A 55,517-nucleotide genomic window follows, 5' to 3' on the forward strand; every position below is an offset into this window, starting at 1 on the left:
GTTACTCACCCGTCCGCCGCTAATCTTATCCCGAAGGACAAGATCCGCTCGACTTGCATGTATTAGGCACGCCGCCAGCGTTCGTCCTGAGCCAGGATCAAACTCTCCAAATGGAAGCTTTCTCTTCGACGCGATGTCGAAGAGAAAAGCTTCATGTGTTTGAAATGCTCATTACTTTTTATCGCTTTTTCTTACAATTCGTTAGAATCATAAGGGCAGTTATTACTCGTTGTTCAGTTTTCAAAGAGCAATCTACTCTTTCGTTGTTTCCGCGTTTGTCTCGCGGCGACAAGAAATAATATATCACAGGGGCCCAATTAAATGCAACCCCTTTTTGAAAGTTTTTTTAAATCCTAATTTTATCGATAAGAACGTGCGTTTAACGCGTAACGCGACAGTTCTTTAGGAGAGGCAATACGTGCATACATGCGGAAGATGATCTTATATCTTCTCGTGATTGCTTGCTTAATGTCTCCATCTAATCGGGAATCATTTAAGTCAAGCAGCATTTCATCCAATTCCTTGCGAAGGACGTAGTCGAGTTCTTTGCATTCTTTATCGTTGAATAGTATTCCGAGCATAGCCGTGAGTGACCTCCTTTAGTTGTAAAGCGCAACTAGACCGTCCAAAACGAACAAAAAAGCAACATCTCACGCCAATGCGTTTCGACACTGCTTTACTGTTATGCTCAAATATTGGAAAAATTATTACATCGTTAACAACCATGTTGTAAATGTACTTTCAATAACAGCAGCAATAAGCAGCGTTATCGTCAAAATAACCATAACGGGAACGGTTCTTACAACGAAGCTTTCGAGCTCACGACCTAAGCTTTCCTGTTTCGACCGAGCGAATAGGATGGAGCCTCCTGCTTTTAGTACGAGCACTCCGAACCTCATCCCGTAAGCACAAGCGATAATGATTGCCGGAATTTCCAATATGCCATGCGGCAGCAGCCCTTTAAACACAAGCTCCGCAACGAACCCACCGCCATGCAGCTCCGCGCTTGTTTTCAGCAAATATCCAATGAGCATGCCATTTACGACTAGGAAGAAGAAAGGTAGGATACCGAACAACGCCCCTAAGTACATAACCAAAATTGATTTTATCGCATTATTCAAAAAGATAAAGACGATCATCGTTAAAGTTGGGTTGCTTGAATTATCGATCATATCGGCAAGCTGTCCGAGCCCCTTCAGCTGTTCATCCAGAAAGGCCTTGAATGTCGGGTTGGTGCCCCCAACGACCATTCCGGCTAAAAATAATATCGAGCCAAATGCTATGTATGGATTCATTTGCTTGAAATGCTCCCAAATCAACCGCCATTTAAACATTTTATTTCCCTCCATACGATGTAAGTTGGCAACATGGATGAATATCTTTGTTGTACGAGCATAGATTGTACTACTAGCGTAAATGACTGCAGCCTTCCATGGAGGCAAAAGCTCGTTTCGCGATAAAAGATAAGCGAAGTATAAAGGTCGGATTTATACTTTCTTATCTTTGTACAAGCTTCCATTAGAGAGGAGTGCCCTTCCCCATGAACGTCTTTTATGTTTTGAACGGCCGCAAGCTGAAAAGGTATTTTTTGATTACCATCGCTCTTGTCTTCTCGGTAGGCATCATTTATGCCGAACGTGACAACATCACCGTCTTCGCCCCGCAGCAGCCGGCTGCCATTTACAGCGTGCCTACTGACAAAAAGGTCGTCGCCCTTACCTTCGATATCAGCTGGGGCGAGAAACGGGCAGAGCCCATTCTTAATGTGCTAAAGGAAAAGAACATCAAGCAGGCTACCTTCTTCTTATCATCGCCTTGGAGCCAATCTCATCCGGAGATCGTCAAAAAAATTCAGGAAGCCGGCTATGAAATAGGCAGCCATGGCCACAAGCATGATAACTACAGCAAGCTTACCGATGAAGAAATTCGAAAGCAAATTACGACAGCGCACACCATCTTGTCCGACGTTACCGGCAAACAACCGAATTTAATAAGGCTGCCTAACGGCGATTTTGACAAACGGGTACTGCGTATTGCAGAAGAGCTTCAATATAAGGTCATCCAATGGGATACCGATTCACTCGATTGGATGAACATCGGCACTGACAAAATTATTAAACGTGTCGTGACCCGCGTTCATCCCGGCGATATTATTTTGTTTCACGCAAGCGATTCTGTGAAGCAAACCCATGAGGCTTTGCCAATTGTCATTGACCAGCTCCGTGACAAGGGCTACGAGTTCGTAACGGTATCCGACCTAATCACACAAACAGAAATCGACGGCAAAGCTGTGCAGGATAAGACTTCGTCTACATTCCCGCAGCTCGATGCCGCCGAATACGAATACTAAGCTATACGACCGGCTTTGCAGCTATTGCTGCTGAGTCGGTCGTTTCTTTTTTGACCAGACGATGCATCATCATGATTTGGTATGCATTGCAAACGAATAAAGGGACCATCATAAATATGATGGCGGAGACGTTTGTTTCCCCTTGCAGCGCAGGCCATGCCTCAATAAACGTGACGACAAACATCAGAAACATCGTTGGAACAAAGGCTGTTTTGTTCGTTTGCTTAACCTTGAACCATGACACAACTCCGGATAAAATAAGCAGGATAAGCGGCAGCGTCCAGAAAAACCAGTTATTCATACGCTGCTCGTACAATAAATAGCCAAGTCCGGCCGCTGCAAATATCGTCGTATAGCCTTGAAGCGTATTCCATAAATATTTTTTGCCGAACACGCTAAGGGCGATATAGTTCAAGGTTAAATAAGCGAAAAAGCCCATCTGGCTGAAGGCTCCGATCATTAAACCGACTAAGGCCATCATTAAGGCGTTAAATCCGACGGCTTTAAAGCCTAAAAAGCCAAATTCCGGATCAACCCAAGCCATGATGGCCCCGGTTATCACGCACGCGAGCGCACCGACAACCATGCCGCTCCAAAATAAAAAGAACCACTTTTTTAAATTCACGTTCATTTTCCTCCTGAATGTTTATGATGGCTCGCTTTCCAACCATCGTTTTTCGGAACAAATTACTGGTTATGAAGTCGTTTCCCATTTGCGGCTATTAATTGCTTCCGCATTACCCTTTATTTTACCACGTTCACAACAAAAAGCTAACGACTCTCCATGATAATACGGTGAACAATGTGCATAATAAGAACATGATCCATCACTCTTAGAACGATATGCTTATCCGAATGGTATACAGCTGTACTGACATAGAAGGGAGCATGCTAAGGATGCGTAAGAAGTGGGTTTTATTGTCGGTTATCTCTGTAATGATGTTTATGCTTTCAGGCTGCGGTGCCGAGTCATCAGGAGGTAGCAATGAACAGGTCAGCTATAAGGATTTGAAGTCCATGGTTATTGACATTTTGAAAACGGAGGACGCACAAAAGGCTTTGCAGGAGTCCTCGCAGACCATATCCGGCTATAGCGGGCAAGGATCAAAGCTGCTGTCCGTTCAGGATCAGGAAGAGGTTCGCATGGCAGTAAAGGATGTCCTTGTCTCTCCTCAATACGATAAGGTTATCAAGAAGCTGATGGTCGATACTCGCTTTGCAGGTGAATTTGCAAAATCCGTTAACAAGCAAAATAAAGCGATTCATAAGGAATTGATCAAGGACCCTTCTTACCAAGCCGAATTGATCAAGGTGCTCAAAAATCCGGAAATGGACAAAATGATTCTTGAGGTGCTGCAAAGCACGCAATATCGCAAGGAAGTTATGTCTCTCATGCAGGAATCGATGCAAAATCCGCTTTTCCGGCTTGAGGTGCTCGATCTAATGAAAAAAGCGGTTCAGGAAGAGCTTAAACCGAACCCTAATGAGAAGGTAGATAAGAAGAAGGAAGAATCCGGCGGTGAAGGGGAATCTGGCGGCGAGGAATCAGGCGGAGATTCGGGCTCTGAAGAAGAAGGCGGAGGCGGAGACTCTGGCATGTAGTCGCATTTTGTAAAAATAGCCCGAACAGGTTGTCCGCATAAGACAATCGTTCGGGCTTTATTATTGTAATCGCTACTTTATTCGCACTTGCTCAACACGCGATCCGCCAGCTCCAAGTACATTCTGCCTGTATCGCTGTCCTCTTTGTATACAGATGGAGCAAAATCAGGCTCAGAAATATGGTTATCCGGAGCGCCCAATGGAATTTGCGCCATCAGATCGGCATGAAGCGTCTCCGCTAGGCGAGCGCCGCCACCGCGTCCAAATACATATTCCTTCTCACCGGTAGCCGCAGATATGTAATAGGACATATTTTCGACGATCCCAATGATTTCATGCTCTGTTTTCAGTGCCATTGCGCCTGCTCTTGCCGCTACGAATGCTGCGGTAGCATGCGGCGTTGTTACAATAATCTCTTTGCTTTGCGGGATGATCTGATGCACGTCAAGCGCAACATCTCCCGTGCCTGGAGGCAGGTCTAGCAGCAAATAATCAAGCTCGCCCCATTCGATCTCTTGGAAAAAGTTGCGCAGCATTTTGCCGAGCATCGGTCCGCGCCATACGATCGGACTATTGTCTTCCACGAAGAAGCCCATCGACATCACTTTGACGCCAAACTTCTCGATCGGGATTACCCTCTCGTTCACCACTTCCGGGCGCTCTTCGATCCCCATCATATCGGGAACGCTGAAGCCATAGATGTCGGCATCGATAATGCCGACACGCTTGCCCCTGCGGGCTAAGGCGACCGCAAGATTGACGGATACCGTCGATTTGCCGACGCCGCCTTTGCCGCTGGCGACGGCGATGAACTTCACGCCGCTGCTAGGGTCCAGCAGCGGTGTAGCAAGGCCGGCCCCGTGGCCCTGTACGGGCGCTGGGCCGCCAGCTTTGCCGGCACCGGCGCTAGCCGCGGCCGCTGCTTTAGCTGCCGCAGGCGGCGGCGCAGACGCGCCTGCGCCCGCGGCAGGCGCTGCCTCGGCCCGAAACCGGAAGTGCACGGTTTCGGCGCCCAGGCGCGCCAGCGCCTCGCGGAGCGAGGCTTCCAGCGCGGGCTGCGCAGCCGCGCCAGCCCCAAGGACCGTCATCGAAACTTGACGGTCCCGAACCATTACGTCGCGGATGGTGATTTCATCCGCCTTCTGTTCTGCCGTCACCAATTCGACGGCCTCTATAACTTGCTCGCGTGTCAACATAGTATGTGTCCCACCTTTATATAATCAAACCTAGATTATAGTCATTATAACACAGGAAATGAATCAACCAAGCTATCCGCAGACGAACTGATTTTTTTTCCTCCTGAATGGTCAATCTTTCGTTACATCATCCTACAATACGCTGCCGCTCAACATCTCGCCTGATGCAGATTACATTACGCCTTCATAGATCGATGCTGCAGCGTTTTTTCAAATAAGTTGTCAATCAGTCGTTACGTCCCCCTGCAGCACGCTGCCGCTCAGCTTCTCACCGGAAGCATAGCGCAGCACGCCTTCATAGATCGATGCTGCCACCTGTCTTTGATATTCGGCATCAGCGAGCCGCTGCGATTCGCCTGGATTGGACAGAAAGCCAACTTCGACGAGTGCTGTCGGTATATCCTCAATCGCTTTAAGTACGTATACATCCTTTACGGTAGCCGCAACCCGAGTCGTATTTTCCAAATTTCGCTTGATCTCATCCTGTATGAAAGTAGCTAAAATCCGGTTGTCCGGATGGTTGGCAGGATGAAAAAAAGTTTGTGCTCCTGACCACTTGGCCGATGGAATGCTGTTCATATGTATGCTGATTACGGCAGCCGGCTTGCTGCCCTTAATAACCGCCACGCGCTTCTTTAAATCCTCCGTCTTACGCTTGCTGTACGCTCTTGCATCACCCGTTGCAAGGTCGTAGTCCCCTTCTCTCGTCATCACGACGATAGCACCAGCCTGCTGCAAATAATCACGCAAATAAAGCGCGATTGCCAAGTTCAAATCCTTTTCGATTACTCCTTGCTTGCTGATGGCGCCTCCATCTACTCCCCCGTGGCCGGCATCAATGGCAATGGTCTTCCCTGATAACGGCAGCGTCCAATAAGACCATGTTTTGGTCGCTGGCATCGATTGCGTTAATATGATGCCCGTCAATGCAATGATCAAGAGTCCGATTCCGATTCGCATTACACCTTTATACGTCAACCAAATGACAACATGCCGACTGATTCGGCGCATAAAAAAACCACCCCGTTCTCCATCAAATGAATAAGCGGCATCACTCAGCTTCACATTAAGCCTAATGCACACTTTCATTTATATGGGACGAGATGGTCGTTTATGAGACAAACCTTATACAAGTCTAATTATTAGACTACAGGCTGCTCGGACATGCCTTCGATCAGAATTTGAGCAACCTCTGGACGGGAGAATTCAGGCGGCGGGCATACGCCATCGCGAAGCAATGCGCGAACCTTCGTACCAGAAAGCGTCAAATGATGCTCCTTGTCATGCGGGCAAGTTTTTGATGTAGCCATATTGCCGCATTTTTTGCAGAAGAAGCTGTGCTCGAAGTAGAGCGGCGTAATGCCGAGATCTTCAACTGGAATCGTTTTGAGCAGATCCTGAGCTTCATAAGTGCCATAGTAGTCGCCTACGCCGGCGTGGTCGCGTCCAACGATAAAATGCGAGCAGCCATAGTTCTTGCGAACAAGCGCATGAAAGATCGCTTCACGCGGTCCAGCGTAACGCATAGCTGCCGGGAATACGCCAAGGAAAACACGATCCTCCGGGTAGTAGTTCTCAAGCAAGGCCAGGTAGCTCTTCATCCGCACGTTAGCAGGAACGTCATCGGACTTCGTTTCGCCAACAAGCGGGTTAAGGAACAACGCATCAACGATTTCCATGGCCGTCTTCTGAATGTACTCATGAGCGCGGTGAACAGGGTTGCGCGTTTGGAAGCCAACAACTGTTTTCCAGCCCTTCTCAGCAAATAGACGACGAGTTTCCGATGGGTCAAAATAAAACTCATTAAATTTCTCTGGCTGTGGACGGTTCAAAACTGTAATTTCTCCGCCTACATTCGTATTGGAACGCTCAAACAGCTTTTGAACGCCTGGATGCTCCAGATCATCTGTTTTGAATACGTTGACTGCTTCAGCCTTGTGATCAACCGTGTAAATGCTGTCGATGTTGATGATTGCATAAATCACGCCATCTTCGCCAGTTAAAGCTGCGCGTTCGCCAACCGCCAATTCAGCAGCCTTCGCTGCTTCAACAGCAAGCGTAATCGGAATGCTCCATACCGTTCCGTTCGCAAGACGCATATCCTTTACAACCGATTGGTAGTCCGCTTCGTTCATAAAACCAGTCAATGGAGAGAATGCGCCTACGCTGATCAAGTCAAGGTCGGAAATCGTCCATGTGTTTATCGTAATAGCTTTTAATGTTTTGGCTTCAGCCAGCAGTGCTTCACGTTGTTCGCCCGTAGCGACACGGTTAACCAATACGCCGCCGTGCGGTAGAATTTGACTCATTGTTGTAATTGCCTCCTAAGGTTGCTTATTTATGCAATCCGCATTCTGTTTTTTCCTGGCCAGCCCAACGTCCCGCACGCGGATCTTCACCCGGCATTACTTTGCGCGTGCATTGCTCGCAGCCAATGCTCGGATAGTTTTGATCATGCAGAGGGTTATAAATGACATCATTCTCACGGATGTAGTTCCAAACATCTTCATTCGTCCAATGAGCGATAGGATTAAATTTAACGAGTCCGAATTTTGTATCATATTCGATCTTCTTGGAATTAGCGCGAGTAGGCGCTTGATCGCGGCGAATACCGGTAATCCAAGCATCATATTTAGAGAGGATATTAGTCAAAGGTTTTACTTTACGAATGTTGCAGCAAGCGTTGGCATCGGATTTCCAAAGCTCTTCGCCAAATTGCGCCGCTTGTTCTTCAGGTGTAATTTCAGGCTTTACTTCTACGAAAGGAATTCCTGGGTAGCGCTCTACCATCCGGTCACGTGTCTCATAGGTTTCCTTGAAATGAAAATCGGTATCCAAGTAGAAAATATCCGATTTCGGGCTAATTTTTTGCAGCATGTCAACAAGAACGACATCCTCGGCGCCGAAGCTGCATGCGAAAGTAATATTAGGGAAGGTCTCCACTGCAAACGCAATAATTTCTTCCGGTGTCGCGTTTTCGAGCTCAACTTCCTTTTGCTTAATAAGCGCTTCTTTTTCAAAAAGGTTCATTTGAATGCCCTCCGTTAATAAATCCTAGTGATTTAGTCTGTATAAAAATTATACGTCCTACGCGTGCAATGTTCAATAATAAGTTTTCACCAAAATGAAATAAAGTTTTTGACCGTTTAATTTTAGACACAAAAAAATGCCTCTCTGACAAGCAGAGAAGGCATTTGATGTATAGATATTAACGTTTCGAGAATTGTGGAGCGCGACGAGCCGCTTTAAGACCGTATTTTTTACGTTCTTTCATACGCGGATCACGTGTCAGGAAGCCTGCACGTTTTAGAGCTGGACGGAATTCAGGATCTGCTTTAAGCAAAGCACGGGAAACACCGTGACGGATAGCGCCCGCTTGGCCTGACATACCACCACCGTTAGCGATTACAAGCACATCGTATTTCGACAATGTGTCAGTAAGGTTAAGCGGTTGTTTTACGATCAATTTCAATGTTTCTAGACCAAAATATTCATTGATGTCGCGTTTGTTAATAATGATTCGTCCTTCACCCGGCACAAGACGTACACGTGCAACAGAGTGTTTACGACGACCGGTTCCATAGTATTGCACTTGAGCCATGAAACTTGTCCTCCTCTTTATTACCCGCGAAGTTCGTAAACTTCAGGGTTTTGTGCTTGATGTGGATGTTCCGCACCTGCGTATACTTTAAGTTTAAGCTTCATTTTGTCGCCAAGACGGTTCTTAGGCAACATGCCGTGTACTGCCAGCTCAATAACGCGCTCTGGCTTGTTTTTGATCATCTCTTGTGCCGGAGTAGCTTTCAAGCCACCGGAGTACATGGAGTGACGGTAGTAAATTTTATCCGACATTTTTTTGCCTGTCAGATGGATTTTTTCAGCGTTGATAACGACAACGAAATCGCCTGTATCAACATGTGGTGTAAATGTCGGTTTGTGTTTGCCGCGGATCAGGGCAGCAACTTCACTCGCCAAGCGGCCTAGCGTTTTGCCTTCCGCATCGACGACGAACCATTTACGATCAACTTCAGTTGATTTAGCCATATAAGTGGTACGCATGGATGATCCTCCTTAATTTCATACATTAATCGTTTTTATAACAACGTAAACGTTGGTTTGTTAATTCATTGTTGATAGCCAAGTTTGTGACGATCTCAGTCGGGGCTGTGGGTTAGCCACTTCGAAAGCACAAGTTATATTCTACTATAAAGTATGTTTAAGTGCAAGTAATTTATAGTGATTTATCCCTGTTTTTCGCTGGAATATTCAACATCCATCAGCATCAATCCATGCGGCATTGCCGTAGGACCTGCAAGCGATCGATTTCGACCCTCCAGGATGCGTTTTATCTCAGATGGAGCCATTTTTCCTTCGCCAACCCATAGTAAAGTTCCCATAATGACTCGAACCATATTGTACAAAAAACCGTTGCCTGTCACGTACATATGCACGATAGGGCCTTCCTGTACAAAGTCTGCTTCGTAGATCGTCCGGATATGATGAGGCTTGGTAGAATGTATCGATGTAAACGAGGTGAAATCATGCTTCCCCACAAGGCAGCTGAGCCCCTCGCGCATCGCCTCTACATCAAGCGGCGTCGGATGATGAAAGCGATACTGGCGACCAAACACATCTGGAAATTTTCCGGTATCAATCGTGTAACGATACGTTTTGCGCTTGGCGGATCTTCTCGAATGAAAATGCTCCGGCACGTCGAATGCTTCAATAATGACGATGTCCTTCGGCAGCCGCGTATTAAGCGCGATCGCCCATCTCTCTGTCGGAATCGTAGATTCCGTATAGAAATTGAACATCTGCCCCTGTGCGTGCACTCCCGCATCCGTGCGTCCCGAACCAATGATAATGGTCGTCTCGCCCGTAAGCTTCTTGATAGCCTTCTCTATTTCACCTTGAACCGTTCTGCCGTATGGCTGCGTCTGAAAACCGTTAAAGCCCGACCCGTCATAGCTGACCTTTACGCAAATATTCCTCAACCTGTTCCCCCCTTAACTAAAGGGATTCCTAAGTCCCTAAATCCTCTTTATAAAAGGACCTCGAGGAGCTTCGCCCTCTGGACACCCAAGAGATGTCGCACAAGCACATCTATCGCTCCCTGGTTGCTTTCCTTGCTTAGGGGCAGCATTTCCTACTCAATCGCTTAAATGGCACTCAGCGCTCGTTATAAGCATGAGCTCATCAAAGCTGCATTTCGTTCACTTTGCTCTAAGCAGGATAAGCTTAATCAACATGATTAACCATTTAGATAGGCAAATAAAAAAAGGTGGCCGCAAGGGTCCACCCTTTTCACTAAAATACAAGAAGCAAAGGGCGAGCCCAAATACTTAGCTTATATTTCATCACGTTAGCGTGCTTATACCGCCAAAGGCAGGCATAAGCCGTTTACGCTCGCGTATAAAGCTTGGACAAGGTTTAACGCTGTGGACAAGCTTATACTTTTCCGTGTTGTACAGTACTACGCGCGGTCAACCAATTCCAGGTAAACCATAGGCGCAGCATCGCCGCGACGGGGTCCTAGTTTTAGAATACGTGTGTATCCACCTGCACGCTCCGAGTAACGGCTAGCTAGTTCGGAGAACAGCTTTTGAATAGCGTCTTGTTGTCCATCAATGGACTCGCGACGTACATAAGCTGCTACTTGACGACGAGCATGAAGATCACCTTGCTTCGCTTTAGTGATCAGCTTCTCAGCGATAGAACGAACTTCTTTCGCTTTAGCTTCAGTCGTTTGAATACGCTCATAAAGGAACAAGTCAGTAACGAGGTCACGGAACAAAGCTTTCCGTGCACTAGCGTCACGTCCTAATTTTTGATATGCCATCTTGTTTTCCCCTCCCTTGCTCTTTTGTCTGTTCTTGTTGGTTTACTACTCTTCCATGCGCAGGCCAAGACCTAGCTCTTCAAGCTTCTCTTGAACTTCCTCAAGTGATTTGCGTCCGAGGTTACGAACCTTCATCATGTCCTCTTCGGATTTCGTGATCAGCTCTTGAACCGTGTTGATACCAGCGCGCTTCAAGCAGTTGTAAGAACGGACGGAAAGATCAAGTTCCTCGATCGTCATCTCAAGAACTTTCTCTTTCTTATCTTCTTCCTTCTCAACCATAATTTCCGCGTCTTTGGCTTCATCGGTTAATCCAACGAACAAGTCCAAATGCTCGGTCAAAATTTTAGCGCCGAGGCTTACAGCCTCTTCCGGTCTAATACTACCGTCAGTCCATACTTCAAGCGTAAGCTTGTCGTAGTTAGTAACTTGACCAACACGAGTATTTTCTACGCTATAATTCACACGAGTAATTGGCGTGTATATCGAATCAACGGGTATTACCCCAATCGGTTGTTCGTCCTTCTTGTTGCGGTCCGCTTGCACGTAACCGCGTCCCCGATTAGCAAAAACCCGCATATGGAGCCGCGCGCCGGAGGCCAAGGTTGCGATGTGAAGATCAGGGCTTAAAATCTCGACATCGCTGTCTGCTCGAATGTCGCCCGCTGTAATATTCCCTTCGCCATCCGCGTCGATTTCCAACACCTTTTCTTCATCGGAGTGGATTTTCAACGAGAGGCCCTTCAGGTTCAGAATGATCTCGGTAACATCCTCAATCACTCCGGGAACCGTAGAGAACTCGTGAAGCACTCCATCGATTTGAACCGAGGTTACTGCTGCACCTGGCAACGACGACAATAAAATCCGACGAAGCGAATTTCCTAGCGTCGTGCCATATCCGCGTTCAAGCGGCTCGACGACGAAACGTCCGTAAGTTCCCTCATCATTCAGTTCTACGGTTTCGATTTTCGGCTTTTCGATCTCAATCACTAATAGTACCCTCCTTCAAACGTCGCTCCGTTACCTTACCGTTATTTTAAGTCAAATCTTGTAGTATGCCAAACCTTCACAACCATTATTCACAAGTTGTTGATATTTGATACCACATCGGATCCAACTATACGCGACGACGTTTCGGCGGACGGCATCCGTTGTGAGGAACTGGTGTTACGTCTTTAATGAGGTTAACTTCCAATCCGGCAGCTTGAAGCGAGCGAATTGCAGCTTCACGGCCAGCGCCTGGTCCTTTTACCATCACTTCAACGGTTCTCATGCCATGCTCCATCGCTGCTTTCGCAGCTGTTTCAGCAGCCATTTGAGCTGCGAAAGGCGTGCTCTTGCGTGAGCCTTTGAAGCCCATGTTGCCAGAGCTTGCCCATGAAATTGCATTGCCGTGCGGATCCGTGATCGTAACGATCGTATTGTTGAAAGTCGAGCGAATGTGCGCAACGCCAGTCTCAATATTTTTCCGGTCGCGACGTTTCGTACGAACGACTTTTTTTGGTTTAGCCATTGTCCATTATCCTCCCTTCTTATTTCTTCTTGTTAGCTACAGTCCGACGAGGACCTTTGCGAGTACGTGCATTCGTTTTCGTACGTTGACCGCGAACAGGCAAGCCGCGACGGTGACGAAGACCACGGTAGCATCCGATTTCAGTCAGACGTTTAATGTTAAGCGAAATTTCACGACGCAAGTCGCCTTCTACTTTAACAGATTTGTCAATTGCTTCGCGAAGGCGAGCAAGTTCGTCTTCTGTCAAATCGCGAACACGAGTGTCGAAGCTAACTTCAGCTGTATTCAAAAGTTTTTGCGACGTTGTTTTGCCGATACCGAAAATGTATGTCAGGGCGATTTCGACGCGTTTGTCACGCGGCAAGTCTACACCAGCTATACGTGCCATAGGCTATATTCCCCTCCTTCTATCCTTGTTTTTGTTTGTGTTTCGGATTTTCACAAATCACCATTACGTTGCCTTTGCGACGAATGACTTTGCATTTTTCGCAGATCGGCTTTACCGAAGGTCTAACCTTCATTGTGATTACCTCCCGAATCTTTCGTGAGCAAGCCGCCAATGGGCCTACTTACGATAGGTGATGCGCCCTTTTGATAAGTCATAAGGCGATAACTGTATAACCACCTTGTCTCCTGTCAGGATGCGAATAAAGTGCATTCTGAGCTTACCGGAAACATGTGCGAGAATTTGATGACCGTTCTCCAGCTCCACCTTGAACGTGGCATTCGGCAACGGCTCAATGACCGTACCTTCGACCTCAATGATGTCTTCCTTAGCCAACCGTCATTCTCCTTTCGCATGTGCAAACTTCTGTATTGCGTAACGCAACTTAGCGTTGGTCACCCTGCCGGTTTCTAGCAAGCTGCTTGAAACCTCTGTACTAATTTCAGGCTGTAACTCGAGATGTAGAACGTTCTTTTTCTTCGGTCCATCGAATCGGCGCTTATGCCCATCGGCAATCATGACGAATCGATCGTCGACAATTGCTAAGATAATCGCATAGCTTTCCTCATCTTTACCGCGAAGTACTTTGACGAACTGACCAATCTGAGGACGAGCATCCATCGTCATAGACTATAGCTGCTTCGGCAAAATGGTCAATATTTCAAAGCCGTCCTCTGTAACAGCTACTGTATGCTCGAAATGAGCGCACCATGAGCCGTCTTCCGTTACAACCGTCCAATTGTCTTCGAGCGTCCGGACATATCGTTCACCGATATTAACCATTGGTTCGATTGCAAGCACCATTCCGGTCTTCAGACGAGGTCCGCGATCTGGCATGCCGTAGTTCGGTATTTGTGGTTCCTCATGAAGGTCCGCGCCGATTCCGTGCCCTACGTATTCCCTTACTACGGAGAATCCTGCATCTTCAATTACCTTCTGAATAGCATGCGAAATTGTATATAGTCTAATATCTGGTTTGACGAGCGCAAGTCCCGCATAAAGCGATGCTTCCGTCACATCAAGCAGCTTTTGCACTTCAGGCGTTACGGCTCCTACCGCATAGGTCCAAGCCGAATCACCATGATAGCCTTCAAACTGCGCACCGATATCGATACTGATTATATCGCCTTCGTTCAACTTGCGTGACCCAGGGAAGCCGTGCACCAGCTCGTCATTCACAGAAGCGCAAATGCTGGAAGGGAAACCATTGTAATCTTTGAAGGAAGGGATCGCATTTTGACTCTTAATGTACGTTTCAGCGATTTGGTCAAGCTCACGAGTTGTGATGCCTGGTTTCACAGCTTGCGACATCAATCGATGCGTTTCCGCAACAATGCGTCCAGCTTCCCTCATATATTGCAGCTCCGAATCGGATTTGCAGATAATCATTACAATGAACCTTTCAAGAGGGAAATAATGTCGGATGTTACAACATCGATATCCTTCTCGCCGTCGACTTCGCGTAGGAGACCTTTAGCATTGTAGTAATCGAGTAGAGGTGCGGTTTTGGATGTATATTCGTCCAAACGAGTTCCGACCTTTTCCTCTGTATCATCAGAACGCTGATACAATTCGCCGCCGTCTTTGTCGCAAATACCTTCGACCTTAGGCGGGTTAAAGATTACGTGATAAGTCGTACCTGTCGTTCTAGATATGCGTCTGCCCGTCAAGCGAGCAAGCAGCAAACTGCGATCAACCTTTAAGTTTACAACATGGTCAATTTTGCGGCCGAGTTCCGCAAGCATAGCATCAAGTGCTTCAGCCTGCTGCAGTGTGCGAGGAAACCCGTCAAGCAAAAATCCATTTTTGCAATCATCTGCTTCAAGTCTTTCTTTCACAATACCGTTCGTGATCTCATCGGGAACGAGCAGGCCTTGATCGACATACTCCTTCGCTTTGATGCCAAGTACAGTTCCTTGTTTCATAGCGAGGCGGAAAGCATCGCCAGTAGAAATATGGGGAATACCGAACTCATCAACGATTCGTTCCGCTTGTGTACCTTTACCGGCTCCCGGAGGGCCCATGAATAAAATGTTCATGTCTGAGTTCCTCGCTTTAAGAACAATAGGCTCAGGCGGGCTGCCGCACAACGCTAGTTGACGAACGCGGAAGCCCGGTCAGAACCTATTGTTATTTATTGATAAACCCTTTGTAATGGCGTTTGATCAACTGACTCTCGATTTGTTTCATTGTATCAAGGGCAACCCCGATTACAATTAGTAGCGAGGTCCCTCCAAGCTGAACTGATTTAGGTAATCCAGCAAGTGAGCCGAAGAACACTGGAAGAACAGAGATAACTGCCAAGAAAATTGCACCCGACAACGTAATACGCGACATAACGCGTGTTAGGTATGACGATGTTGGCTTGCCTGGACGAATGCCAGGAATATATCCACCGTTTTTCTTCATCTGATCAGCCATTTGAACCGGATTGATTTGAACAAAAGTATAGAAGAAGGTAAACCCGATTATTAATAGTACGTACAATACCATACCAAGCGGCTGGTCATAGTTCATATTTTTAATAATCCAGTCAGCCCAGGTCTGAGTGGACCAGAACTGCGCAATCGTAATCGGGAACATGATAAGTGAAACCGCGAAAATGACCGGGATAACGCCTGCGCCGTTCACTTTCATCGGAATATGAGTCGATTGTCCGCCGTACATTTTCCGTCCTACGACGCGCTTAGCGTATTGAACAGGAATTTTACGAATACCTTGTTGTACGAATATAACACCGACGATGATTGCGATAATCGCAATCAGAATCAGTAGCATTTTGATGATGTTCAAGAACAGTTGGTCTTGTGCACCAATGAACTGATCTTGGACGATCGTCCGAATGTGACCTGGAATACCAGCTGCTATTGCTGCAAAGATAAGAATGGAAATACCATTTCCGATTCCCTTTTCCGTTATTTGCTCACCGAGCCACATCAAGAATGCAGTACCTGCAGTCAAGATGATCGCAATGAGTAAGTAGTCAACGAATGTTGCACCAACAATCATCTCATTACCGTATTGACGGTTAAATCCGATTGCTGTTGCGAAGCCTTGGACCAAACCAAGGATAATCGTTCCATAACGAGTGATTTGCGCGAGTTTACGTTTACCGTTCTCGCCTTCCTTTGCCCACTCCGCAAATTTAGGAATAACGTCCATCGATAACAGCTGTACGATAATCGACGCTGTAATGTATGGCGTAATTCCGATTGCGAAGATTGAGAATTGGAACAAAGCACCGCCGGAAAACGTGTTAAGCAAGCCGAACAGATCCGCACCGGCTGCATCAACCTGCTTAAACACATCTTTGTTTACATCGGGTACCGGTATAAAGGAACCGATACGGTAAATCAAAAGGATGAAAAGGGTGAAGAGGATCCTTGTACGAAGATCCGCCACTTTCCAAATATTGGACACGGTCTTGAACAATTAGATCACCTCGGTTTTACCGCCGGCAGCCTGGATTTTCTCTACCGCAGATTGAGAGAACTTGTTTGCTTTTACAGTAAGTGTAACGCTAACTTCACCATTACCCAAAATTTTAATTCCTGCGAGCGGGTTCTTTACGATCCCAGTCTCGATGAGAACTTCTGGAGTGACTTCAGTACCTGCTGCAAACGCATTTAGCTCTTCAATATTGACAATCGCGTACTCTTTGCGGAACGGGTTGTTAAATCCGCGCTTCGGCACTCGACGATACAAAGGATTTTGTCCGCCCTCGAAACCAGGACGAACGCCGCCGCCAGAACGAGCGTTTTGACCTTTGTGACCTTTACCGGCCGTTTTACCGTTACCGGAACCGATACCGCGACCTTTGCGCTTAGGCGCTTGGGTTGAGCCCGGTGCTGGTGCTAGCTCATGCAATTTCATCGTTCGTGCACCTCCTTATTTATTTCTTGGAACAAAAAATCTATTCTTATACTTCTTCTACTTTTACCAAGTGACTAACAGTGTTAACCATGCCACGGATAGCTGGGCTATCGTTCAAAACAACTGCCTGACGAATCTTTTTAAGACCGAAAGATTCAACCGTTGCACGTTGTTTCTCGTTGCGACCGATTAAACTGCGAACGAGGGTGATTTGCAATTTTGCCATCTTATTTCCCTCCTTAGCGTAACAGCTCTTCGACTGTTTTTCCACGAAGCTTTGCAACTTCTTCCACGCGTTTAAGACGGGAAAGACCTTCAAGCGTTGCGTTAACCATATTCATGGAGTTCGAAGAACCTAGCGATTTCGTCAAGATGTCGCCGACACCAGCAAGTTCGAGTACTGCACGAACCGGGCCGCCAGCAATAACGCCAGTACCTTCGGAAGCTGGTTTCAGAAGAACTTCACCTGCACCGAAATGTCCGAGTACAAGGTGAGGAATTGTCGTTCCTACGATTGGTACGTGGATCAGGTTTTTCTTAGCATCTTCGATACCTTTGCGGATTGCATCAGGTACTTCGCCTGCTTTACCGATCCCTGCGCCAACATAGCCTTTACCGTCGCCGACTACTACAAGTGCGCTAAAGCTGAAACGGCGTCCGCCTTTTACAACTTTAGATACGCGATTGATATTAACAACTTTTTCAGTCAGTTCTAACGTATTTGGATCTACACGCAAGTCGTTTAACCTCCTTATAAATAAAGTCGATTAGAATTCAAGGCCAGCTTCGCGAGCTGCTGTAGCAAGCGCCTGAATTCTGCCGTGATACAAGTAACCGCCGCGATCAAATACTACTTGGGATACACCCTTAGCTTGAGCGCGTTTCGCAATCAATTCTCCGACTTTTGTCGCTGCATCGATGTTACCACCGTTGCCAACTGCTTCAACCAATTCTTTATCCTGTGTGGATGCAGAAGCGATTGTTACACCTGCAACATCGTCAATCAATTGTGCATACATATGCTTGGAGGAACGGAATACAGATAGACGCGGACGTGCAGCTGTACCGTTAATTTTTTTACGAACACGAAGGTGTCTTTTCAGACGAGCCTTGTTTTTGTCGCCTTTCGTAATCATACAAGGTTCACTCCTTTCCTTATGCCTTAAGACGCTATCTTAAGCAAACGAACCGTTTGCTTATTTTTTCTTACCGGCTTTACCTTCTTTACGGATGATGCGCTCGCCTTCGTACTTGATACCTTTACCTTTATACGGTTCTGGTTCACGTACGGAACGAATTTTTGCTGCAGTTGCACCAACGAGTTCTTTATCGATACCGCGAACAGTAATCTTAGTGTTAGCAGGTACGTCAAACTCAATGCCGTTATCTGGAGCAATTTCGACTGGGTGAGAGTAACCAACGTTAAGAACGATTTTATCACCAGTTTTGTTAGCACGGTAACCTACGCCAACTAGCTCCAAGTTTTTGGAGAAGCCTTCTGTAACGCCGCTCACCATGTTAGCGATGACGCTGCGAGTAGTTCCGTGCAACGAACGATGCAATTTATTATCGGAAGGACGTTCTACAAGAATTTCCGTTTCCGTTACATTCACTTTCATTTCTTTGTGAATTTCACGAGAAAGCGATCCTTTAGGTCCTTTTACAGTAATAACTGTGTTGTCCAAGCTGATTGTTACGCCGTTAGGCACTTGGATTGGTTTGCGACCAATACGGGACATTGTTACACCTCCTATCTTTATGACTTGTTACTTACCAAACGTAGCAAACTACTTCGCCGCCGGATTTAACCTGACGAGCTTCTTTATCAGTCATAATCCCTTTGGAAGTGGAAATAATTGCAATTCCAAGTCCACCGAGTACTCGAGGGATTTCAGTTGATTGTGTATAAACGCGAAGGCCTGGTTTCGAAATACGTTTCAAGCCAGTAATAACGCGCTCTTGGTTAGGGCCGTATTTCAAGAAAATACGGATAATCCCTTGTTTATTGTCTTCGATATATTCAGCGTCGCGGATAAAACCCTCGCGCTTCAAAATCTCAGCGATTTGCTTCTTCATTTTCGAAGCGGGCATTTCCACGGTCTCGTGACGAACGACATTCGCGTTACGAATACGAGTCAACATATCTGCAACCGGATCAGACATAACCATTGTGTTAACCTCCTTCCCAAACTAGGCTGATTACCAGCTTGCTTTTTTAACGCCAGGAATCTGGCCCTTATGTGCTAACTCACGGAAACAAATCCGGCAAATTTTAAACTTTTGCAAAACAGAATGCGGACGGCCGCAACGCTCACAGCGCGTATACGCGCGCACTTTAAATTTCGGTGTGCGTTGTTGCTTCACTTTCATCGAAGTTTTTGCCACTGGGTATTACACCTCCTAAAAGTGGATTACTTCGTGAACGGCATGCCCATTTGGGTCAGCAATTCACGAGATTCTTCGTCCGTTTTTGCCGTCGTGACGATGACGATGTCCATACCGCGCACTTTATCGACTTTATCGTACTCGATCTCTGGGAATATCAATTGCTCTTTGAGGCCAAGCGTATAGTTACCGCGACCGTCGAAAGCTTTGTTCGATACACCGCGGAAGTCACGTACACGCGGTAGAGAGATGTTGAACAGTTTATCTAGGAAATGATACATACGCTCGCCGCGCAATGTAACTTTAACCCCGATTGGCATGTTCTCACGAAGTTTGAAGCCTGCAATAGACTTCTTCGCACGAGTAACGACTGGTTTTTGACCAGAAATGATACGTAGTTCTTCAACTGCTACATCAAGGATTTTCGAATTGGAAACCGCTTCGCCTACCCCCATGTTGATAACTACCTTCTCAATTTTCGGCACTTGCATAACAGACGTATAGTTGAACTTCTGCATAAGAGCAGGAGTTATTTCGTTTAAGAAACGACCTTTCAATCTTGCTGCCATTGATCATGGACCTCCTTTCCTACCGTAACGATTAGTCGATTACTTCTCCGGAACGTTTCGCGATCCGAACTTTCTTGCCGTTGTCTAGCACTTTGTATCCGATACGTGTTACTTTACCGCTCTTCGGATCGATGTGCATAACGTTTGATACGTGAATTGGCGCTTCTTGTTCGATAATACCGCCCTGTGGATTAGCTTGCGATGGACGAGTATGTTTCTTAACAGTGTTGACACCTTCTACGAGAACGCGATTTTCACGCGGGTACGCAGCGATAACGCGGCCCTTCTTACCTTTGTCTTTACCGGTAATGACGATAACCGTGTCGTCTTTTTTCACGTGCAATTTGTTATTATGGGATTCGAGAATTTTTTTCAGCCTTGGCATGAGTTACACCTCCTGCACGCTTGTGCTTTCAAGCTTATATAGGTTCTTAGATTACTTCTGGTGCTAGCGATACGATTTTCATGAAATCTTTATCGCGAAGTTCACGGGCAACAGGTCCAAAGATACGAGTACCGCGTGGGCTTTTATCTTCTTTTACAATTACAGCTGCATTCTCATCAAATGCGATGTACGAACCGTCTTTACGACGAACCGAACGCTTTGTACGAACGATAACCGCTTTTACAACGTCACCCTTTTTGACAACGCCGCCTGGTGTTGCTTGTTTCACTGAGCAAACGATCAAATCGCCGATGTGACCAACGCGACGTCCCGTTCCACCAAGTACACGGATACACATCAATTCTTTTGCGCCGGAGTTGTCAGCAACCGCTAAGCGCGAAAATGGTTGAATCATTTCAACGTCCTCCTTTCGGAAAAATGCTCAGATACTGCATACGCTCATTAAATAATAACAGCTACTTCCACAACTTCTACGAGTCTGAAGCGCTTGTCTTTCGAAAGCGGACGAGTCTCCATGATTTTCACGATATCACCAATTTTAGCTTGGTTGTTCTCATCGTGCGCTTTAAATTTTTTCGTAACTTTAATGCGTTTATGGTACAAATCGTGTTTTTTATATGTTTCAATAGCAACTACGATTGTTTTATCCATTTTGTCGCTTACCACTTTGCCGATTAGTACTTTACGGGCATTGCGTTCACTCATGTTCTTCCTCCTTCCTTCAGCCGTGTTTATGCATTCATGTAAGGGATAGACTAGCTGCTAATTCCGAGTTCTCTTTCACGCAAAATCGTTTTAGCACGAGCAATTCCTTTACGCACATCACGGATCCGAGTCGGGTTATCCAGTTGGCCAGTAGCCAGTTGGAAACGAAGATTGAAAAGCTCTTCTTTAAAACCAGCGACCTGTTGTTCAAGCTCAGCAGAGGTTAGGTTTCTAAATTCACTAGCTTTCATTTGCTTCACCACCCACTTCTTCACGTTTCACGAATTTTGTCTTGATTGGCAATTTATGAGCCGCAAGACGCATCGCTTCACGAGCGGTTTCTTCGGATACACCAGCAAGTTCAAACAGGATTTTACCTGGTTTAACTACGGCTACCCATTTCTCAACGTTACCTTTACCACTACCCATACGCACTTCAAGAGGCTTTTGAGTAATAGGTTTGGCAGGGAAAATCTTGATCCATACTTTACCACCACGTTTGATGTAGCGAGTCATTGCAATACGAGCCGCTTCGATCTGACGGTTAGTGATCCATGATGGTTCTAGAGCTTGAAGACCAAATTCGCCGAATGCTACTGTAGTGCCGCCTTTAGCGCGACCCTTCATATGACCGCGTTGTTGTTTGCGGTGTTTGACACGTTTAGGTACCAACATGATTAGTTGCCTCCTTCCTGGGGAGCTTTCTTCTTAGTCGGAAGGACTTCGCCGCGATAGATCCATACTTTAACGCCGATTAGGCCGTATGTTGTAGCCGCTTCAGCCGTGCCGTAATCAATATCAGCGCGTAGTGTATGAAGTGGTACTGTTCCTTCGCTGTAGCCTTCCGAACGTGCGATTTCCGCGCCACCGAGACGACCGCTAACTGCAGTTTTAATCCCTTTAGCACCTGAACGCATGGAGCGTTGAATTGCTTGCTTCAATGCGCGACGGAAAGATACACGACGCTCAAGTTGTTGTGCGATGCTTTCAGCTACAAGAATAGCGTCAAGATCTGCATGTTTGATTTCAGAGATGTTGATGTGTACTTTTTTGCCTTTAGTGATTTTACCAAGCTCAGTACGTAGGTTTTCTACTTCGGAACCGCCTTTACCAATTACCATACCTGGTTTTGCGGTTTGAATCGTTACGTTCACGCGGTTAGCTGCACGTTCGATCTCGATGTGAGAAACTGCTGCGTCTTTCAGCTTGTTTTTCAAATATTCACGGATTCTAACGTCTTCCATAAGAAGATCGCCGAAATCTTTGCCCGCGAACCATTTGGACTCCCAATCACGGATAACTCCGACCCGGAAGCCTACTGGATTTACCTTTTGACCCACACGTAATCCCTCCTTATTTTTCAGATACCACCAAGGTAATGTGGCTGGTTCTTTTATTGATCCGGCTTGCGCGACCCATCGCACGAGGACGGAAACGTTTCATCGTTGGCCCTTGGTTAACGAAGGCTTGCGATATAAACAATTTGTTTACGTCTAGCTGATAGTTGTGCTCAGCGTTAGCAATGGCAGAGTTCAGCAGCTTCTCCAAAATTGGGGATGCAGACTTAGGCGTATGACGCAAAATCGCGATTGCTTCGCCAACTTGTTTACCGCGAATCAAATCCGCAACAAGCTGTGCTTTACGGGGAGCAATACGAATAAATTTAGCGTGCGCTTTAGCTTCTGGCATGTAGGAACCTCCTCTCGTTCAGTGAAAGATGATAAGGGCAAATTAACGTCTGCCCGTTTTTTTGTCTTCGCCAGCATGGCCTTTGTACGTACGAGTTGGTGCAAATTCACCAAGCTTGTGTCCAACCATATCTTCCGTTACATATACCGGTACGTGCTTGCGTCCGTCATATACTGCAAACGTGTGACCAATGAATTGCGGGAAAATGGTCGAGCGGCGGGACCAGGTTTTGATAACGACTTTTTTCTCAGCTTCGTTCAATACCTCGACTTTTTTAAGCAGGTAACCGTCAATAAACGGACCTTTCTTTAAACTGCGACCCATTTGTGTTCCTCCCTTCATATAAGCGGTAGCGATGCTTGAGCATCACGCGGTTTTTATCAAGCTGCTATTATTTCGTGCGACGACGAATAATGTATTGGCTCGATGCTTTTTTCTTTTTGCGCGTTTTGTAACCAAGAGTTGGTTTACCCCAAGGCGACATTGGCGATTTGCGTCCAATTGGAGCACGGCCTTCACCACCACCGTGTGGGTGATCGTTAGGGTTCATGACAACACCACGTACTTGTGGACGATTTCCGAGCCAACGGTTACGGCCGGCTTTACCGATTTTCACGAGTTCGTGATCTTCGTTACCAACAGAACCGATTGTTGCACGGCAAGTGTTCAAGATACGACGAACTTCACCGGATGACAAACGAACGGATACGTAGTTATCTTCTTTACCAAGAAGTTGAGCACTAGTACCAGCTGCACGAACGAGTTGTCCGCCTTTGCCTGGTTTCAATTCGATGTTGTGGATAACTGTACCAACTGGGATGTTCACAAGCGGCAACGCGTTGCCTGGCTTGATATCAGAACCTACGCCAGAAGTTACTTGATCTCCAACTTTCAAACCTTTAGGAGCGATGATGTATGCTTTCTCACCATCTACGTAATGGATCAAAGCGATGTTGGATGAACGGTTCGGATCGTATTCGATCGTCGCTACGTTACCAACAATACCGTCTTTCGTACGTTTGAAGTCGATGATACGGTATTTACGTTTGTGTCCGCCGCCATGGTGACGAACCGTAATTTTACCTTGGTTGTTGCGTCCAGCTTTTTTGAAAAGAGGAGCAAGCAACGATTTCTCCGGTGTGCTTGTCGTGATCTCTTCGAAAGTCGAGACGGACATGTTACGACGAGCTGGAGATGTCGGTTTGTACTTTTTAATTGGCACTTCGATTTCCTCCTTTTCTAAACAGACGTTTCAAAGAATTCAAGTTCTTTGCTGTCAGCGCTCAGTTGAACGATCGCTTTTTTCCAATCCGGTCTGTATCCGCTATGTTTACCATAACGTTTTGGTTTACCCGCAACACGCATTGTGTTAACGCCGGTTACTTTTACTTTAAAGATTTGCTCAATTGCTTGTTTGATTTCAGTTTTGTTTGAACGTAGATCTACTTCAAACACATACTTCTTGTCAACCATGTAATCGCTCGTACGTTCCGTGATAACCGGGCGCTTGATAATATCGCGTGGATTTTTCATTACGCAAGCACCTCCTGTACTTTCTCTACTGCTTCTTTAGTGATGATAAGATTATCATGCACGAGTACATCCAGAACATTGATGCCGTCAGCTGCAACGAACTTCACACCTGGGATGTTACGAGCAGACAATGCTACATTGTCTTCATAATTAGCCGTTACAACTAGTGCTTTGCGGCCAACTTTAAGATTGTTCAAAATTGCTGCGAATTCTTTCGTCTTAGGAGCTGCAAATGTCAGTTGATCCAAAACGATAATCTCGTTTGCGATCACTTTCGATGACAATGCCGATTTAATCGCTAGACGACGAACTTTCTTAGGAAGCTTGAATCCGTATGAGCGTGGAGTCGGTCCGAATACTACACCGCCGCCAACCCATTGCGGGGAGCGAATGCTACCTTGACGAGCACGGCCAGTACCTTTTTGTTTCCAAGGTTTACGACCGCCGCCGCGTACTTCGGAGCGTCCTTTAGTTTTGTGATTGCCGAAGCGCTCAGATGCTTGTTGATTAACAACAGCACTGTGCAAAACATGAACGTTTGGTTGAATTCCGAAAACCGTTTCAGCCAGTTCTAGTTCGCCCACTTGCGCGCCGCTCACGTTATATACTGTTACTTTTGGCATTTCCTGTTCCTCCTTTCTTTAAGAGCAATTAGTTCTTAACAGTTTGTTTTACTTTTACAAATCCGTTTTTAGGGCCCGGAATGGATCCTTTTACAAGAAGAACGTTGCGTTCTGCATCTACACGGATAACTTCAAGCTTTTGAATCGTAATGGTTTCGTGACCCATATGTCCTGGAAGGCGTTTGCCTTTCGGTACACGGTTCGCTTGGATAGAACCCATCGAACCTGGTCCACGGTGGTAACGGGAACCGTGAGACATAGGACCCGTGCTTTGTCCCCAACGTTTGATAACGCCGGCAAAGCCTTTACCTTTAGAAATACCTGTTACGTCAACGAATTCGCCCTCTGTGAATAGGTCAGCTTTCACTTCTTGGCCAACTTCATAATCACCCAGGTTAATTCCGCGAATTTCACGAACGTAGCGCTTAGGCGTTGTGTTAGCTTTTTTAGCATGACCAGCTTCTGGCTTGTTCGATCTGCTTTCTTTCTTATCAGAGAAGCCGAACTGAACAGCTTCGTAGCCATCGTTCTCTTGGTCTTTCTTCTGAAGTACTACGCAAGGTCCAGCTTCGATAACCGTTACAGGAACGACGTTACCTTCAGCGGTAAACACTTGAGTCATACCAAGTTTTTTTCCTAAGATACCTTTCATGTTGACACCTCATTTCCTTTCTATGATCGCATATGCTTTTATTACAGTTTGATTTCGATATCTACACCGGATGGTAAATCCAAGCGCATCAACGCATCAACCGTTTGCGGCGTTGGGTTTACAATGTCGATCAAACGCTTATGAGTGCGTTGTTCGAATTGCTCCCTGGAATCCTTGTACTTGTGTACCGCACGTAGAATGGTGATGATTTGCTTTTCCGTTGGCAACGGAATCGGCCCGGATACGCTTGCACCGGAACGTTTTGCAGTTTCAACGATTTTCTCTGCGGATTGATCAAGAATTCTGTGATCGTATGCTTTCAAGCGGATACGAATCTTTTGCTTTGCCATATAAGTCCCTCCTTCTTTCGCCCAATTTATTATCGGACATACTCCGTGAGAAAACCCTGCACATGCCCCATGGCAAAGGGGCCGGGTGTGTCGGCAACCTCTCACATCATCGCAACGTCAGACCAACAGACACTATTATACCGAATCCAATAGGCAATTGCAACATAAAGTTTAATCATTCTCTAATCACAATCATTTATGAAAAATATCGCGATTTGATCAAGTATCTATCTTCTAATAAGCAACAAAACCAGCTCTCTTCCAGTATCAATTATAATAGAAGAAACGGTTCTGTTTATGGGAATTGCCTTTGCCTTCTTCTACTGCCTGTATGGCACAAACGCTATATTCGTCCATATAGCGCCCATTATGTCCCTTATTACAAGCCATTCGAACATATCCATTATAATAACGGAATTAATGGGCGCTATATGATTATAAACACTTCTTGGGCGAAAAGACACCGCCAAATAACGCCAGCGTGTAAGTTATAGCAGCATATGGGAAACCAATAAAAAAAAACACGCACCGACCAGTGGTCGCTGCGAGTTCTATTCTCCAATACATTAACCAAGCACAATTCTGTCATCAGCCAGCTTCTTGCCGCTAATAAGTTCGAACTCGCCAAGCAACTGCTCGACTGTAAGATCTTTTTTACGTTCTTCAGGCACATCGAGAATGATTCGACCCTTGTCCATCATAATGAGACGATTGCCTAGGCGAATGGCCTGCTCCATATTGTGAGTAACCATAAGGGTAGTTAATTTCATTTCACGGACAAGCGTTTCTGTCAGCGTAGTAATGAGTTCCGCACGAGACGGATCAAGCGCGGCGGTATGCTCATCGAGCAGCAAAATCTGCGGCCTTGTAAAGGTTGCCATTAGCAAGCTTAGCGCTTGTCTCTCCCCGCCTGACAATAAGCCTACCTTTGCGCCAAGACGGTTCTCAAGGCCAATGCCAAGACGCTGAAGCTCTTGCTTGAAAATAGTACGCTTCGCACGCGTTACGCCAAATGAGAAGCCGCGCGACTTGCCGCGAGCATACGCGATCGCCAAATTCTCTTCAATGGACATGCGAGGAGCCGTACCTGCCATCGGATCTTGGAACACTCGACCTATCCAGCGGCTCCGCTGATATTCAGCGAGTTGACTAATATTGTTCCCATCAATCCGAACTTCTCCGGCATCCGGCTTCATAACGCCAGAAATAATATTCATTAAAGTTGACTTGCCAGCGCCATTACTACCGATTACCGTAATAAAATCGCCTGGCTTCATCGTAAGGTTAGCGCCAACAAGCGCCGTCTTCTCATCAACCGTACCCGGATTAAACAGCTTGGACACATTAGCTATCTCCAACATTAGCGTCCACCTCCAGGCTGCGTCTTATCCAAAGCTGCTAGCATTTCTGCCGTTCGTTTCAGCGCTACGTTTTTTTGTTTAATCACTCTGCGCGTAGATGGTACAACGAGTGCAAAAATAATGATAACGGCAGTAATCAGCTTCATATCCGAGGCTTCTAGCCACTCCACGCGAAGTGCGAGCGCATAAATAATGCGATATATTAATGAACCCAGCACAACAGCTAAAGTAGCTCTAAAAATGGTGCGTGAACCAAAAATGGCTTCTCCAATAATGACCGAAGCAAGGCCAATAACGATCATCCCTATTCCCATGCTGTTATCGGCAAATTTCTGATCATGTGCAACTAACGCTCCTGACGTTGCAACAAGCGCATTAGACAAAGCAATTCCGAAAATAGTCGTAATATCGGTATTAGCGCCAAAGCTGCGAATCATCCGAGAGTTGTCACCCGTAGCGCGAAGACTTAAACCAATATCAGTCCTGAAAAATATATCTAAGATCAGCTTAATCACAACAACAAAAATAATCATAATGACGAGTGTTGAGACATGATCAAAAAAATTGTCCTGCCCTCTCAAGGACACATTCGGCTTGTCTAAAATTCTTAAATTAATTGAATAAAGAGCAATCATCATAATAATACCTGACAGAAGACCGTTGATTTTACCTTTCGTATGAAGCAGTCCCGTACATATGCCAGCGAGTGCTCCACCAATAAATGCGCATAAAACAGCAAGCCATGGTGGTGTCCCATTAACCGTCATGACCGTGCCGATAGCGGCTCCAGTTGTAAAGCTGCCATCCACCGTTAAATCCGGAAAATCAAGTATCCGAAATGTAATATAAACTCCTAATGCCATAAGCGCATACAGTAATCCGCTTTCTATAGCTCCTTGCATCGATCCGAGCAAATGACAAACCTCCTTTGCCATAACAAGAGGGTGAACGAGTAGCCCGATCACCCCATTTATACTTGTACGTATTATTTTAAATGAAACAAGCAGAACTTACTCAATGATATTGTTTTCTTGATCCTTAACAAATGCTTTCATTTCATCAGTTACTGTAATCCCTTGCTCTTCCGCTGCTTTCATATTGAAAATGAAATCAAGCTTTTGCGGAACCGTTACATCCATTTCAGCTGGGTTTTTCCCGTTTTTCAAAATCTCAACAGCCATTTGTCCAACTTCATAGCCATGGTCAAAATATTTAAAGCCTACAGCCGCAAATGCTCCTTTTTCAACGGTATCGCGATCAGCTGAGAAAAATGGAATGTCGTTTTCGTTTGCGACTTCAATAATCGCGTCTGCGCCTGTAACAACCATATTGTCTAAAGTAATATAAATGGCATCAACACGTCCAACCAAGGAATCAGCTGCTTGTTGAATGTCGGAAGAATTGGCAATAGCTGCTTTGATCAACTGGATATTATGCTTAGCAAGTGCTTCCTCAGCAATATTAGCCATAACAACCGCATTTTGTTCGCCTTCGTTAATAATGAGTCCAACATTTTTCACATCTGCAATTTGGGAAGCGATAAAATCCATCGTTTGAGTAATAGCTGCCGAATTCGTATCCGACGCACCGGTAATGTTGCCGCCTGGCGCTTGCAGCTGCGTGACAATTCCTGCTTCAACAGGATCTGTTACTGCAGCGAACAATACGGGAATATCCTTAACATCATCAGCAAGAGCCTGTGCAGTCGGTGTAGCGATACCTAGCGCTAGATCGCTTTTGCTATTTGCAATTTTTTCGGTGATTGTTTTAATATTCGATTGATCGTTTTGCGCATTATTGAAATCGAGCTCCAGGTTTTTGCCTTCTTCAATGCCAGCATCTTTAAGAGCAGCAACAAAGCCGTCATATGCTGCATCTAATGATGGATGTTCAACGATCTGAGAAACGGCAATTTTGTACGTTTTCTCGGATGTGTTACCCGCGCTTGCACCCGTGTTTGCTGTATTACCTTCATTCTCTGAGCCTGTTTTACCTGTGTTGGCACCACATGCTGCCGTTACAACCATAATCGAAGCCAGTGCAATACTTAGCCAAAACTTTCTGTTCATCCTTTAAACCCCTCTCATCGTATAAGTCGTCTTGTAAAGAAGCTGTTATGGAATGGACTAATCAAGTACAGCAAAGCATCATCGCTTTCTCTCATTAAAGTCTATGTCTGTACGTAATTGGCTGTATCTTAACGAGCAAGGACGACATTTTATTGCCATTCCCTAATATTAAATGGGCTTGAGGTGTACAGTCAATCATTAGTTGAATTTAAAAATAAGTTAAGCAGACTATTGCTCGACAATGTCTGGACAAATCAAAAGCCCCCACCAAAGTGAGGGCTTTTGTTATTCATAGCGGCTAAAGCCGCCATCAATTATTTTTGGATAGAAGCTACAGCGCCAGCGCCTACTGTACGGCCGCCTTCACGAATAGAGAAACGAGTTCCCTCTTCAACAGCGATTGGAGCGATAAGCTCAACTGTAACAGTGATGTTGTCGCCAGGCATAACCATCTCAGTGCCTTCTGGCAGGTTGATGATACCCGTTACGTCAGTTGTACGGAAGTAGAACTGTGGACGGTAACCTGTGAAGAAAGGCTTGTGACGGCCACCCTCTTCTTTAGTAAGAACGTAGATTTGTGCAGTGAAGTTAGTGTGTGGTTTAACCGAACCCGGTTTAGCCAAAACTTGTCCACGCTCAATGTTGCTACGGTCTACACCGCGAAGCAATGCGCCTACGTTGTCCCCAGCTTGAGCGGAGTCAAGCAATTTACGGAACATTTCAACGCCTGTTACTACGGATTTACGGGATTCTTCAGCAAGACCGATAATTTCTACCTCGTCGCCGACTTTGATAATGCCACGCTCTACGCGACCTGTAGCAACTGTACCACGGCCAGTGATTGTGAATACGTCCTCGACAGGCATAAGGAAAGGCTTAGCTGTGTCGCGCTCAGGAGTTGGGATGTAAGTATCAACTTGATCGAAGAGCTCGATGATTTTTTCAGCCCAAGGGCCTTCTGGGTTAGCAAGAGCTTCACGAGCAGCACCACGAATGATCGGAGTGTCATCGCCTGGGAACTCATACTCAGAAAGAAGGTCACGAACTTCCATTTCTACCAATTCAAGAAGCTCTTCGTCTTCAACCATGTCGCATTTGTTCAAGAATACAACGATGTATGGTACGCCTACTTGTTTCGAAAGCAAGATGTGCTCACGAGTTTGTGGCATAGGGCCGTCAGTAGCGGAAACTACAAGAATAGCTCCGTCCATTTGTGCAGCACCAGTGATCATGTTTTTTACATAGTCGGCGTGACCTGGGCAGTCAACGTGTGCGTAGTGACGAGCAGGCGTCTCATACTCAACGTGAGCTGTCGAGATTGTGATACCACGCTCGCGCTCTTCTGGAGCTTTATCGATTTGGTCAAATGCGATTGCTGCACCGCCATATTTTTTGGAAAGTACTGTTGTGATAGCTGCTGTCAAAGTCGTTTTACCGTGATCGACGTGACCGATTGTACCGATATTAACGTGCGGTTTGTTACGTTCAAATTTAGCCTTAGCCATTGAACTTGAGCCTCCTCAATATATCATGAATTTTTTTATGTGTGGGCCGACATCATGTTTGCAAGCAAACGTAGCTGGCGGCCAAAAGCAAATGGTTTAGAAGGACAAATGCGATTACTCGCCTTTGTTCTTAGCAATGATCTCTTCAGAGATCGATCTTGGAACTTCTTCATAGTGAGAAAGTTCCATGGAGAATACGCCGCGTCCTTGTGTACCGGAACGTAGTGTTGTGGAATAACCAAACATCTCGGAGAGAGGTACCTTGGAACGGATAATTTGTGCACCTGCACGAGTATCCATACCTTCGATACGACCACGACGGGAGTTAAGCATACCCATAACATCGCCCATGTACTCTTCAGGAACAGTAACTTCTACCTTCATGATTGGCTCAAGAAGAACTGGCTTACATTTTTCTTTGGCAGCTTTAAGCGCCATCGAACCTGCAATTTTAAACGCCATCTCCGAGGAGTCAACATCATGGTATGATCCGTCAACAACAACAGCTTTGACATCTACGAGCGGGAAGCCAGCGATAACGCCGTTCTTCATTGACTCTTCGATACCAGCTTGGATAGGAGCGATAAACTCACGAGGAATCGATCCACCGACTGTTTTGTTTTCGAAAATAAAGCCTGAACCTGGCTCAAGTGGTGAGAACTCAACCCAACAATGACCGAATTGACCTTTACCACCGGACTGACGAACGAACTTACCTTCAACCTTCGCAGCTTCACGGAACGTTTCACGGTAAGCAACTTGTGGTTTACCAACGTTTGTTTCAACTTTGAATTCACGGAACATACGGTCAACGAGGATCTCAAGGTGAAGCTCACCCATACCAGAAATGATTGTCTGGTTTGTTTCTTCGTCTGTATGTGCGCGGAAAGTAGGATCTTCCTCTGCCAGTTTGGAAATTGCGATACCTAGTTTATCTTGGTCAGCTTTCGTTTTTGGCTCGATAGCAACCGAGATAACAGGCTCTGGGAAGTTCATTGATTCAAGAATGATAATGTTCTTCTCATCGCAAAGAGTGTCTCCTGTTGTTGTGTCTTTAAGACCAACAGCTGCAGCAATATCACCTGCATACACTTCAGAGATCTCTTGACGAGCGTTCGCATGCATTTGCAAAATACGTCCAATCCGTTCGCGTTTGCCCTTAGTTGAGTTAAGAACATAAGAACCGGATTTCAGAATTCCTGAATACACACGGAAGAACGTCAATCTACCCACATAAGGATCCGTCATGATTTTGAATGCCAGTGCCGCGAACGGTTCTGTATCGGATGATGGACGTTCACCTTCTTCTCCGTCTTCAAGTGTACCTTTAATGGAAGGTACATCAAGCGGAGATGGAAGATAGTCAACAACCGCATCCAACATCAATTGAACGCCTTTATTGCGGTAAGATGAACCAACGATTACCGGGAAGATTTTAACTTCGCAAACACCTTTACGGAGTGCTGCTTTAATTTCTGGAATAGTGATTTCTTCACCTTCCAAATATTTCATCGTTAATTCTTCATCCAGCTCAGCGACCTTCTCAATCAATTCCGTACGAAGCTCTTCCACTTGGTCAGCATACTCCGAAGGAATCTCAACTTGAATAGGATCTTTGCCTGTATCGTCTTTGTACTTATAAGCTACACGTTCAACGATATCGATAACGCCGACAAAATCAGACTCAGCGCCAATCGGAATTTGAATGGCAACAGCATTAGCTTGCAGACGCTCACGCATATCTTTGATAACGTTAAGGAAGTCTGCACCAATGATGTCCATTTTGTTTACGTAAGCGATACGCGGAACGTTGTAACGGTCAGCTTGACGCCATACAGTCTCGGACTGTGGCTCAACGCCTTCTTTAGCACTGAAAACTCCAACGGCCCCGTCCAATACGCGCAGGGAGCGCTCAACTTCTACTGTGAAGTCAACGTGTCCCGGGGTGTCGATAATATTAATACGGTGTCCATTCCATTGAGCAGTTGTCGCGGCAGACGTAATCGTGATACCGCGCTCTTGTTCTTGTTCCATCCAGTCCATCGTAGCAGCACCTTCGTGCACTTCTCCGATTTTGTGGGTACGGCCCGTGAAGAACAAGATCCGCTCAGTTGTAGTGGTTTTACCAGCATCAATATGCGCCATAATCCCGATGTTGCGCGTATTGTTCAAGGAGAACTCTCTTGACATAAAATGGTCTCCTCTCGAATGTTAGAATCCTACCAACGGTAGTGAGCAAATGCTCTGTTGGCATCAGCCATTTTGTGAGTATCTTCGCGCTTCTTAACAGCTGCGCCAGTGTTATTGGAAGCATCTGTGATTTCAGCAGCTAAACGCTCTACCATCGTTTTCTCACCGCGGTTGCGTGAGTAGTTCACGAGCCAACGGAGAGCAAGCGCAGTACGGCGCTCTGGTTTAACTTCGATCGGCACTTGATAGTTAGCACCACCAACACGGCGAGCTTTAACCTCAAGTACTGGCATAATATTTTTCATTGCAGCATCGAACACTTCCATTGGATCTTTACTCGTGCGTTCTTGAATCAGTTTGAAAGCATCATACAACAATGTTTGTGCAACGCCTCTTTTACCGTCAAGCATAATGCGGTTGATTAGACGGGTTACCAGTTTGCTGTTATACAGCGGATCTGGAAGCACATCACGTTTCGTTACAGGACCTTTGCGTGGCATGAGAAAGTCCCCCTTTCTTCTAATAGTCGCTATTTCTAGCATTTCAATGACCCGTTAGGGTTATACTTATGATTTTTTAACTTTCGGACGTTTCGTACCATATTTCGAACGAGATTGGTTCCGATTGTTAACGCCTGCAGTATCAAGTGCGCCGCGAACGATATGATAACGTACCCCTGGAAGATCTTTTACCCGTCCACCACGAATCAATACCACGCTGTGCTCTTGCAGGTTGTGTCCGATACCCGGAATGTACGCTGTAACCTCTACACGGTTAGTAAGACGTACACGCGCATATTTACGAAGCGCGGAGTTCGGTTTCTTAGGAGTCATTGTACCTACACGAGTGCACACACCGCGTTTTTGAGGAGCGCTGATGTTTGTAGCTTCACGTTTCAATGCATTGAAACCTTTTTGCAATGCCGGCGATTTCGATTTAACGACTTTCGCTTGGCGTCCTTTACGGACTAGCTGGTTAATAGTTGGCATGTTGCCACCCCCTTCCTAAATTCATGTCTTTTCGAAAATATAAGCATTTATAACCTCTTGTTTATAAATCCACTTATATTTCTTCGCGTAGGCGAGCTCATTCCACCAAAGGACGGCTATAGCCGTATACGCTTGTATGGTAGACATTTTACCTAAAATTAAGCCCACAGATCCAGGCGGTTCATTAAAGAACAAACAAAAGTTCTCGTCAGTCAATCATCGCTAAATAATCAACTAACAAAAACGGTTATTGCGTTATTCTTCTTCGGTTACGAGCGCTGCCATTGCGGCCCCGATATCGATGCCGCAGGTTTCCCCGAGGTCTTCCATCGTATCGATCCATTTAACTGGAACTCCCGCCCGCTCACATAGATGAACAATCTTCTCTTTCATCTTCGGATCTGCATCTCGTGCAACATAGACTTCAATAGCTCTTTGCTGCTCGAGCATCTTGGTCGTCTGCTTTGCGCCGACTTTGAATTGCATGAAAATCACCTTCAATTCTTCCAGTCAGCGATCTCACAATTAGGCACACTTCGATATGGTACCACCTATACTGTGCTTGTGTCAAGAAACTTTAAGGAAATTCATTTGCAAATATCTAGTAAATGAAATCCACACTATAAACATGCAAAAGAGCGGTCATCCTACGCTTCCAAATGAAGCGGAAGATGTGACGCTCTTTCGTTATAGGTTAGTGACTGGTTACAGCAGCAGTTACTTAATCAACGATTAGTCGACGGTAACAGCAGCTGCTTCTAGTTCGCCTTCTACTGCAGGTATGACTTCATCTTCAAGTCCAGCAAAGCGAATGTTGCGATAACGAGCCATTCCAGTACCAGCTGGAATCAACTTACCGATAATAACATTTTCCTTGAGTCCAAGCAACTGGTCAACTTTGCCTTTAATAGCCGCATCAGTCAATACGCGAGTTGTTTCTTGGAAGGAAGCTGCTGACAAGAATGAATCCGTCTCAAGCGATGCCTTCGTAATACCTAGCAAAACAGGTTTTGCAACAGCAGGTTCAAGATCTGCAAAAATCGCAGTGCGGTTTTGTGATTCATATTCATGAATGTCAACAAATGCACCAGGAAGCAGAGTTGTACCGCCTGCATCTACGATACGGATTTTACGGAGCATTTGTTTAATCATGACCTCAACGTGCTTGTCATTGATTTCTACCCCTTGGTTCCGGTAAACGCGCTGTACTTCTTGCAAAATGTAGTTTTGAACGCCACGGATACCTTTGATGCGCAGCATATCTTTAGGGTCAATAGAACCGTCAGTCAGCTCATCGCCGGCTTCGATTTGTTGTCCTTGCGTTACGCGGATACGCGAACCATAGGTAACAGCATACACTTTGGATTCCGCTTCGCCTTGAACCTCGATTTCACGACGGTCCTTCGCTTCACGAATTTCTTTGATTACACCGTCAAGCTCGGAGATGATCGCTTGACCTTTCGGATTACGCGCCTCAAACAACTCTTGGATACGCGGCAAACCTTGTGTGATATCATCGCCGGCAACGCCGCCCGTATGGAACGTACGCATCGTCAGCTGTGTTCCTGGCTCCCCGATCGATTGAGCCGCGATAATGCCTACCGCTTCCCCAATTTCAACGTGTTTACCAGTAGCTAGGTTACGTCCGTAACAGATCTTACATACGCCATGACGAGCACGGCAGCTTAGTACGGAACGGATTTGCAGCTTCTCAACGCCAGCATCGATAATCGCGTCCGCTTTGTTCGAGTCGATCAACTCGCTGCGGTTAACGATAATTTCACCAGTTTTTGGATTACGAACGGTTTCGAACGCATAGCGGCCTTCAATACGGTCGTAGAGATCTTCAATAACCTCTTTACCGTCTTGAATTTTGCTTACGCTGAAGCCTTTGTCCGTTCCACAATCTTCTTCGCGCACGATTACGTCTTGGGCAACGTCAACAAGTCGACGAGTCAAGTAACCGGAATCGGCAGTCCGAAGTGCTGTATCGGCCAAACCTTTACGCGCTCCGTGAGTCGAGATAAAGTACTCGAGGACAGTAAGACCTTCACGGAAGTTCGATTTAATTGGCAACTCGATGATACGACCGGATGGATTCGCCATCAGACCACGCATACCGCCAAGTTGTGTAATTTGAGATTTGTTACCCCGAGCTTTGGAGTCCACCATGAGCATGATGTTGTTGTAACGATCCATTGACTTCATAAGAACTTCAGTGATCTCGTCTTTACATTTACTCCAAATGCTGATGATCCGGTCATAACGCTCTTCGTTCGTAATCAAACCGCGACGGTATTGATTCATAACGGTAGCAACCTTCTCATCAGAGCGTTTCATGATTTCGTCTTTCTCTTTCGGGATGATAACGTCGGATACACCGATCGTAATACCAGCCTTAGTTGAGTAAGTGAAACCAAGCTGCTTAATACGGTCAAGGAGCATCGCAGTAAGCGTTGTGTGGTATTGACGGAAGCATTCCGCAATAACTAATGCGAGATAATCCTTACCTACCGCACCCGGCGTCTCGATCGCATCCAAAAACTTAGGAAGATCGGCACCTTTTTCGTAAACGAAATATTTATCTGGCGTACCGTGCAATAGGTTCGTTTTCGTTGCTTCGTTGATATAAGGGAAATCTTCAGGGAAAATTTCGTTGAAGATTACTTTGCCAACTGTCGTAACGAGTAACGAGTTTTGCTGTTGCTCGGTGAAATTAACTTTCTTAAGGACGCGAACCGGAATGAAAATTCTCGCATGCAAGGAAACAATACCGCGTTGATAAGCAGAGATCGCCTCGTTAATGGTACCGAATACGGAACCGCTACCTTTAGCCTCTTTGTTATCCATCGTCAAGTAGAAGCTTCCTAGAACCATATCCTGCGAAGGAGTAACGACCGGTTTGCCGTCTTTCGGGTTAAGGATGTTGCCTGATGCAAGCATGAGCAAACGAGCCTCAGCTTGTGCTTCAGCAGACAACGGAACGTGAACGGCCATTTGGTCACCGTCGAAGTCAGCGTTATAAGCTGTACATACGAGCGGGTGAAGCTTAATAGCGCGGCCTTCAACTAGAATAGGTTCAAATGCTTGAATACCTAGTCTATGCAGCGTCGGGGCACGGTTAAGCAGCACTGGGTGTTCCTTGATAACTTCCTCAAGTACATCCCATACCTCTGGGCTTACGCGTTCAACCTTGCGCTTAGCACTCTTAATATTATGTGCCAAGCCTTTATTAACAAGCTCTTTCATAACGAAAGGCTTGAACAATTCAAGTGCCATTTCCTTCGGAAGACCGCACTGGAACATTTTGAGGTTAGGACCTACGACGATAACCGAACGACCGGAATAGTCAACCCGTTTACCGAGCAAGTTCTGACGGAAACGTCCTTGCTTACCTTTCAGCATGTGGCTGAGAGATTTAAGCGGACGGTTACCAGGACCTGTAACAGGACGACCGCGACGACCGTTGTCGATCAAAGCGTCTACCGCTTCCTGAAGCATCCGTTTTTCATTTTGCACGATAATATCAGGAGCACCCAGATCTAGCAGACGCTTCAGACGGTTGTTACGGTTAATAACACGGCGATACAAATCGTTAAGGTCAGATGTCGCAAAACGTCCGCCATCAAGCTGTACCATCGGACGAAGCTCAGGAGGGATTACAGGAAGTACGTCCAGAATCATCCATTCCGGCTCATTGCCGGAGTTGCGGAATGCTTCGACTACTTCTAGGCGCTTAATGGCGCGATTGCGTCGTTGCCCTTGAGCCGTACGAAGCTCTTCCTTCAATTGCTCCAGTTCTTTGTCAACGTCGATATCCTGCAAAAGCTTTTTAACAGCCTCGGCCCCCATACCAGCATGGAAGCCATACCCGTATTTCTCCCGATAGCTGCGGTATTCTTTCTCCGAAAGGAGTTGTTTTTTCTCAAGCGGCGTATCTCCTGGATCCGTTACGACATAGGATGCAAAGTAGATGATCTCCTCAAGCGAACGAGGCGACATATCCAGTGCAAGACCCATACGGCTTGGAATCCCTTTAAAGTACCAAATATGAGAAACTGGAGCAGCTAGCTCGATGTGACCCATACGTTCACGGCGAACTTTAGCGCGAGTTACTTCGACGCCGCAGCGATCACAAACGACGCCTTTATAGCGTACACGTTTGTATTTGCCGCAATGACATTCCCAGTCTTTCGTAGGTCCAAAAATCTTTTCGCAGAAGAGACCTTCCTTCTCCGGCTTTAAGGTCCTATAGTTGATCGTCTCCGGTTTTTTAACTTCTCCGCGGGACCACGAGCGAATTTTATCCGGCGAAGCCAGACCGATTTTCATATACTCGAAGTTGTTCACGTCCAACAAGGAGCAACCCTCCTCCGTCATGTATGACAATGTCTATCTAATCAGCTAGATTCCGTCATAGGCGCGTGACCAAGTGACGGAATCCAGCAACTAGTTTATTCAGCAGCGGCGCCGATCTCGGCACCTTCAATATTGAGGTTGAGCTTATCACCCGTCGCCTCGTCTTCATCGTCCATTTCCTTCATTTCGATCTCTTCTTCATTCTCAGACAGAATTTTAACATCCATACCTAAGCTTTGAAGCTCTTTGATCAAAACTTTAAACGATTCCGGAACGCCCGGTTCTGGTACGTTCTCGCCTTTGACGATCGATTCGTACGTTTTCACACGACCAACCACGTCATCGGATTTAACCGTCAGTATTTCTTGGAGCGTGTACGCAGCGCCATATGCCTCAAGCGCCCATACCTCCATCTCCCCGAAACGTTGACCACCGAACTGTGCTTTACCACCGAGCGGTTGTTGTGTAACGAGTGAGTAAGGACCAGTGGAACGGGCATGGATTTTATCATCGACCATGTGCGCCAGCTTGATCATGTACATGACCCCAACTGTAACTTCACGCTCGAAGTTTTCGCCTGTCCGTCCGTCATACAGTACGGTTTTACCGTTACGCTGCATGCCTGCTTCTTCCATCGTATCGAAAACGTCATTCTCGCGCGCGCCGTCAAATACAGGCGTAGCAGCGTGGATGCCGAGATGTTTGCAAGCCATACCCAAGTGAACTTCAAGCGCTTGACCGATGTTCATCCGAGACGGAACGCCGAGCGGGTTGAGGACAACCTCTACTGGTGTGCCATCCGGTAGGAAAGGCATATCTTCTTCTGGCATGATGCGGGCGATAACCCCTTTGTTACCATGACGTCCGGCCATTTTGTCGCCTTCGGAGATTTTCCGTTTTTGAGCAATATACGCACGAACTAATTGGTTAACGCCAGGTGGCAATTCATCGCCATTCTCACGCGTAAATACTTTAACGTCAACAACGATACCGTCAGTACCATGCGGTACACGCAGCGATGTATCACGTACTTCACGAGCTTTCTCACCGAAGATAGCGTGCAGCAATCTTTCTTCCGCAGTCAGCTCCGTTACGCCCTTCGGCGTTACTTTGCCAACCAGGATATCGCCAGCGCCGATTTCAGCACCGACACGAATGATTCCGCGCTCATCCAAGTTGCGAAGAGCTTCTTCGCCGACATTCGGGATATCGCGAGTGATTTCTTCTGGTCCAAGCTTCGTGTCACGAGCTTCGGACTCATATTCCTCGATGTGAATGGATGTGTAAACATCCTCTTTCACAAGCTTCTCACTAAGCAGGATCGCATCCTCATAGTTGTAGCCTTCCCACGTCATGAATGCAACGACTACGTTGCGTCCAAGAGCCAATTCACCCTTTTCAGTGGAAGGACCATCTGCAAGAATGTCACCTTTCTTAATAACGTCGCCTTTGCGTACGAGTGGACGCTGATTGATGCACGTTCCTTGGTTAGAACGCATAAACTTGTGTAGCTTATGTTTTACCAAGTCGCCTGTAACTGGCTTGCCATCAATTTGTTCGACGCGACGAAGCCAAATTTCGTTTGCGGAAGAACGTTCGATAATACCGTCATGTTTCGCAACGATACAAACGCCGGAGTCTTTCGCAGCTTTGTGCTCCATACCCGTACCAACAAGCGGTGATCTAGGTATGAGAAGCGGTACCGCTTGACGCTGCATGTTCGATCCCATGAGGGCACGGTTGGAGTCATCGTTTTCCAGGAACGGAATTAACGCTGTCGCAACGGATACTACCTGCTTAGGAGATACGTCCATGTAATCAACGCGATCGCTTGGCATAGTCAAAATGTTGTCGGCTTGTTTATTGTAACGAACGATCGTATTCTCTTCTGCAAACTTATCTTCCGAAGTCAGCTTCGCATTCGCTTGCGCGATTACGTAGTTATCTTCCTCATCAGCAGTTAGGTATGCGATTTGTTCTGTAACAATACCCGTCTTCGGATCTACCCAACGGTATGGCGCTTCAATAAAGCCATATTCGTTAATGCGGGCAAAAGAAGACAAGGAGTTGATCAAACCGATATTTGGTCCCTCTGGCGTCTCGATCGGACACATCCGCCCATAGTGGGAGTGATGGACGTCACGTACTTCAAAGCCAGCGCGTTCCCGTGTCAAACCGCCGGGTCCAAGTGCTGATAGACGACGTTTATGCGTGAGTTCAGCAAGCGGATTCGTTTGGTCCATAAACTGGGACAGCTGCGAGGAGCCGAAGAACTCTTTTATAGATGCAATGACCGGACGAATGTTGATAAGCGCCTGTGGCGTAATCGCATTCGCGTCTTGAATGGACATTCTCTCGCGCACTACGCGTTCCATACGAGACAAACCGATACGGAATTGATTTTGAAGAAGCTCGCCTACAGAACGCAGACGACGATTACCGAGATGATCGATATCATCCGTGCTGCCTACACCGTGAAGCAAATTAATAAAGTAGTTAATGGAAGAAATGATGTCCGCAGGCGTGATATGCTTCACGGATTTATCAATAATGCCATTTGCAATTACCTTAATAACTTTGCTTTCGTCATATGGCGAGAATACGCTGATCGTTTGTAGTGGAATACTATCAGCATCCAATACGCCGTTAGCAACGTGATACGTTTTGAAGCCTACATCCTTCTCGAGCTTTTCGAGAATTTCATCAAGCAAACGACGGTCAATCATTTGTCCTGCTTCAGCGATAATTTCGCCAGTAGTAGGGTCAACTAGATTTTCCGCAAGCCGTTGATTGAACAAACGGTTCTTGATGTGTAGTTTTTTGTTTATTTTGTATCGGCCAACATTGGCCAAGTCATAACGTTTTGGATCAAAGAAACGTGCTACCAGCAAGCTCTTCGCATTATCCAAAGTTGGAGGCTCGCCCGGACGAAGACGCTCATAAATTTCAATCAGCGCTTTCTCGGTTGAATCCGTATTATCCTTGTCTAACGTGTTGCGAATGTACTCATCGTGGCCAAGCAACTCAAGAATCTCAGCGTCAGTACCGAATCCAAGAGAACGCAAAAGTACCGTTACCGGTATTTTCCTTGTACGATCAATACGAACGTAGATGATATCTTTTGCATCCGTTTCAAGCTCAAGCCAAGCGCCACGGTTAGGAATAACCGTCGCAGTGTAATTCTTCTTCCCGTTCTTATCAACCTTCGTGCTGAAGTACACACTCGGGGATCGAACCAATTGGCTGACTATGACACGCTCGGCCCCGTTAATAATAAACGTGCCTGTATCTGTCATAAGCGGGAAATCACCCATGAAAACTTCTTGTTCCTTTACTTCGCCGGTCTCCTTATTAAAAAGTCGTACCTTAACGCGCAAAGGAGCCGCATACGTCACGTCGCGCTCTTTTGATTCATCGACCGAATATTTCGGTTCGCCCAAGCTATAGTCGATAAACTCAAGCGATAGATTGCCTGTAAAGTCCGAAATCGGAGAAATGTCCTGGAACAACTCAATCAAGTCGCTTTCCAAAAACTTCTCATACGATTTTTGTTGGATTTCAATCAGGTTCGGGACTTCCAGCACCTCGTTGATCCTGGCGTAGCTTCTGCGCGCGCGCCGACCATACTGAACAAGTTGTCCTGCCAACTTAACCTCACCCCTCATGTCTGTATCACAGCATCGATATCCACTGCGTCACTATAGACGGACCAGCCGCCTATATAGTCAAATAAAGAAAAGCCCTTATCGAATAGTTCGAAAAAAGAGCATGTTCCGGCAGTTAACCTATCACAGCGCGGCCGCGATAGTCTCATATCAAATAATTTTGCCCAAAACGTAAACATTATACGTCAAATGTGTAAAACTTATGCATTCCGCGCTTTAAATTTACACTTGACATTTTAGTTAACTAAAGAGATCGAGCCCAATTTAATGCTGACATTTTATAATTTTACCATATCTAAAATGTCAAGTCAATAAATATAATTCTACTTTCAAACATATTTTCAAAACAGCTTTTGAGATATTCAACTATCCTTTTACAGCTCGAAAAATACGATAGCCTTTATCCTTCGTTACTTCCTCCACATCGCTGAACAATAACTCCAGTTTGGCTTTGGCCGAAGGCGCTCCTTGTTTCTTCTGAATAACTACCCACATGCTTCCGCCTTGCTCAAGCAAATCATAGCCTTCTTCAAAAATCTGATGAACGACCGATTTGCCTGCCCTTATAGGCGGATTCGTAACAATTACATCAAATTTCAAATGTTTAACGGCTTCATATACATCGCTCTGCAAAACCGTAACGTTCGCAATATGATTCAGCTTGGCATTTTCGCGTGATAGTTCTACTGCTCTTTCATTGATATCAATCATGGTCACTTGCCCTTTCTCGGCAAGCTTTGCAGCTGTTAACCCGATCGGACCATAACCACAGCCTACGTCTAGCACTTTTGCTTTAACATCAAGCTCGAGCGCATCAATCAAAACTTGACTCCCATAATCGACACCCGATTTCGAGAAAACTCCTGCATCCGTCATAAATCGGAATGAAAAGCCTCGAAGAGACACTTCATGAATTTGACGATTATGCTTCACATCTGGGCTTTGTGAGTAATAGTGATTCGACATAATCCATCACCCCCCGTTTTTCCATAGCGTCTAGCGCAAACGGCGATCGCCCGATCGCAGCGGTAAAGGCGCATTTCGCGTTGAAAGATAAGAATGTATAAGTTCTTAGCTTATACATTCTTATCCTTTAACATACAACGAACCCCTTGAAACCTGACGGTTCAAGGGGCTCGCCAGCCGATTCATCATTCAATCGCATGATCAGCTTATTTTATTGTACAAATACTACTTAACTTCTACGGAAGCGCCAGCTTCAGTAAGCTTAGCTGCAACTGCTTCTGCTTCTTCTTTAGCAACTTTTTCTTTAACAGCTTTAGGAGCGCTGTCAACCAAGTCTTTCGCTTCTTTCAGGCCAAGACCTGTGATTTCGCGAACTACTTTGATTACGTTGATTTTCGAAGCGCCAGGGCCGTTAAGGATAACGTCGAATTCAGTTTGCTCAGCTTCTACAGCTGCGCCAGCTCCTGCTGCTGCTACTGGAGCTGCTGCAGTTACGCCGAATTCTTCTTCAATTGCTTTAACTAGCTCGTTCAGTTCAAGAACGTTCATAACTTTAATCGCTTCTAAGATTTGTTCTTTAGACATGGTTATACCTCCAGGAATATGGTTTATTTTTTTGTTTTATCATGCAGCCGACTTGCGTCGGTTCAATGCAATTAGTGACTGTAGCTGATTAAGCTTGTGCTTCTTGTTTCTCGCCGACTGCTTTAACCGCAAGCGCGAAGTTGCGCACTGGAGCTTGCAATACGCTGAGGAGCATAGAAAGCAAACCTTCGCGGGACGGAAGTTCCGCAAGTGCTTTAATCTCTTCTTGTGATACGACTTTACCTTCTACAATGCCGCCTTTAAGTTTCAAAGCATCATTCTTCTTAGCGAAATCGTTCAAAATTTTAGCTGGAGCAACAGCGTCTTCTTTACCGAATGCAATTGCAGTAGGACCTGTAAGAATGTTGTTCAATTCTACGAAATCCGTACCTTCAGTTGCGCGGCGAACGAGCGAGTTTTTTAGAACTTGGAATTCGATTCCTGCTTCACGAAGTTGTTTCCGAAGTTCAGTTACTTGCGCAACGTTCAATCCACGATAGTCAGCTACAACTGTACTGGAGCTAGCAGCAATTTTCGCCGCGATTACGGCAACTGCCTCTTGTTTCTCTTGGATGATATTTGCGTTAGCCAAACTGTACACCTCCCGTAATAGTATACATTCCGTTAATTACGACGGGCTTTCCACGCCTCGATGCATGAGAAAGGCCTTCGCAGACACTGCGAAGGCCATGATGTCGTTATCGCGCATCAATCCAAAAAGGATCGAATGTTGCTTACAAACGTTTTATCATAACACCTCGGTAGGAAATTAAGCCTAATGGCACCTACTGTCTACGGTATGCGTATTCGAATTTAGTTCCGTTCTTCTTAGCGATAATTCGCTGTAGAAACACGAGCGCCAGGGCCCATTGTCGAAGAAACGGCGATGTTTTTCAGGTAAATACCTTTTGCAGCAGCCGGTTTAGCACGGTTAAGTGCGTCGATCAATGACTTGAGGTTCTCGTTGAGTTTCTCAGCATCAAAAGATACTTTACCGATTGGCGCATGGATTTGACCTGCTTTATCAAGACGGTATTCAATCTTACCGGCTTTGATTTCTTGAACGGCTTTAGCAACGTCAAACGTTACTGTACCTGCTTTAGGGTTAGGCATCAAACCTTTACCACCAAGGATCCGTCCAAGTTTACCAACTTCAGCCATCATGTCCGGCGTTGCTACGCAAACGTCGAATTCGAACCAGCCTTGTTGGATTTTGTTAATCATGTCTGCATCGCCGACAAAGTCAGCACCCGCAGCTTCCGCTTCTTTCACTTTTTCGCCTTTTGCGAAAACGAGAACGCGTTTTGTTTTACCAGTACCGTGTGGTAGTACAACTACGCCACGAACTGCTTGGTCTTGTTTACGCGGGTCTACACCCAAACGAACTGCTACTTCAACGGACTCGTCGAATTTAGCTGTTGCTGCCTTTTTCACAAGCTCGATCGCTTCCAAAGGCTCGTAAGTTGCTTCGCTGTCGATAAGCTTAGCAGCTTCTACATATTTTTTACCTTGTTTAGCCATTGTAATTTCCTCCTCATGTGGTTGTAGCGGAAAATCCTCCTAAGGATGATCCTCCCACTCGCGAAGCCGAAGCCTCGCAAAGCAAGCTACCTCGCGGTATTAGTCAACAATAGTTACGCCCATGCTGCGAGCAGTACCTTCAACCATACGCATTGCTGCTTCTACAGAAGCTGCGTTAAGATCCGGCATTTTTTGCTCAGCGATTTCGCGAACTTTGTCACGTTTTACAGTAGCGACCTTCTTCTTGTTCGGTTCGCCTGAACCTTTATCGATTCCAGCTGCGACGCGTAGCAATACTGCTGCCGGCGGCGTTTTTGTTTCGAATGTGAACGAACGGTCTTCAAATACTGTAATAACAACTGGAATAATCAAGCCTGCTTGATCTGCTGTACGAGCGTTAAACTCTTTACAAAACGCCATAATGTTCACGCCTGCTTGACCAAGTGCTGGACCGATCGGCGGCGCTGGGTTTGCTTTACCTGCAGGAACTTGCAGTTTGACCATCTTGATGACTTTCTTTGCCATGCCTGACACCTCCTAACCCTTTATTCCATGCGTAAGTAACGTTCGTCACCAAAATGGCTTAGTCACTTCGCGTCCAATCCTCCACCGGAATGAACCGATGGGTTCGGAAACCAGATATTATATCTTCTCCACTTGAGTGTAATCCAGCTCCAGCGGGGTCTCCCTGCCAAACATGTTTACATGAACCTTCAACTTCGCTTTGTCCAGCAAAATTTCTTCTACTGTACCAACAAAATCTGCGAAAGGACCTACTTTGACGCGAACCGTTTCTTTCAAATCGAACTCGATTTTCGGTTTTGGCTCTTCCATGCCCATGTGCTTGAGTATTTGCTCAACCTCATCAGGCAATAGAGGAATCGGTTTTGAACCGGAACCTGTTGATCCTACAAATCCAGTTACGCCTGGCGTATTCCGAACAACGTACCAAGAATCGTCGGTTTGAACCATTTCCACAAGAACATAGCCGGGGTAGACCTTACGTTGGACAATCTTCTTCTTGCCGTCCTTCTCTACCACTTCATCTTCCATAGGAACTAGAACACGGAAAATCTTGTCTTCCATGCCCATTGATTCAACACGGCGCTCCAAATTGGCTTTCACCTTGTTCTCATAGCCTGAGTAGGTATGCACGACGTACCATCTTTTTTCCATCACAAATCCACCTTTGGACCCTTCTTAAACAATGAGTTCAACCAGAGACGAGATCCCGATGTCAAGAAGCCAGAAGTAAATCGTTACAAGCGTGATCGTAAGCAAAACCACGATCGAATAGCTTGTCAACTCTTTACGGCTTGGCCAGCGAACCTTCTTAAGTTCCGCCCAGCTGTCGGCAAAAAAACTAAACGTTGTACCAAAGCCTTGCTTTAGTTTAGCCAAAAATGCCACGTTCACACCTCCATTTGACTATCTCGTCTCGCGATGAGGAGTCTGCTCGTTACAGAACTTGCAAAACTTCTTCAACTCGATGCGGTCGGGGTGATTGCGTTTGTTCTTGCTGCTCGCATAGTTTCTCTGTTTGCAGTTTGTGCATGCCAACGTGATAATTACCCGCATTGAATTACACCTCCCGAACTGCTACAAAATACGAATCATGAAGCTCTATATGAAAGTTCATTGATTCCAACGCCAAAACGAAAAAAAACCTCGAATTTAGGCCTACCTAAACACTTTATCATACAGCTATATTGATGTCAATGTAAAAGATAAGTGTTTGGCCTACGAATAATTGGGAACAACAGCAATATCGGGCTCGTCTCTATCAGTATAGTCTACTTATGCCCTTTTAAAACAAAAAAGACTGTATCTTCCACCTGGACACCGCCAGATGGAAGACAGTCCTCTTTAAAAGCAATTTACGTATAATTGCGGTTAACCGCTAATGTCTCTGACTTCCAAGTAACGCTCAAGCTTTCGCTTCACGCGCTGAAGGGCATTGTCTATTGATTTCACATGCCGATCCAGATCGACTGCAATCTCCTGATAAGATCTTCCATCCAAATAAAGCATTAGCACCTTACGCTCAAGGTCGCTTAAAATTTCGGACATCTTATCTTCCAAGCCAATAAACTCTTCTTGATTAATAATTAATTCTTCAGGATCTGATACTCGTGTGCCACAAATGACATCAAGCAGCGTGCGATCCGAATCTTCATCATAAATGGGCTTATCGAGCGATACGTAGGAATTAAGCGGGATGTGCTTCTGACGCGTGGCTGTTTTGATGGCAGTAATAATTTGTCTCGTTATGCACAATTCCGCAAAGGCTTTGAAGCTTGCAAGCTTGTCCCCTTTAAAATCACGAATTGCTTTATATAGACCAATCATACCCTCCTGCACGATATCTTCACGATCCGCACCGATAAGAAAATACGAGCGCGCTTTGGCTCTCACAAAGTTCTTATACTTGTTAATCAAATATTCCAACGCTATGCTGTCGCCATTGCGGACCGCTTCGACGATATCCTCGTCCGTACTGCTGTCATACTCAAGCGTACTCCATTCTTTGAGGTCGATACTCACGAACTATCCCTCCGGCCTGCAAGGCGTACACCGCTAGATTCGTATTCACGCAAACCTATCTAACTGTTCCCAATTGCTTAGGCTCAGCAGCGTTTCACGTCGAGAGATAAGAAAGTTACCTGGCAAAATCCACACGTTCTTATCGCTAATAATAGAGTCAGTATACATTATGTAACCTTACACCGTCAACCAATCGGGTGTCCGAAAACCATCGATTTTCTAGCATTTTTGTAACTTTGTGGCATAGAATAGCGACATGTTCAGCTAACACGATCACCCGCATTAAAAACCGTACCCATTATTTCTCTCCTCGGCGAAGCTTTTCAAGCTTGCTCCGAACCTCAAGGCTTACAATGCCGTCTACCGTATTACGCTTCCCCGGCTTATCCTCGCGCAGCGACTGCTCGATGTTTTTGCGGTTTTGGTTTATATCGACAAGCAGCTCGCGCGCGGAAACGCGGAGCGCTCCTTTACCGAATGCTACATGCTGCTCCACCAGATCAGACGTAGCAACATAAATGTTCCTCCGCCTTACAAACAGCTCGGAGCAGAGACGCTCGATACATTCATCGGCCGTTTCCTTTTCTTTCGTATATACGATCATCAGCTTGTGGTGCCGATAAGTGGCCCCAAGTCCGGGCACCTGATGCGCATCAAACACGACGTATACTTGCATGCCCGTAAATCCTTGGTAGTCCGCCAGCATATCGAGCAGCTTGTCCCGAGCTTCCTCCAAAGCGTATTCCTTCAGCTTCTCGAGAACCGGCCAAGCGCCAATCACGTTATACCCATCGACCAATAAAATATCGTCGTGCCGATTCATGGCCTACATACTCCGGCGTTGCCGCACGACCTCATACATAAGCACGCCAGCCGCAACCGAGGCGTTCAAAGAATTCAGTTGGCCAAGCATAGGCAGCTTAACGAGAAAATCACATTTTTCCTTAATAAGTCTTCCCATGCCCTTGCTCTCGTTGCCGATGACGATAACTAGCGGCATATCGAATTTCATCTTATAAACATCTTGCGAAGCGCTAAGGTCAGTGCCTGCTACCCATACGCCCGCTTCCTTCAGCTTATCGATCGTTTGCGCCAGATTAGTAACGCGTGCAACTGGCACATGCTCAGCTGCGCCGGCCGAGGTTTTCAATACAGTAGCCGTAAGTCCCGCAGAACGACGCTTCGGAATGATTACGCCATGAACTCCTGTACATTCAGCCGTTCGAAGGATGGAGCCAAGGTTATGCGGATCTTCAATCTCGTCAAGCAGCAGTATAAAAGGAACCTCATCACGCTGCTTCGCGCGTTCAAGAATCTCCTCTACCTCCACATAGGCGAAGGCAGCAGCTTGAGCGACAACTCCCTGATGAGTAACACCTGGGGTTAAGCTGTCGAGCTTTCTCTTGTCAACAAACTGTACGACTATACCGAACTTCTTTGCTTCTGCGACGATAGGCTGCGTCAATGTCTTCTGTGCGCCGTCGGCGATCCATATTTTATTAATTTCACGTCCTGATCGAAGCGCCTCGAGCACAGGGTGCTTACCGGCAATCATCTCATCTTGAATCGTTTCTTCTGTCATCGGTTACCCTCCTTATATCGTTTTCATATTCTCAAATGGCTGCGCCTGCCTTATTGCTTTTCTTGTACGCCTAGCGCAATCGCGAGCAATTCGTTCAATCTGGTTATACGTCCTTCATAATAGAGATATCCTACCAAACTCTCCAATGCGGTAGCGAGCCGATAATCGGCGAGATCGGCATTTTTGGGAGGCGTGCCCGACTTCGAATTGCGGCCGCGGCGGACAATGTCCGCCTCCTCCTCGGTCAAATGCGGCTGCCAGAGATCCAGTGTTCTCTTCTGCCCTTTGGCAGATACAAATTTTGTCGCTTCCCGGTGGAGATGATGCGACTTTTGATTCGGTAACGAGATTAAATATTGCCGTATAAGAAGCTCAAATACGGCATCTCCTATATAAGCTAGAACGACTGGGTTCATCAGTTGCGGTTTTTTGGAAGGCGGATGAAAGAGCAGCATATTTAAATCGTTTTGCTCACTCATTTGCGCCGCCAGCGGATACCTTGCGGCGTATCCTCAAGTACGATATTTTTCTCTGTAAGCAAATCACGAATTTCGTCGGCTCTCGCCCAGTTTTTCGTCTGACGGGCTTCCGTACGCTCTACGATCAGCTGCTCAATATCCGCATCAAGCAGTTCACTATCCGCTTGCTGCAGCGGGAGCAAGCCAAGCACAGCATCCATACGCTCAAGCAGAGTAAGCAGTGCATACACTGCACTTGGAGCTGCATCGGCACGATTTAGATATTGATTCGCTTCCGTGACCAAGTCAAATACCGTCGTTATCGCATCAGGCGTATTGAAATCATCGCTCATTTTCGCATGGAATTGGTCATGTATCGCCTTAAGTCTCGCATCCAGCGCTTCATCGCCCGAAGGAACAAGTCCGCTTCCAGCTGCCTCTGCGAACTCACCGTTCATGGCAGAAAGCCTATGCTTTAGATTGGCTGCGCAATTTGCAATCCGCTCCACACTGTTCTCTGCTTGGGCAACGGAATCATCGCTGAAGTTCAGCGGACTGCGATAATGAGTCGATAGCATAAAGTAACGGATAGCCTGGGGCTTAACCCGCTTCACAATCTCATGTACCGTAATGCCGTTGCCCAGCGATTTGGACATTTTCTCATTGTTAATATGAATATAGCCGTTATGCATCCAATAGTTCGCAAGCGGCTTTCCTGTCAATGCTTCCGATTGTGCAACCTCGCATTCATGATGCGGAAATTGCAAATCATGTCCGCCTCCATGGATATCCAGCGTATCCCCAAGATACTCACGCGCCATAGCCGAGCATTCAATATGCCAGCCGGGACGGCCATCGCCAAATGGGCTTTCCCATTTGATTTCTCCAGGCTTAGCGCCCTTCCACAATACAAAATCCTGCTGGTTCTCCTTGCGTTCGCCAATCTCAACCCGAATACCGAACTGAAGCTCCTCTATATTCTGATGCGAAAGCTTGCCGTAATCTACGAATGCAGCCGTACGGTAATAGACATCGCCCTCGCTCATATAAGCATAGCCTTTGTCTATCAGCCCTTGAATAAACGCAACAATCTGAGGAATATGCTCCGTCACGCGCGGATTAAGCGTCGCCTTATGAACGCCAAGCGATTCGATATCCGCATAAAATGCCGCAATAAACTTTTCCGCTACTTCTGGCACCGTTGCGCCAAGCTGCTCTGCTTTGCGAATAAGCTTGTCGTCTACGTCCGTAAAGTTCACGACATATTGGACATCATTTCCGATATCCTCAAAGTAACGACGAACCACATCGAAGAAAATAACGGGCCTTGCATTGCCGATATGAATGTAATCATAGACGGTCGGACCGCAGACATACATCTTAACTTTCCCCGGCTCTTGCGACTCAAAAGGCTCTTTCACCCTAGATACGGTATTATAAATGGACACTGTCATTTTCGTATTTCTCCTCCAGCTACAGGTTCCCGAAGCTGATTCAGCTCGGTTTTCAAATCATCTATTTCCTTCTGCATCGTACGGAACATTTCTATGACCGGATCGGGAAGCTGCGTATGATCCAGACGATCGCCCACTCGCTCTCCGTTGCGTTTAACGACACGTCCCGGATTTCCTACTACGGTACAATTCGTCGGCACTTCCCTCAGAACAACTGCGTTTGACCCAATACTGGAAAATTCACCGACCTGGAAAGATCCAAGTACCTTCGCGCCTGAGCCGATAACAACATTATTGCCAATTGTCGGATGACGCTTCCCTTTTTCCTTCCCTGTACCGCCTAGAGTAACGCCTTGATAAATCACGACATCATCGCCTATTTCGCACGTTTCTCCAATCACGACACCCATTCCATGATCGATAAACAATCGCTCGCCGATTTGAGCGCCCGGATGAATCTCGATGCCCGTCATGAAACGGCTCACCTGAGAGACCATTCGCGCAATAGTGAACCAGCCTCTGCGGTAGAGAGGATGGGCGATGCGGTGAGCCCAAATGGCGTGTAAGCCCGAATAGGTGAAAACAACCTCGAATCGACTGCGGGCAGCTGGATCATTCTCGAAAACCGCCTGTATGTCCGATCGGAAATGACGAAACATAAGCAATGCTCCTTTTTCAAACGCTCATATGATTCTAATAAAAAATAGAAAAGCCCCTGCAGCATATTATGCTGCAGAGGCGTGCAATCTCGCGGTTCCACTCTGCTTGAACAAATCGACAGCCTACGCTGAGGATTCGTTCCTCTTAGAGTCTTTAACGCAGACGATACGTTGCTGCCTACCCTGCGCAGCCAAATATGCAACCTCATAAACGACGTGGCATATCCGCCTTGTCCTTATGATCGTGCATTTCTCGCTGCAGCAGCTCGGAACAAAGCTCCCAGGTGCATATTTCCGTTTGGCGGACCAGACAACTTTCAGCCCCATTCCAGTTTCCCATTGCCACACATCATGATGCGACGCCGATTCGAATGACGGTTGTCCTCTCTGCGAATCCACAAGCAAACGTACTTCTCCTGTTCATGGCCGTTCGATTCATTCATTTATTAGTCATAGTATACCGAATACCCAAAAATGTGACAAGGGCATTATGTCCGCTCCATTGCAAAACGGCTATAAGCGTCTAAACCCCGTAGCCAGCCAAACGTCCGCGCAAGCGGCTCGCAACCTTCTCTTTGCCTAGCAAGGCAAGGGATTGGTTCAAGTCAGGACCATGCGTCTGCCCGGTAAGCGCTGCACGAATCGGCATAAAGAGCTGCTTGCCTTTGAAACCCGTCTCCTTCTGCACCGCTTTGATCATTTCTTTAATGCCGTCCACTTGGAATGGCGTTTCGCCCGCTTCTATCCGCGTCAAAAAGGCTTGCAAAACGGTCGGCACCTGCTCTTCAGCAAGCACTTCGACAGCATCGCCCTCATCCTCAATCGTATCGCGGAAGAAGAGCTCCGTCATCGGCACGATTTCAGCAGCATAGCGCAGCTTTTCCTGATGAAGCGCTACTAGATCCGTTACCCATGCATGGCCTTCCGCATCCAGATCATTTGCGATACGCCCTGCTTGCTGCAGATGCGGGAGGCAAAGATCAACTAATCGCGGGAGATCAGCCTTTTTCAAATATTCGTTGTTCATCCAGCTCAGCTTCTGCGTATCGAATACGGCAGGGCTTTTGCTTAGACGATCCGGATTGAAGACAGAGACAAGCTCCTCGCGGGTAAAGATCTCTTGCTCGCCTTCAGGCGACCAGCCAAGAAGTGTAATAAAGTTAAACATAGCCTCAGGCAAATAACCAAGTTCGTCATATTGGGAAATGAACTGAATAATCGATTCATCACGTTTGCTAAGCTTCTTGCGCTGATCATTTACGATAAGCGTCATATGACCGAATTGCGGCGGCTCCCAGCCGAACGCTTCATAAATCATGAGCTGACGAGGCGTATTCGAAATATGATCCTCGCCCCGCAATACATGACTAATTTTCATCAAATAATCGTCAAGCACTACTGCAAAGTTATAAGTTGGAATGCCATCCTTCTTCACGATTACGAAATCGCCCATCTCCGCTGTATCGAAGCTGATTGAGCCTTTCACGATATCATCGAAGGCGTAGGTGCGGCCTTCAGGAACGCGGAATCGAATGCTTGGCACACGGCCTTCCGCTTCAAAAGCCTGCCGTTGCTCTTCCGACAAGTTGCGGTGAAGTCCGGAGTACCGCGGCGTCTCGCCACGCTCGCTTTGCTCTTCCCGCTCCTTCTCCAGCTCTTCCTCCGTGCAGTAACAACGGTAAGCCAGACCCCGGTCAATCAGCTCCTGCCAATACCTATTGTAAATATCGAGACGCTCGGTCTGGCGATAAGGTCCATACCCGCCTCCGATATCAATGCTCTCGTCCCAATCCATGCCGAGCCACTTCAAATATTTAAGCTGGCTTTCTTCTCCACCCGCGACGTTCCGCTTCACGTCTGTGTCCTCGATCCGGATAATGAATTTACCGCCTTGATTTCTTGCGAATAAATAATTGAACAAGGCCGTTCTTGCATTTCCTATATGTAAATGACCCGTAGGAGATGGGGCATACCGAACTCGAACCTCTGCTGTCATCTGAAAAACCTCCTAAAAGTTTTGCGAAGCAAAAGCTTGCTCCGTAAGCATATGCTATAAAAGTTTTGCGAAGCAAAAGCTTGCTCCGTAAGCATATGCTATAAAAGTTTTGCGAAGCAAAATCTCGCTTCGTAAGCATATGCTATAAAAGTTTTGCGAAGCTAAAGCTTGCTCCGGAAGAATCTGCTTAAAGTTGAATACTCCCGATCATAGCACATCCTTGATCAGACAGACAACGGATTGTGCCGCAATCCCTTCGCCGCGACCCGCAAATCCAAGCTGCTCCGTCGTTGTCGCCTTCACGTTCACCTGCGTTACGTCAGCCTCAAGCGCCTTTGCGATAATTTCGGCCATTTGCGGAATATACGGCAGCATCTTAGGACGCTGAGCAATAATCGTCGAGTCAATGTTGCCAAGTCTGTAGCCCCGCTCGCGCACGAGCTTCCATATCTCCTCAAGCAGCTTCAAGCTGTCCGAATCCTTAAACGCGGCATCCGTATCCGGAAAATGCTTGCCAATATCGCCAAGCCCAAGCGCTCCAAGAATCGCATCCGTTATCGCATGCAGCAGTACGTCTGCATCCGAATGGCCGAGCAGCCCCTTCTCATAAGGAATTGTTACTCCCCCAATAATACATGGACGTCCTTCTACTAATTGATGCACATCAAATCCTTGACCAACACGAATCATCCTTGCCCACCGTTCCCCTCTGCCCTATCGGCACGACGCTTCGCGAGCAGAAATTCCGCCCACGGCAAATCTTCAGGCGTCGTAATTTTTATATTTGTATATTCGCCTTCTGCAACGGTGACACTCGCGCCCATACGCTCTACGACCATCGCGTCATCCGTCCCTACAAATTGCTCTGCCAGCGCGCGCTCATGCGCCTCCAGCAGCAGGACACGTCGAAAAGCTTGCGGCGTTTGTATCGCCCACAAGCTTCGGCGGTCCGGCGTCGAAATGATGACACCCGCTTCATTCACTTGCTTAATCGTATCTTTAACCGGCACAGCCAGCACCGAAGCGCCGCTCTTCTCCGCCTGCTCGCAGCATGCACGGACAGCATCCGCCGTTACAAGCGGCCGAACGCCGTCATGCACCATCACCCAGTCGCTTGTCAGCTCCTGAAGCCCGCAGTACACGGAATGCTGGCGTTCTGCTCCCCCGGTCACCACAGCCGTTACCTTCGTTATTCTATATTGCTGAACCCATTTGCGGCAGCGCTCAACATCATCGCTTCCTACGACAAGTACAGCTTCCTTAACGGTGTCCATCGACTGAAACAGCTCCAGCGTATGGACGAGAATAGGCTTGTCCCCCAGCTGCAAGTACTGCTTGCTTTCCTTCGTTCCCATCCGCGTGCCTCTTCCGGCCGCAACGATGATAACTCCCCAATCTGCTCCCATGCCTTCAACCCGCCTCACACTATGTTAAAATACAAGCATTCATAAGACGATCTCTTATAAATGGACTTATATTTCACCGCGAAACGAGCTTATGCCGCCATTGGACGGCGTCAGCCGTTTGCGCCCTAACAATAGTACTATCATACCTTGTTACTGCGCTTTTTCCAACAGCTTCGGTTTTGCAAATATCATTCGGCCCGCAGACGTTTGCAGCACGCTCGTCACGAGCACCTCCATTGTCGTACCGATATATTCGCGTCCGCCCTCAACGACGATCATCGTACCGTCATCCAAATAAGCGACACCTTGTCCATGTTCTTTGCCGTCTTTAATCACTTGAACGATAATTTCTTCTCCCGGCAATACGACAGGCTTCACAGCATTTGCCAAATCATTAATATTCAGCACCGACACGCCTTGAAGCTCACATACCTTGTTTAAGTTAAAATCATTGGTAACCACTTTGCCGTGGAGCGCT

General features: G+C 46.5%; 71 protein-coding genes, 1 rRNA gene and 1 other annotated feature (1 of these 73 running past the window's edge). Of the genes, 2 read left to right on the forward strand and 70 right to left on the reverse strand.

Going from position 1 to position 55,517, the window contains the following annotated elements; genetic code table 11:
* From AC1TPC_RS23195 to AC1TPC_RS23205, 3 genes are all read right to left on the reverse strand, one after another.
* Positions 1 to 113: ribosomal RNA gene (locus tag AC1TPC_RS23195) — 16S ribosomal RNA — on the reverse strand; the annotation flags it as partial.
* Between the two features lie 246 nt (positions 114 to 359).
* On the reverse strand, positions 360 to 581 hold the full coding sequence (locus tag AC1TPC_RS23200; protein ID WP_053373934.1) for a hypothetical protein: 222 nt from the start codon (positions 579 to 581) through the stop codon (positions 360 to 362).
* A 126-nt stretch (positions 582 to 707) separates the two neighbouring features.
* Positions 708 to 1,334, reverse strand: coding sequence for a stage II sporulation protein M (locus AC1TPC_RS23205; protein ID WP_482069167.1), 627 nt, complete (start codon positions 1,332 to 1,334; stop codon positions 708 to 710).
* 206 nt (positions 1,335 to 1,540) lie between these two features.
* Between AC1TPC_RS23205 and pdaB the strand changes: the two genes are divergently transcribed.
* Positions 1,541 to 2,350, forward strand: coding sequence for a polysaccharide deacetylase family sporulation protein PdaB (gene pdaB / locus AC1TPC_RS23210; protein ID WP_482069168.1), 810 nt, complete (start codon positions 1,541 to 1,543; stop codon positions 2,348 to 2,350).
* 1 nt (position 2,351) lies between these two features.
* On the opposite strand, the gene AC1TPC_RS23215 is transcribed toward pdaB, so the two are convergent.
* A complete protein-coding gene (locus AC1TPC_RS23215; RefSeq protein WP_482069169.1) occupies positions 2,352 to 2,975 on the reverse strand; it encodes a KinB-signaling pathway activation protein in 624 nt (207 codons plus the stop codon).
* A gap of 272 nt (positions 2,976 to 3,247) precedes the next feature.
* On the opposite strand from AC1TPC_RS23215, the gene gerD reads away from it, so the two are divergent.
* On the forward strand, positions 3,248 to 3,952 hold the full coding sequence (gene gerD, locus AC1TPC_RS23220) for a spore germination lipoprotein GerD (RefSeq protein ID WP_482069170.1): 705 nt from the start codon (positions 3,248 to 3,250) through the stop codon (positions 3,950 to 3,952).
* A 77-nt stretch (positions 3,953 to 4,029) separates the two neighbouring features.
* Here the strand turns inward: gerD and AC1TPC_RS23225 are convergent, their stop codons facing one another.
* The 66 genes from AC1TPC_RS23225 to AC1TPC_RS23550 all read right to left on the reverse strand — a co-directional run.
* The gene (locus AC1TPC_RS23225) at positions 4,030 to 5,148 is read right to left on the reverse strand and encodes an Mrp/NBP35 family ATP-binding protein (RefSeq protein WP_482069171.1); all 1,119 of its coding nucleotides are present in this window, start codon (positions 5,146 to 5,148) and stop codon (positions 4,030 to 4,032) included.
* A 222-nt stretch (positions 5,149 to 5,370) separates the two neighbouring features.
* On the reverse strand, positions 5,371 to 6,159 hold the full coding sequence (gene cwlD / locus AC1TPC_RS23230) for an N-acetylmuramoyl-L-alanine amidase CwlD (protein WP_482069172.1): 789 nt from the start codon (positions 6,157 to 6,159) through the stop codon (positions 5,371 to 5,373).
* A 131-nt stretch (positions 6,160 to 6,290) separates the two neighbouring features.
* On the reverse strand, positions 6,291 to 7,457 hold the full coding sequence (sat, locus tag AC1TPC_RS23235; protein WP_482069173.1) for a sulfate adenylyltransferase: 1,167 nt from the start codon (positions 7,455 to 7,457) through the stop codon (positions 6,291 to 6,293).
* 25 nt (positions 7,458 to 7,482) lie between these two features.
* On the reverse strand, positions 7,483 to 8,178 hold the full coding sequence (locus AC1TPC_RS23240) for a phosphoadenylyl-sulfate reductase (RefSeq protein WP_482069174.1): 696 nt from the start codon (positions 8,176 to 8,178) through the stop codon (positions 7,483 to 7,485).
* Positions 8,179 to 8,356: 178 nt separating this feature from the next.
* On the reverse strand, positions 8,357 to 8,749 hold the full coding sequence (gene rpsI, locus AC1TPC_RS23245; protein ID WP_053373926.1) for a 30S ribosomal protein S9: 393 nt from the start codon (positions 8,747 to 8,749) through the stop codon (positions 8,357 to 8,359).
* A 20-nt stretch (positions 8,750 to 8,769) separates the two neighbouring features.
* Positions 8,770 to 9,207, reverse strand: coding sequence for a 50S ribosomal protein L13 (gene rplM, locus AC1TPC_RS23250; protein WP_053373925.1), 438 nt, complete (start codon positions 9,205 to 9,207; stop codon positions 8,770 to 8,772).
* 182 nt (positions 9,208 to 9,389) lie between these two features.
* Positions 9,390 to 10,142 carry a tRNA pseudouridine(38-40) synthase TruA gene (gene truA / locus AC1TPC_RS23255; protein WP_482069175.1) on the reverse strand — a complete coding sequence of 251 codons (753 nt, stop codon included), beginning with the start codon at positions 10,140 to 10,142 and terminating at the stop codon, positions 9,390 to 9,392.
* A gap of 479 nt (positions 10,143 to 10,621) precedes the next feature.
* Complete coding sequence (gene rplQ / locus AC1TPC_RS23260; RefSeq protein WP_169090744.1) at positions 10,622 to 10,987, reverse strand: 50S ribosomal protein L17; 366 nt, start codon at positions 10,985 to 10,987, stop codon at positions 10,622 to 10,624.
* Positions 10,988 to 11,032: 45 nt separating this feature from the next.
* Positions 11,033 to 11,977 carry a DNA-directed RNA polymerase subunit alpha gene (locus AC1TPC_RS23265; RefSeq protein ID WP_053373922.1) on the reverse strand — a complete coding sequence of 315 codons (945 nt, stop codon included), beginning with the start codon at positions 11,975 to 11,977 and terminating at the stop codon, positions 11,033 to 11,035.
* A 127-nt stretch (positions 11,978 to 12,104) separates the two neighbouring features.
* On the reverse strand, positions 12,105 to 12,500 hold the full coding sequence (gene rpsK, locus AC1TPC_RS23270; protein ID WP_053373921.1) for a 30S ribosomal protein S11: 396 nt from the start codon (positions 12,498 to 12,500) through the stop codon (positions 12,105 to 12,107).
* A 19-nt stretch (positions 12,501 to 12,519) separates the two neighbouring features.
* Positions 12,520 to 12,888, reverse strand: coding sequence for a 30S ribosomal protein S13 (gene rpsM, locus AC1TPC_RS23275; protein WP_475750919.1), 369 nt, complete (start codon positions 12,886 to 12,888; stop codon positions 12,520 to 12,522).
* Between the two features lie 19 nt (positions 12,889 to 12,907).
* Positions 12,908 to 13,021, reverse strand: coding sequence for a 50S ribosomal protein L36 (gene rpmJ / locus AC1TPC_RS23280; RefSeq protein WP_003333770.1), 114 nt, complete (start codon positions 13,019 to 13,021; stop codon positions 12,908 to 12,910).
* 44 nt (positions 13,022 to 13,065) lie between these two features.
* A complete protein-coding gene (gene infA / locus AC1TPC_RS23285) occupies positions 13,066 to 13,281 on the reverse strand; it encodes a translation initiation factor IF-1 (protein ID WP_053373919.1) in 216 nt (71 codons plus the stop codon).
* A gap of 3 nt (positions 13,282 to 13,284) precedes the next feature.
* Positions 13,285 to 13,566 carry a hypothetical protein gene (locus tag AC1TPC_RS23290; protein WP_482069206.1) on the reverse strand — a complete coding sequence of 94 codons (282 nt, stop codon included), beginning with the start codon at positions 13,564 to 13,566 and terminating at the stop codon, positions 13,285 to 13,287.
* 9 nt (positions 13,567 to 13,575) lie between these two features.
* Positions 13,576 to 14,334 carry a type I methionyl aminopeptidase gene (map, locus tag AC1TPC_RS23295; protein WP_482069176.1) on the reverse strand — a complete coding sequence of 253 codons (759 nt, stop codon included), beginning with the start codon at positions 14,332 to 14,334 and terminating at the stop codon, positions 13,576 to 13,578.
* Complete coding sequence (locus tag AC1TPC_RS23300) at positions 14,334 to 14,984, reverse strand: adenylate kinase (RefSeq protein WP_482069177.1); 651 nt, start codon at positions 14,982 to 14,984, stop codon at positions 14,334 to 14,336. Before AC1TPC_RS23300 ends, map begins: the two co-directional genes overlap by 1 nt.
* A gap of 91 nt (positions 14,985 to 15,075) precedes the next feature.
* Positions 15,076 to 16,377 (reverse strand): preprotein translocase subunit SecY, encoded by a 1,302-nt coding sequence (secY, locus tag AC1TPC_RS23305; RefSeq protein ID WP_482069178.1) that lies wholly within the window; start codon positions 16,375 to 16,377, stop codon positions 15,076 to 15,078.
* Entirely contained in the window at positions 16,378 to 16,818 is a 441-nt protein-coding gene (gene rplO, locus AC1TPC_RS23310; protein WP_053373914.1) for a 50S ribosomal protein L15, read from the reverse strand.
* Between the two features lie 46 nt (positions 16,819 to 16,864).
* Complete coding sequence (rpmD, locus tag AC1TPC_RS23315) at positions 16,865 to 17,044, reverse strand: 50S ribosomal protein L30 (RefSeq protein ID WP_056635953.1); 180 nt, start codon at positions 17,042 to 17,044, stop codon at positions 16,865 to 16,867.
* A 13-nt stretch (positions 17,045 to 17,057) separates the two neighbouring features.
* On the reverse strand, positions 17,058 to 17,555 hold the full coding sequence (gene rpsE, locus AC1TPC_RS23320; protein ID WP_054025314.1) for a 30S ribosomal protein S5: 498 nt from the start codon (positions 17,553 to 17,555) through the stop codon (positions 17,058 to 17,060).
* 30 nt (positions 17,556 to 17,585) lie between these two features.
* The gene (rplR, locus tag AC1TPC_RS23325) at positions 17,586 to 17,954 is read right to left on the reverse strand and encodes a 50S ribosomal protein L18 (RefSeq protein ID WP_053373911.1); all 369 of its coding nucleotides are present in this window, start codon (positions 17,952 to 17,954) and stop codon (positions 17,586 to 17,588) included.
* Positions 17,955 to 18,014: 60 nt separating this feature from the next.
* Positions 18,015 to 18,557, reverse strand: coding sequence for a 50S ribosomal protein L6 (gene rplF, locus AC1TPC_RS23330; protein WP_053373910.1), 543 nt, complete (start codon positions 18,555 to 18,557; stop codon positions 18,015 to 18,017).
* A 31-nt stretch (positions 18,558 to 18,588) separates the two neighbouring features.
* Positions 18,589 to 18,987 (reverse strand): 30S ribosomal protein S8, encoded by a 399-nt coding sequence (gene rpsH, locus AC1TPC_RS23335; RefSeq protein WP_053373909.1) that lies wholly within the window; start codon positions 18,985 to 18,987, stop codon positions 18,589 to 18,591.
* A gap of 30 nt (positions 18,988 to 19,017) precedes the next feature.
* Complete coding sequence (locus tag AC1TPC_RS23340; RefSeq protein ID WP_037291562.1) at positions 19,018 to 19,203, reverse strand: type Z 30S ribosomal protein S14; 186 nt, start codon at positions 19,201 to 19,203, stop codon at positions 19,018 to 19,020.
* 26 nt (positions 19,204 to 19,229) lie between these two features.
* Positions 19,230 to 19,772: a 50S ribosomal protein L5 gene (gene rplE / locus AC1TPC_RS23345; RefSeq protein WP_053373908.1), complete on the reverse strand. Its 543-nt coding sequence runs from the start codon at positions 19,770 to 19,772 to the stop codon at positions 19,230 to 19,232.
* A 31-nt stretch (positions 19,773 to 19,803) separates the two neighbouring features.
* Entirely contained in the window at positions 19,804 to 20,157 is a 354-nt protein-coding gene (gene rplX / locus AC1TPC_RS23350; RefSeq protein ID WP_081417369.1) for a 50S ribosomal protein L24, read from the reverse strand.
* 46 nt (positions 20,158 to 20,203) lie between these two features.
* Positions 20,204 to 20,572, reverse strand: a complete 369-nt coding sequence (gene rplN, locus AC1TPC_RS23355; RefSeq protein WP_053373907.1) for a 50S ribosomal protein L14 — start codon at positions 20,570 to 20,572, stop codon at positions 20,204 to 20,206.
* A 47-nt stretch (positions 20,573 to 20,619) separates the two neighbouring features.
* Positions 20,620 to 20,883: a 30S ribosomal protein S17 gene (rpsQ, locus tag AC1TPC_RS23360; protein ID WP_053373906.1), complete on the reverse strand. Its 264-nt coding sequence runs from the start codon at positions 20,881 to 20,883 to the stop codon at positions 20,620 to 20,622.
* A gap of 50 nt (positions 20,884 to 20,933) precedes the next feature.
* Positions 20,934 to 21,134, reverse strand: coding sequence for a 50S ribosomal protein L29 (gene rpmC, locus AC1TPC_RS23365; protein WP_053373905.1), 201 nt, complete (start codon positions 21,132 to 21,134; stop codon positions 20,934 to 20,936).
* On the reverse strand, positions 21,124 to 21,558 hold the full coding sequence (gene rplP / locus AC1TPC_RS23370) for a 50S ribosomal protein L16 (protein ID WP_028609647.1): 435 nt from the start codon (positions 21,556 to 21,558) through the stop codon (positions 21,124 to 21,126). Before rplP ends, rpmC begins: the two co-directional genes overlap by 11 nt.
* 2 nt (positions 21,559 to 21,560) lie before the next feature.
* On the reverse strand, positions 21,561 to 22,223 hold the full coding sequence (rpsC, locus tag AC1TPC_RS23375) for a 30S ribosomal protein S3 (protein ID WP_053373904.1): 663 nt from the start codon (positions 22,221 to 22,223) through the stop codon (positions 21,561 to 21,563).
* 13 nt (positions 22,224 to 22,236) lie between these two features.
* The gene (gene rplV, locus AC1TPC_RS23380) at positions 22,237 to 22,572 is read right to left on the reverse strand and encodes a 50S ribosomal protein L22 (RefSeq protein WP_028609649.1); all 336 of its coding nucleotides are present in this window, start codon (positions 22,570 to 22,572) and stop codon (positions 22,237 to 22,239) included.
* A gap of 42 nt (positions 22,573 to 22,614) precedes the next feature.
* On the reverse strand, positions 22,615 to 22,896 hold the full coding sequence (gene rpsS / locus AC1TPC_RS23385; protein ID WP_053373902.1) for a 30S ribosomal protein S19: 282 nt from the start codon (positions 22,894 to 22,896) through the stop codon (positions 22,615 to 22,617).
* Positions 22,897 to 22,963: 67 nt separating this feature from the next.
* Entirely contained in the window at positions 22,964 to 23,794 is an 831-nt protein-coding gene (gene rplB / locus AC1TPC_RS23390; protein WP_053373901.1) for a 50S ribosomal protein L2, read from the reverse strand.
* Positions 23,795 to 23,811: 17 nt separating this feature from the next.
* Positions 23,812 to 24,105: a 50S ribosomal protein L23 gene (gene rplW / locus AC1TPC_RS23395; RefSeq protein WP_482069179.1), complete on the reverse strand. Its 294-nt coding sequence runs from the start codon at positions 24,103 to 24,105 to the stop codon at positions 23,812 to 23,814.
* A complete protein-coding gene (gene rplD / locus AC1TPC_RS23400) occupies positions 24,105 to 24,728 on the reverse strand; it encodes a 50S ribosomal protein L4 (RefSeq protein WP_169090730.1) in 624 nt (207 codons plus the stop codon). The genes rplW and rplD overlap by 1 nt, the downstream gene beginning before the upstream one ends.
* Before the next feature lie 28 nt (positions 24,729 to 24,756).
* A complete protein-coding gene (rplC, locus tag AC1TPC_RS23405) occupies positions 24,757 to 25,380 on the reverse strand; it encodes a 50S ribosomal protein L3 (protein ID WP_053373898.1) in 624 nt (207 codons plus the stop codon).
* Between the two features lie 41 nt (positions 25,381 to 25,421).
* The gene (gene rpsJ, locus AC1TPC_RS23410) at positions 25,422 to 25,730 is read right to left on the reverse strand and encodes a 30S ribosomal protein S10 (protein WP_036652923.1); all 309 of its coding nucleotides are present in this window, start codon (positions 25,728 to 25,730) and stop codon (positions 25,422 to 25,424) included.
* 566 nt (positions 25,731 to 26,296) lie between these two features.
* The gene (locus AC1TPC_RS23415; RefSeq protein ID WP_482069180.1) at positions 26,297 to 27,091 is read right to left on the reverse strand and encodes an ABC transporter ATP-binding protein; all 795 of its coding nucleotides are present in this window, start codon (positions 27,089 to 27,091) and stop codon (positions 26,297 to 26,299) included.
* Positions 27,091 to 28,026 (reverse strand): ABC transporter permease, encoded by a 936-nt coding sequence (locus tag AC1TPC_RS23420; RefSeq protein WP_482069207.1) that lies wholly within the window; start codon positions 28,024 to 28,026, stop codon positions 27,091 to 27,093. The genes AC1TPC_RS23415 and AC1TPC_RS23420 overlap by 1 nt, the downstream gene beginning before the upstream one ends.
* Positions 28,027 to 28,101: 75 nt before the next feature.
* On the reverse strand, positions 28,102 to 29,160 hold the full coding sequence (locus tag AC1TPC_RS23425; RefSeq protein WP_482069181.1) for an ABC transporter substrate-binding protein: 1,059 nt from the start codon (positions 29,158 to 29,160) through the stop codon (positions 28,102 to 28,104).
* Between the two features lie 314 nt (positions 29,161 to 29,474).
* Complete coding sequence (gene tuf / locus AC1TPC_RS23430; RefSeq protein WP_482069182.1) at positions 29,475 to 30,665, reverse strand: elongation factor Tu; 1,191 nt, start codon at positions 30,663 to 30,665, stop codon at positions 29,475 to 29,477.
* Between the two features lie 114 nt (positions 30,666 to 30,779).
* Positions 30,780 to 32,855, reverse strand: a complete 2,076-nt coding sequence (gene fusA / locus AC1TPC_RS23435; RefSeq protein WP_482069183.1) for an elongation factor G — start codon at positions 32,853 to 32,855, stop codon at positions 30,780 to 30,782.
* A gap of 29 nt (positions 32,856 to 32,884) precedes the next feature.
* Positions 32,885 to 33,355 carry a 30S ribosomal protein S7 gene (gene rpsG, locus AC1TPC_RS23440; RefSeq protein WP_053373893.1) on the reverse strand — a complete coding sequence of 157 codons (471 nt, stop codon included), beginning with the start codon at positions 33,353 to 33,355 and terminating at the stop codon, positions 32,885 to 32,887.
* Between the two features lie 66 nt (positions 33,356 to 33,421).
* Positions 33,422 to 33,844: a 30S ribosomal protein S12 gene (gene rpsL / locus AC1TPC_RS23445; RefSeq protein WP_053373892.1), complete on the reverse strand. Its 423-nt coding sequence runs from the start codon at positions 33,842 to 33,844 to the stop codon at positions 33,422 to 33,424.
* A 255-nt stretch (positions 33,845 to 34,099) separates the two neighbouring features.
* Positions 34,100 to 34,330: a ribosomal L7Ae/L30e/S12e/Gadd45 family protein gene (locus AC1TPC_RS23450; protein WP_482069184.1), complete on the reverse strand. Its 231-nt coding sequence runs from the start codon at positions 34,328 to 34,330 to the stop codon at positions 34,100 to 34,102.
* 246 nt (positions 34,331 to 34,576) lie between these two features.
* Positions 34,577 to 38,203: a DNA-directed RNA polymerase subunit beta' gene (rpoC, locus tag AC1TPC_RS23455; RefSeq protein WP_482069185.1), complete on the reverse strand. Its 3,627-nt coding sequence runs from the start codon at positions 38,201 to 38,203 to the stop codon at positions 34,577 to 34,579.
* A 95-nt stretch (positions 38,204 to 38,298) separates the two neighbouring features.
* Positions 38,299 to 41,850 (reverse strand): DNA-directed RNA polymerase subunit beta, encoded by a 3,552-nt coding sequence (rpoB, locus tag AC1TPC_RS23460; RefSeq protein WP_482069186.1) that lies wholly within the window; start codon positions 41,848 to 41,850, stop codon positions 38,299 to 38,301.
* Positions 41,851 to 42,234: 384 nt separating this feature from the next.
* Entirely contained in the window at positions 42,235 to 42,834 is a 600-nt protein-coding gene (locus AC1TPC_RS23465) for a class I SAM-dependent methyltransferase (RefSeq protein ID WP_482069187.1), read from the reverse strand.
* A 225-nt stretch (positions 42,835 to 43,059) separates the two neighbouring features.
* A complete protein-coding gene (gene rplL, locus AC1TPC_RS23470; protein ID WP_056636009.1) occupies positions 43,060 to 43,419 on the reverse strand; it encodes a 50S ribosomal protein L7/L12 in 360 nt (119 codons plus the stop codon).
* Between the two features lie 88 nt (positions 43,420 to 43,507).
* Complete coding sequence (rplJ, locus tag AC1TPC_RS23475) at positions 43,508 to 44,011, reverse strand: 50S ribosomal protein L10 (protein ID WP_482069188.1); 504 nt, start codon at positions 44,009 to 44,011, stop codon at positions 43,508 to 43,510.
* A 57-nt stretch (positions 44,012 to 44,068) separates the two neighbouring features.
* Positions 44,069 to 44,235: a sequence feature (ribosomal protein L10 leader region), on the reverse strand.
* 12 nt (positions 44,236 to 44,247) lie between these two features.
* Positions 44,248 to 44,940, reverse strand: a complete 693-nt coding sequence (gene rplA, locus AC1TPC_RS23480; protein WP_482069189.1) for a 50S ribosomal protein L1 — start codon at positions 44,938 to 44,940, stop codon at positions 44,248 to 44,250.
* Between the two features lie 99 nt (positions 44,941 to 45,039).
* Complete coding sequence (gene rplK / locus AC1TPC_RS23485) at positions 45,040 to 45,465, reverse strand: 50S ribosomal protein L11 (protein ID WP_482069190.1); 426 nt, start codon at positions 45,463 to 45,465, stop codon at positions 45,040 to 45,042.
* A 117-nt stretch (positions 45,466 to 45,582) separates the two neighbouring features.
* Positions 45,583 to 46,116, reverse strand: a complete 534-nt coding sequence (gene nusG / locus AC1TPC_RS23490; RefSeq protein WP_482069191.1) for a transcription termination/antitermination protein NusG — start codon at positions 46,114 to 46,116, stop codon at positions 45,583 to 45,585.
* 24 nt (positions 46,117 to 46,140) lie between these two features.
* Positions 46,141 to 46,350, reverse strand: coding sequence for a preprotein translocase subunit SecE (gene secE, locus AC1TPC_RS23495; protein ID WP_169090712.1), 210 nt, complete (start codon positions 46,348 to 46,350; stop codon positions 46,141 to 46,143).
* A gap of 18 nt (positions 46,351 to 46,368) precedes the next feature.
* Positions 46,369 to 46,518, reverse strand: a complete 150-nt coding sequence (gene rpmG, locus AC1TPC_RS23500; RefSeq protein ID WP_015847242.1) for a 50S ribosomal protein L33 — start codon at positions 46,516 to 46,518, stop codon at positions 46,369 to 46,371.
* A 315-nt stretch (positions 46,519 to 46,833) separates the two neighbouring features.
* Entirely contained in the window at positions 46,834 to 47,484 is a 651-nt protein-coding gene (gene sigH, locus AC1TPC_RS23505) for an RNA polymerase sporulation sigma factor SigH (protein ID WP_053373882.1), read from the reverse strand.
* Positions 47,485 to 47,782: 298 nt separating this feature from the next.
* Positions 47,783 to 48,307, reverse strand: a complete 525-nt coding sequence (locus AC1TPC_RS23510) for an NYN domain-containing protein (RefSeq protein ID WP_482069192.1) — start codon at positions 48,305 to 48,307, stop codon at positions 47,783 to 47,785.
* A gap of 3 nt (positions 48,308 to 48,310) precedes the next feature.
* Entirely contained in the window at positions 48,311 to 49,066 is a 756-nt protein-coding gene (gene rlmB / locus AC1TPC_RS23515) for a 23S rRNA (guanosine(2251)-2'-O)-methyltransferase RlmB (RefSeq protein WP_053373880.1), read from the reverse strand.
* 50 nt (positions 49,067 to 49,116) lie between these two features.
* Positions 49,117 to 49,545: a Mini-ribonuclease 3 gene (locus AC1TPC_RS23520; protein ID WP_482069193.1), complete on the reverse strand. Its 429-nt coding sequence runs from the start codon at positions 49,543 to 49,545 to the stop codon at positions 49,117 to 49,119.
* Complete coding sequence (cysS, locus tag AC1TPC_RS23525) at positions 49,542 to 50,978, reverse strand: cysteine--tRNA ligase (RefSeq protein ID WP_482069194.1); 1,437 nt, start codon at positions 50,976 to 50,978, stop codon at positions 49,542 to 49,544. Before cysS ends, AC1TPC_RS23520 begins: the two co-directional genes overlap by 4 nt.
* Positions 50,975 to 51,637, reverse strand: a complete 663-nt coding sequence (gene cysE / locus AC1TPC_RS23530) for a serine O-acetyltransferase (RefSeq protein WP_482069195.1) — start codon at positions 51,635 to 51,637, stop codon at positions 50,975 to 50,977. The genes cysS and cysE overlap by 4 nt, the downstream gene beginning before the upstream one ends.
* A 523-nt stretch (positions 51,638 to 52,160) precedes the next feature.
* Complete coding sequence (gene gltX, locus AC1TPC_RS23535) at positions 52,161 to 53,633, reverse strand: glutamate--tRNA ligase (protein WP_482069196.1); 1,473 nt, start codon at positions 53,631 to 53,633, stop codon at positions 52,161 to 52,163.
* Positions 53,634 to 53,840: 207 nt separating this feature from the next.
* On the reverse strand, positions 53,841 to 54,323 hold the full coding sequence (ispF, locus tag AC1TPC_RS23540) for a 2-C-methyl-D-erythritol 2,4-cyclodiphosphate synthase (RefSeq protein WP_482069197.1): 483 nt from the start codon (positions 54,321 to 54,323) through the stop codon (positions 53,841 to 53,843).
* A complete protein-coding gene (ispD, locus tag AC1TPC_RS23545) occupies positions 54,320 to 55,039 on the reverse strand; it encodes a 2-C-methyl-D-erythritol 4-phosphate cytidylyltransferase (protein ID WP_482069198.1) in 720 nt (239 codons plus the stop codon). Before ispD ends, ispF begins: the two co-directional genes overlap by 4 nt.
* Positions 55,040 to 55,189: 150 nt before the next feature.
* Positions 55,190 to 55,517 carry the 3' portion of a PIN/TRAM domain-containing protein gene (locus AC1TPC_RS23550; RefSeq protein ID WP_482069199.1) on the reverse strand. It continues 770 nt past the right edge of the window, so the window shows 328 of its 1,098 coding nt (coding positions 771–1,098); its start codon lies off the right edge, out of view; the stop codon is at positions 55,190 to 55,192.

The organism is Paenibacillus sp. Y280, from assembly GCF_056786335.1.

Coding starts and splice junctions, on each gene's coding strand:
- rpsJ (WP_036652923.1), bottom strand. CDS start 25,730: ATGGCAAAGCAAAAGATTCGTATCCGCTTGAAAGCATACGATCACAGA.
- rplR (WP_053373911.1), bottom strand. CDS start 17,954: ATGATTACGAAAGGCGACAAAAACAAGGCTCGTCTGAAAAGACACCTT.
- map (WP_482069176.1), bottom strand. CDS start 14,334: ATGATTATCTGCAAATCCGATTCGGAGCTGCAATATATGAGGGAAGCT.
- tuf (WP_482069182.1), bottom strand. CDS start 30,665: ATGGCTAAGGCTAAATTTGAACGTAACAAACCGCACGTTAATATCGGT.
- AC1TPC_RS23425 (WP_482069181.1), bottom strand. CDS start 29,160: ATGAACAGAAAGTTTTGGCTAAGTATTGCACTGGCTTCGATTATGGTT.
- nusG (WP_482069191.1), bottom strand. CDS start 46,116: ATGGAAAAAAGATGGTACGTCGTGCATACCTACTCAGGCTATGAGAAC.
- rplA (WP_482069189.1), bottom strand. CDS start 44,940: ATGGCTAAACAAGGTAAAAAATATGTAGAAGCTGCTAAGCTTATCGAC.
- rplP (WP_028609647.1), bottom strand. CDS start 21,558: ATGTTGGTACCTAAACGTGTCAAACACCGCAAACAACAACGCGGTCAT.
- rpmJ (WP_003333770.1), bottom strand. CDS start 13,021: ATGAAGGTTAGACCTTCGGTAAAGCCGATCTGCGAAAAATGCAAAGTC.
- rplM (WP_053373925.1), bottom strand. CDS start 9,207: ATGCGTACCACTTATATGGCTAAATCAACTGAAGTTGATCGTAAATGG.
- rplC (WP_053373898.1), bottom strand. CDS start 25,380: ATGAAAGGTATCTTAGGAAAAAAACTTGGTATGACTCAAGTGTTTACC.
- rpmG (WP_015847242.1), bottom strand. CDS start 46,518: ATGCGGGTAATTATCACGTTGGCATGCACAAACTGCAAACAGAGAAAC.
- AC1TPC_RS23450 (WP_482069184.1), bottom strand. CDS start 34,330: ATGCAATTCAAAGTCGGCGCAAAGCAGACGACCAAGATGCTCGAGCAG.
- fusA (WP_482069183.1), bottom strand. CDS start 32,855: ATGTCAAGAGAGTTCTCCTTGAACAATACGCGCAACATCGGGATTATG.
- AC1TPC_RS23520 (WP_482069193.1), bottom strand. CDS start 49,545: ATGAGTGAGCAAAACGATTTAAATATGCTGCTCTTTCATCCGCCTTCC.
- rplV (WP_028609649.1), bottom strand. CDS start 22,572: ATGCCAGAAGCTAAAGCGCACGCTAAATTTATTCGTATTGCTCCCCGT.
- AC1TPC_RS23465 (WP_482069187.1), bottom strand. CDS start 42,834: ATGTCGAATCACTATTACTCACAAAGCCCAGATGTGAAGCATAATCGT.
- rplL (WP_056636009.1), bottom strand. CDS start 43,419: ATGTCTAAAGAACAAATCTTAGAAGCGATTAAAGTTATGAACGTTCTT.
- rplO (WP_053373914.1), bottom strand. CDS start 16,818: ATGAAATTGCATGAGCTAGCACCAGCACCGGGCTCAACCCAAGCGCCT.
- AC1TPC_RS23225 (WP_482069171.1), bottom strand. CDS start 5,148: ATGTTGACACGCGAGCAAGTTATAGAGGCCGTCGAATTGGTGACGGCA.
- sat (WP_482069173.1), bottom strand. CDS start 7,457: ATGAGTCAAATTCTACCGCACGGCGGCGTATTGGTTAACCGTGTCGCT.
- rpsQ (WP_053373906.1), bottom strand. CDS start 20,883: ATGAGTGAACGCAATGCCCGTAAAGTACTAATCGGCAAAGTGGTAAGC.
- rpsI (WP_053373926.1), bottom strand. CDS start 8,749: ATGGCTCAAGTGCAATACTATGGAACCGGTCGTCGTAAACACTCTGTT.
- gerD (WP_482069170.1), top strand. CDS start 3,248: ATGCGTAAGAAGTGGGTTTTATTGTCGGTTATCTCTGTAATGATGTTT.
- rlmB (WP_053373880.1), bottom strand. CDS start 49,066: ATGACAGAAGAAACGATTCAAGATGAGATGATTGCCGGTAAGCACCCT.
- cysS (WP_482069194.1), bottom strand. CDS start 50,978: ATGACAGTGTCCATTTATAATACCGTATCTAGGGTGAAAGAGCCTTTT.
- gltX (WP_482069196.1), bottom strand. CDS start 53,633: ATGACAGCAGAGGTTCGAGTTCGGTATGCCCCATCTCCTACGGGTCAT.
- AC1TPC_RS23510 (WP_482069192.1), bottom strand. CDS start 48,307: ATGAATCGGCACGACGATATTTTATTGGTCGATGGGTATAACGTGATT.
- ispF (WP_482069197.1), bottom strand. CDS start 54,323: ATGATTCGTGTTGGTCAAGGATTTGATGTGCATCAATTAGTAGAAGGA.
- pdaB (WP_482069168.1), top strand. CDS start 1,541: ATGAACGTCTTTTATGTTTTGAACGGCCGCAAGCTGAAAAGGTATTTT.
- AC1TPC_RS23290 (WP_482069206.1), bottom strand. CDS start 13,566: ATGGATGCTCGTCCTCAGATTGGTCAGTTCGTCAAAGTACTTCGCGGT.
- rpmD (WP_056635953.1), bottom strand. CDS start 17,044: ATGGCAAAATTGCAAATCACCCTCGTTCGCAGTTTAATCGGTCGCAAC.
- AC1TPC_RS23300 (WP_482069177.1), bottom strand. CDS start 14,984: ATGAACATTTTATTCATGGGCCCTCCGGGAGCCGGTAAAGGTACACAA.
- rpsK (WP_053373921.1), bottom strand. CDS start 12,500: ATGGCTAAACCAAAAAAAGTCGTTCGTACGAAACGTCGCGACCGGAAA.
- rplX (WP_081417369.1), bottom strand. CDS start 20,157: ATGCCAAGGCTGAAAAAAATTCTCGAATCCCATAATAACAAATTGCAC.
- rplF (WP_053373910.1), bottom strand. CDS start 18,557: ATGTCCCGTATTGGTCGCAAACCAATCCAAGTGCCTAACGGCGTAACA.
- rpsG (WP_053373893.1), bottom strand. CDS start 33,355: ATGCCACGCAAAGGTCCTGTAACGAAACGTGATGTGCTTCCAGATCCG.
- AC1TPC_RS23205 (WP_482069167.1), bottom strand. CDS start 1,334: ATGTTTAAATGGCGGTTGATTTGGGAGCATTTCAAGCAAATGAATCCA.
- AC1TPC_RS23200 (WP_053373934.1), bottom strand. CDS start 581: ATGCTCGGAATACTATTCAACGATAAAGAATGCAAAGAACTCGACTAC.
- rplN (WP_053373907.1), bottom strand. CDS start 20,572: ATGATTCAACCATTTTCGCGCTTAGCGGTTGCTGACAACTCCGGCGCA.
- AC1TPC_RS23240 (WP_482069174.1), bottom strand. CDS start 8,178: ATGAACCTTTTTGAAAAAGAAGCGCTTATTAAGCAAAAGGAAGTTGAG.
- rpsL (WP_053373892.1), bottom strand. CDS start 33,844: ATGCCAACTATTAACCAGCTAGTCCGTAAAGGACGCCAAGCGAAAGTC.
- cysE (WP_482069195.1), bottom strand. CDS start 51,637: ATGTTTCGTCATTTCCGATCGGACATACAGGCGGTTTTCGAGAATGAT.
- rplK (WP_482069190.1), bottom strand. CDS start 45,465: ATGGCAAAGAAAGTCATCAAGATGGTCAAACTGCAAGTTCCTGCAGGT.
- AC1TPC_RS23420 (WP_482069207.1), bottom strand. CDS start 28,026: ATGGCAAAGGAGGTTTGTCATTTGCTCGGATCGATGCAAGGAGCTATA.
- AC1TPC_RS23415 (WP_482069180.1), bottom strand. CDS start 27,091: ATGTTGGAGATAGCTAATGTGTCCAAGCTGTTTAATCCGGGTACGGTT.
- rpsM (WP_475750919.1), bottom strand. CDS start 12,888: ATGGCACGTATAGCTGGTGTAGACTTGCCGCGTGACAAACGCGTCGAA.
- rplW (WP_482069179.1), bottom strand. CDS start 24,105: ATGAAAAATCCACGCGATATTATCAAGCGCCCGGTTATCACGGAACGT.
- rpmC (WP_053373905.1), bottom strand. CDS start 21,134: ATGAAAGCTAGTGAATTTAGAAACCTAACCTCTGCTGAGCTTGAACAA.
- rplQ (WP_169090744.1), bottom strand. CDS start 10,987: ATGGCATATCAAAAATTAGGACGTGACGCTAGTGCACGGAAAGCTTTG.
- rpsH (WP_053373909.1), bottom strand. CDS start 18,987: ATGGTTATGTCTGATCCGGTTGCAGATATGTTGACTCGTATTCGTAAC.
- rplD (WP_169090730.1), bottom strand. CDS start 24,728: ATGCCAAAAGTAACAGTATATAACGTGAGCGGCGCGCAAGTGGGCGAA.
- ispD (WP_482069198.1), bottom strand. CDS start 55,039: ATGGGAGCAGATTGGGGAGTTATCATCGTTGCGGCCGGAAGAGGCACG.
- rplE (WP_053373908.1), bottom strand. CDS start 19,772: ATGGCAGCAAGATTGAAAGGTCGTTTCTTAAACGAAATAACTCCTGCT.
- cwlD (WP_482069172.1), bottom strand. CDS start 6,159: ATGCGCCGAATCAGTCGGCATGTTGTCATTTGGTTGACGTATAAAGGT.
- rpsS (WP_053373902.1), bottom strand. CDS start 22,896: ATGGGTCGCAGTTTAAAGAAAGGTCCGTTTATTGACGGTTACCTGCTT.